Origin of the sequence: Paenibacillus wynnii (assembly GCF_030812855.1) — a bacterium.
Classification (GTDB): Bacteria; Bacillota; Bacilli; order Paenibacillales; family Paenibacillaceae; genus Paenibacillus_AQ; species Paenibacillus_AQ wynnii_A.
Genome location: NZ_JAUSTK010000001.1, coordinates 288358 through 346028, shown reverse-complemented (window position 1 = coordinate 346028; position 57671 = coordinate 288358). Strand labels below are relative to the sequence as shown.

The 57671-nt window shown below is 46.2% G+C and carries 50 protein-coding genes, 1 riboswitch and 1 other annotated feature (2 of these 52 only partly in view); of the genes, 44 read left to right on the top strand and 6 right to left on the bottom strand.

Going from position 1 to position 57671, the window contains the following annotated elements:
- Positions 1–1578, bottom strand: partial view of a diguanylate cyclase domain-containing protein gene (locus tag J2T20_RS01435; RefSeq protein ID WP_307584861.1) — the 5' portion only. It extends 33 nt beyond the left edge of the window; the window shows 1578 of its 1611 coding nt (coding positions 1–1578); it begins with the start codon at positions 1576–1578; its stop codon lies beyond the left edge, outside the window.
- A 583-nt stretch (positions 1579–2161) separates the two neighbouring features.
- Positions 2162–2431 (top strand) — a binding site (T-box leader).
- A gap of 59 nt (positions 2432–2490) precedes the next feature.
- Here J2T20_RS01435 and pheS point away from each other — a divergent pair.
- From pheS to J2T20_RS01390, 9 genes are all read left to right on the top strand, one after another.
- Positions 2491–3525 (top strand): phenylalanine--tRNA ligase subunit alpha, encoded by a 1035-nt coding sequence (pheS, locus tag J2T20_RS01430; protein WP_036648690.1) that lies wholly within the window; start codon positions 2491–2493, stop codon positions 3523–3525.
- 278 nt (positions 3526–3803) lie between these two features.
- On the top strand, positions 3804–6251 hold the full coding sequence (pheT, locus tag J2T20_RS01425; protein ID WP_307584859.1) for a phenylalanine--tRNA ligase subunit beta: 2448 nt from the start codon (positions 3804–3806) through the stop codon (positions 6249–6251).
- A 183-nt stretch (positions 6252–6434) separates the two neighbouring features.
- Complete coding sequence (gene zapA, locus J2T20_RS01420) at positions 6435–8453, top strand: cell division protein ZapA (RefSeq protein WP_307585095.1); 2019 nt, start codon at positions 6435–6437, stop codon at positions 8451–8453.
- 148 nt (positions 8454–8601) lie between these two features.
- Entirely contained in the window at positions 8602–9585 is a 984-nt protein-coding gene (locus J2T20_RS01415) for a sugar-binding protein (protein WP_307584857.1), read from the top strand.
- Entirely contained in the window at positions 9582–11027 is a 1446-nt protein-coding gene (locus J2T20_RS01410) for a sensor histidine kinase (protein WP_307584855.1), read from the top strand. The genes J2T20_RS01415 and J2T20_RS01410 overlap by 4 nt, the downstream gene beginning before the upstream one ends.
- 15 nt (positions 11028–11042) lie before the next feature.
- A complete protein-coding gene (locus J2T20_RS01405) occupies positions 11043–12623 on the top strand; it encodes a helix-turn-helix domain-containing protein (protein ID WP_307584853.1) in 1581 nt (526 codons plus the stop codon).
- A gap of 204 nt (positions 12624–12827) precedes the next feature.
- Positions 12828–13913: a D-xylose ABC transporter substrate-binding protein gene (gene xylF, locus J2T20_RS01400; RefSeq protein ID WP_307584851.1), complete on the top strand. Its 1086-nt coding sequence runs from the start codon at positions 12828–12830 to the stop codon at positions 13911–13913.
- A 74-nt stretch (positions 13914–13987) separates the two neighbouring features.
- Entirely contained in the window at positions 13988–15502 is a 1515-nt protein-coding gene (locus J2T20_RS01395) for a xylose ABC transporter ATP-binding protein (protein ID WP_307584849.1), read from the top strand.
- 2 nt (positions 15503–15504) lie between these two features.
- Complete coding sequence (locus tag J2T20_RS01390; RefSeq protein ID WP_307584846.1) at positions 15505–16698, top strand: sugar ABC transporter permease; 1194 nt, start codon at positions 15505–15507, stop codon at positions 16696–16698.
- A gap of 742 nt (positions 16699–17440) precedes the next feature.
- Here the strand turns inward: J2T20_RS01390 and J2T20_RS01385 are convergent.
- A complete protein-coding gene (locus tag J2T20_RS01385) occupies positions 17441–17833 on the bottom strand; it encodes a cupredoxin domain-containing protein (protein WP_307584844.1) in 393 nt (130 codons plus the stop codon).
- Positions 17834–18170: 337 nt separating this feature from the next.
- Here J2T20_RS01385 and J2T20_RS01380 point away from each other — a divergent pair, with 337 nt between their 5' ends.
- Entirely contained in the window at positions 18171–19202 is a 1032-nt protein-coding gene (locus J2T20_RS01380; protein ID WP_307584842.1) for a GGDEF domain-containing protein, read from the top strand.
- Between the two features lie 73 nt (positions 19203–19275).
- Here J2T20_RS01380 and J2T20_RS01375 read toward each other — a convergent pair whose 3' ends face one another.
- Positions 19276–19623, bottom strand: coding sequence for a phage holin family protein (locus tag J2T20_RS01375; protein ID WP_307584841.1), 348 nt, complete (start codon positions 19621–19623; stop codon positions 19276–19278).
- A 152-nt stretch (positions 19624–19775) separates the two neighbouring features.
- Here J2T20_RS01375 and J2T20_RS01370 point away from each other — a divergent pair, with 152 nt between their 5' ends.
- The 6 genes from J2T20_RS01370 (at position 19776) to J2T20_RS01345 (ending at position 26902) form a co-directional block, all read left to right on the top strand.
- Positions 19776–22145: an endonuclease MutS2 gene (locus J2T20_RS01370; RefSeq protein WP_307584839.1), complete on the top strand. Its 2370-nt coding sequence runs from the start codon at positions 19776–19778 to the stop codon at positions 22143–22145.
- Between the two features lie 31 nt (positions 22146–22176).
- Complete coding sequence (locus J2T20_RS01365; RefSeq protein WP_307584836.1) at positions 22177–22596, top strand: DUF350 domain-containing protein; 420 nt, start codon at positions 22177–22179, stop codon at positions 22594–22596.
- Positions 22597–22719: 123 nt separating this feature from the next.
- Positions 22720–23253, top strand: a complete 534-nt coding sequence (locus tag J2T20_RS01360) for a hypothetical protein (RefSeq protein ID WP_307584835.1) — start codon at positions 22720–22722, stop codon at positions 23251–23253.
- A 70-nt stretch (positions 23254–23323) separates the two neighbouring features.
- Complete coding sequence (locus J2T20_RS01355; protein ID WP_307584833.1) at positions 23324–24535, top strand: MFS transporter; 1212 nt, start codon at positions 23324–23326, stop codon at positions 24533–24535.
- Positions 24536–24581: 46 nt separating this feature from the next.
- Positions 24582–26186 carry a DcuS/MalK family sensor histidine kinase gene (gene dcuS / locus J2T20_RS01350; RefSeq protein WP_307584831.1) on the top strand — a complete coding sequence of 535 codons (1605 nt, stop codon included), beginning with the start codon at positions 24582–24584 and terminating at the stop codon, positions 26184–26186.
- 2 nt (positions 26187–26188) lie between these two features.
- Complete coding sequence (locus J2T20_RS01345; protein ID WP_307585094.1) at positions 26189–26902, top strand: response regulator; 714 nt, start codon at positions 26189–26191, stop codon at positions 26900–26902.
- 67 nt (positions 26903–26969) lie between these two features.
- On the opposite strand, the gene J2T20_RS01340 is transcribed toward J2T20_RS01345, so the two are convergent.
- Positions 26970–28190 carry an NAD(P)/FAD-dependent oxidoreductase gene (locus J2T20_RS01340; protein ID WP_307584829.1) on the bottom strand — a complete coding sequence of 407 codons (1221 nt, stop codon included), beginning with the start codon at positions 28188–28190 and terminating at the stop codon, positions 26970–26972.
- A 175-nt stretch (positions 28191–28365) separates the two neighbouring features.
- On the opposite strand from J2T20_RS01340, the gene J2T20_RS01335 reads away from it, so the two are divergent.
- The 12 genes from J2T20_RS01335 (at position 28366) to J2T20_RS01280 (ending at position 37446) form a co-directional block, all read left to right on the top strand.
- Positions 28366–28602 carry a spore coat protein gene (locus J2T20_RS01335; protein ID WP_307584827.1) on the top strand — a complete coding sequence of 79 codons (237 nt, stop codon included), beginning with the start codon at positions 28366–28368 and terminating at the stop codon, positions 28600–28602.
- Positions 28603–28631: 29 nt separating this feature from the next.
- Positions 28632–29018, top strand: coding sequence for a spore coat protein (locus J2T20_RS01330; RefSeq protein ID WP_307584826.1), 387 nt, complete (start codon positions 28632–28634; stop codon positions 29016–29018).
- A gap of 211 nt (positions 29019–29229) precedes the next feature.
- A complete protein-coding gene (locus tag J2T20_RS01325; protein ID WP_307584824.1) occupies positions 29230–29730 on the top strand; it encodes an Lrp/AsnC family transcriptional regulator in 501 nt (166 codons plus the stop codon).
- Between the two features lie 13 nt (positions 29731–29743).
- Positions 29744–30961: an aminotransferase class I/II-fold pyridoxal phosphate-dependent enzyme gene (locus tag J2T20_RS01320; RefSeq protein ID WP_307584822.1), complete on the top strand. Its 1218-nt coding sequence runs from the start codon at positions 29744–29746 to the stop codon at positions 30959–30961.
- 178 nt (positions 30962–31139) lie between these two features.
- Positions 31140–31391 (top strand): aspartyl-phosphate phosphatase Spo0E family protein, encoded by a 252-nt coding sequence (locus J2T20_RS01315; protein WP_307584820.1) that lies wholly within the window; start codon positions 31140–31142, stop codon positions 31389–31391.
- A gap of 193 nt (positions 31392–31584) precedes the next feature.
- Positions 31585–32136 (top strand): hypothetical protein, encoded by a 552-nt coding sequence (locus J2T20_RS01310; protein ID WP_307584818.1) that lies wholly within the window; start codon positions 31585–31587, stop codon positions 32134–32136.
- 37 nt (positions 32137–32173) lie between these two features.
- The gene (locus J2T20_RS01305; RefSeq protein WP_307584816.1) at positions 32174–32737 is read left to right on the top strand and encodes a cob(I)yrinic acid a,c-diamide adenosyltransferase; all 564 of its coding nucleotides are present in this window, start codon (positions 32174–32176) and stop codon (positions 32735–32737) included.
- A 1-nt stretch (position 32738) separates the two neighbouring features.
- A complete protein-coding gene (locus J2T20_RS01300) occupies positions 32739–33716 on the top strand; it encodes an RluA family pseudouridine synthase (protein WP_307584814.1) in 978 nt (325 codons plus the stop codon).
- Positions 33717–33911: 195 nt separating this feature from the next.
- Complete coding sequence (locus J2T20_RS01295) at positions 33912–34277, top strand: arsenate reductase family protein (RefSeq protein WP_307584813.1); 366 nt, start codon at positions 33912–33914, stop codon at positions 34275–34277.
- Positions 34278–34306: 29 nt separating this feature from the next.
- Positions 34307–35233, top strand: a complete 927-nt coding sequence (locus J2T20_RS01290) for a 5'-3' exonuclease (protein ID WP_307584811.1) — start codon at positions 34307–34309, stop codon at positions 35231–35233.
- Positions 35234–35395: 162 nt separating this feature from the next.
- A complete protein-coding gene (locus J2T20_RS01285; RefSeq protein WP_307584809.1) occupies positions 35396–36277 on the top strand; it encodes an ROK family protein in 882 nt (293 codons plus the stop codon).
- Between the two features lie 146 nt (positions 36278–36423).
- Positions 36424–37446: an HRDC domain-containing protein gene (locus tag J2T20_RS01280; protein WP_307584807.1), complete on the top strand. Its 1023-nt coding sequence runs from the start codon at positions 36424–36426 to the stop codon at positions 37444–37446.
- An 82-nt stretch (positions 37447–37528) separates the two neighbouring features.
- Here the strand turns inward: J2T20_RS01280 and corA are convergent, their stop codons facing one another.
- On the bottom strand, positions 37529–38464 hold the full coding sequence (gene corA, locus J2T20_RS01275; RefSeq protein WP_307584805.1) for a magnesium/cobalt transporter CorA: 936 nt from the start codon (positions 38462–38464) through the stop codon (positions 37529–37531).
- 393 nt (positions 38465–38857) lie between these two features.
- Positions 38858–38987: riboswitch (SAM riboswitch) on the top strand.
- Between the two features lie 108 nt (positions 38988–39095).
- Between corA and metA the strand changes: the two genes are divergently transcribed.
- From metA to mqnC, 3 genes are all read left to right on the top strand, one after another.
- Positions 39096–40013 carry a homoserine O-acetyltransferase MetA gene (gene metA / locus J2T20_RS01270; RefSeq protein WP_307584803.1) on the top strand — a complete coding sequence of 306 codons (918 nt, stop codon included), beginning with the start codon at positions 39096–39098 and terminating at the stop codon, positions 40011–40013.
- 43 nt (positions 40014–40056) lie between these two features.
- On the top strand, positions 40057–41241 hold the full coding sequence (locus J2T20_RS01265) for a PLP-dependent transferase (RefSeq protein ID WP_307584801.1): 1185 nt from the start codon (positions 40057–40059) through the stop codon (positions 41239–41241).
- Positions 41242–42238: 997 nt separating this feature from the next.
- A complete protein-coding gene (mqnC, locus tag J2T20_RS01260) occupies positions 42239–43375 on the top strand; it encodes a cyclic dehypoxanthinyl futalosine synthase (RefSeq protein ID WP_307584799.1) in 1137 nt (378 codons plus the stop codon).
- Positions 43376–43459: 84 nt separating this feature from the next.
- On the opposite strand, the gene J2T20_RS01255 is transcribed toward mqnC, so the two are convergent.
- Positions 43460–43639: a transcriptional regulator gene (locus tag J2T20_RS01255; RefSeq protein ID WP_307584797.1), complete on the bottom strand. Its 180-nt coding sequence runs from the start codon at positions 43637–43639 to the stop codon at positions 43460–43462.
- Positions 43640–43805: 166 nt separating this feature from the next.
- On the opposite strand from J2T20_RS01255, the gene J2T20_RS01250 reads away from it, so the two are divergent.
- The 13 genes from J2T20_RS01250 to aroF all read left to right on the top strand — a co-directional run.
- Positions 43806–44648 (top strand): SPFH domain-containing protein, encoded by an 843-nt coding sequence (locus tag J2T20_RS01250; protein ID WP_307584795.1) that lies wholly within the window; start codon positions 43806–43808, stop codon positions 44646–44648.
- A gap of 10 nt (positions 44649–44658) precedes the next feature.
- Positions 44659–44829 carry a toxin-antitoxin system HicB family antitoxin gene (locus tag J2T20_RS01245; RefSeq protein ID WP_036648615.1) on the top strand — a complete coding sequence of 57 codons (171 nt, stop codon included), beginning with the start codon at positions 44659–44661 and terminating at the stop codon, positions 44827–44829.
- 441 nt (positions 44830–45270) lie between these two features.
- On the top strand, positions 45271–47211 hold the full coding sequence (thrS, locus tag J2T20_RS01240) for a threonine--tRNA ligase (RefSeq protein WP_307585092.1): 1941 nt from the start codon (positions 45271–45273) through the stop codon (positions 47209–47211).
- A 106-nt stretch (positions 47212–47317) separates the two neighbouring features.
- Positions 47318–48130: a 3D domain-containing protein gene (locus J2T20_RS01235; protein WP_307584793.1), complete on the top strand. Its 813-nt coding sequence runs from the start codon at positions 47318–47320 to the stop codon at positions 48128–48130.
- Between the two features lie 125 nt (positions 48131–48255).
- A complete protein-coding gene (locus J2T20_RS01230) occupies positions 48256–48396 on the top strand; it encodes a hypothetical protein (RefSeq protein ID WP_307584790.1) in 141 nt (46 codons plus the stop codon).
- A gap of 214 nt (positions 48397–48610) precedes the next feature.
- The gene (gene liaF, locus J2T20_RS01225; protein ID WP_307584788.1) at positions 48611–49699 is read left to right on the top strand and encodes a cell wall-active antibiotics response protein LiaF; all 1089 of its coding nucleotides are present in this window, start codon (positions 48611–48613) and stop codon (positions 49697–49699) included.
- Between the two features lie 2 nt (positions 49700–49701).
- Positions 49702–50778: a sensor histidine kinase gene (locus J2T20_RS01220; protein ID WP_307584786.1), complete on the top strand. Its 1077-nt coding sequence runs from the start codon at positions 49702–49704 to the stop codon at positions 50776–50778.
- The gene (locus J2T20_RS01215; protein WP_307584784.1) at positions 50778–51431 is read left to right on the top strand and encodes a response regulator; all 654 of its coding nucleotides are present in this window, start codon (positions 50778–50780) and stop codon (positions 51429–51431) included. The genes J2T20_RS01220 and J2T20_RS01215 overlap by 1 nt, the downstream gene beginning before the upstream one ends.
- Positions 51432–52012: 581 nt before the next feature.
- Positions 52013–53650 (top strand): S1C family serine protease, encoded by a 1638-nt coding sequence (locus tag J2T20_RS01210; RefSeq protein WP_307584782.1) that lies wholly within the window; start codon positions 52013–52015, stop codon positions 53648–53650.
- Between the two features lie 127 nt (positions 53651–53777).
- Entirely contained in the window at positions 53778–54467 is a 690-nt protein-coding gene (locus J2T20_RS01205) for a response regulator transcription factor (RefSeq protein WP_307584781.1), read from the top strand.
- Between the two features lies 1 nt (position 54468).
- Complete coding sequence (locus tag J2T20_RS01200; RefSeq protein ID WP_307584779.1) at positions 54469–55932, top strand: sensor histidine kinase; 1464 nt, start codon at positions 54469–54471, stop codon at positions 55930–55932.
- Between the two features lie 57 nt (positions 55933–55989).
- Complete coding sequence (locus J2T20_RS01195) at positions 55990–56952, top strand: 4-hydroxy-3-methylbut-2-enyl diphosphate reductase (protein WP_307584777.1); 963 nt, start codon at positions 55990–55992, stop codon at positions 56950–56952.
- A 268-nt stretch (positions 56953–57220) separates the two neighbouring features.
- Positions 57221–57671, top strand: partial view of a 3-deoxy-7-phosphoheptulonate synthase gene (gene aroF, locus J2T20_RS01190; protein ID WP_307584775.1) — the 5' end (the start) only. 596 nt of this gene lie beyond the right edge of the window; only the first 451 of its 1047 coding nucleotides appear in the window; it begins with the start codon at positions 57221–57223; its stop codon lies beyond the right edge, outside the window.

Here is a 57671-nt window from a genome sequence, read left to right as displayed (position 1 = left end):
TTCGTCAATTGCCTTATTGTACAGATTAGCTTCGTTGCCCCCATGACTTTTGGATCGGTACATAGCGAGGTCGGCAGCACGCAGAAGATCGTTAATGGTTTGGCCGTGTAGCGGATACAGGGCAACCCCTATGCTTGCAGAAGTGTGAAAGCTTGAGCCTTTGTTAACCGACCATGTTTTATTGAAGAGCTGAAGCAGGCGGGCCAGCATTTCGTCTAACATTTCTGGAGATGAGAAACGATGAAGAACGACCGCAAATTCGTCGCCTCCGATGCGGAATGCCTGTCCGGCACCTTTTACAGTTAGCTGCAGTTCCCGGGAGAGCATCTGAAGAAATTCATCACCGGCTAAATGGCCGAGTGTATCGTTTAGCTGTTTGAACCTGTCACAGTCAAGTAAGGCTAGGGCTATTTCCTGACGCCGTTCTTCCGGCTGGGTGATCAGGTTCTCCATGTACATTTTGAAATGCGCCCTGTTGGGTATAGCGGTTAAATGGTCATAGAAGGCTAATTTGTGAAGCCGTTCTTCGTATTGTTTGCGTTGCGTGATTTCACGGGATACGAGCATGAATTGTGCAGGAAAGGAACGACTTCCTTTGATCGGTGAGACCCTTGTCTCCAACCATACCCACTGCCCATCCGCTCCCCTCATCCGCAGCTCAGACATTCGAGGCGTTCCTTGAACAACACTTTTTAGCTTGGCCCAGGCAATTTCCGGTTCACGGATATAATTAGAAAGCGGTTCCCCTTTTTTAGGGATATACCCGAGTGCGACAGAATGTGATGGCGAAGCGTACAGGATTAAACCGTTGGGGTCGGTCAGTACAATAAAGTCGGACATCGTTTCACCTATAAGCTGATACAATGACTGTTCCTCTAGCATTTCATTCTGCAGCACAATAATTTTTCGGCCCAAATAAATAATAACAAGGATCAGAAGAAACAGCAGAAGGGAATAAAGAGCGAACAAAGAGCTTTTCTGGTCTTTGAAATGACTGGTTACCTGCTGAGCATAGCTATCTACAAGATCCTCGGATTGATCGAGACTGGCTCGGGTTTCATTCATCTGCAGATTTACCGCAATACTGGAGAATGACTCCGGGCTATTGCTCTGCATGCGGTCAGATATCATTTTTCTACCTGCAGACGTCCATTCGGCAAAAGAGGTGTCAAAGGACGTCAACTCCGCTTTAAGTTCAGCTAGCAGTAAATCTTCTCCCTGAAACTTGGTATTGAGCCCCTTTACTGAGGAAATATTCTGAGATACTTTATCGATTCGTTCTTTTGCCTGAGTAATATTCTCTTCAAATACTTGGGCGTATTGATCGCGTTCTTTCTCGGTTGTTACTTGCCCCATAACGGAATGAAGAGCTAGGGAGGACTGATGAAGATCACGATCTGCGTTTAAAATAAGTTCTGAATTCTGATACACATCTTCGTATAAAGAACTGGAGAGCCTATTAATAGTGTGATTCAGATACAATAAAGAGGCGATACTTATAGCAACCAGAAGAACCGATATAGCAGCAAATAAAAGAATCAATCTACGAGTTACTTTGACTTCGGAAAAACCAGCCACTGTCATCCTCTCCCCGGATAAACATATTAGGAAAATCGCAGTATACAGTTGCATAAAACGTTGGAGAAGATGTGAAGAGTAGGAGAGTAAGCCTCCAGGTATATCGATCCTTTCAGTATATAGGACGTTCTACACGGAGAGCAATTACTTGACTAATAAAAATAGCTACCAATAGTAGGGAACTCCTATCGCTCTCCAAGTAGAATAGGCCCCTGTTTATCGGGCTAGAGGGCCTAATTGAACCCGCTTCCCGAAAAGGAGATACACAAGTGTAACTGTAGAGCAAAAATATAAAACGAGTTATGTATGGTCTTCTTTCATCTATTCTATTTCGAACCCTTGCAACCTATTACCCAGCTTTGTAACAAACGATACAGTCTTTTGTTCTAAATTATGAATTATAAGATATAAACTTTCCTTTTTTCATGGGACATGTACATTATATCGATAATTTGTGTAAGAATAGGGATCCATTCCCATGGACTATCGAACTTTTGACCTAGCTTGCCAAAGCAACTTATTTTGCATATAATAAATAAACATATCTTCTTCTAATTAAGAAGGTAATTGATTTGAAATTATTATAAATGCAATGATGGAGAAGAGTAAGCAGCGCCTGACTTACAGGGAGGAAACGCCAGTGATTGAGAGCGTTTCTACGAAACAGAGCTGCCCAAGTTCACTCCGGAGCAGTTCCCTGAAATCTACAGTAGGGGTTCACCGGCTGCAGACCGTTATATCTGTGTAGAGTGAGACGGATCATCTTGTCGTGCCGCAGAGGACTAGAATCTCTGATGCAGGATCAGGATATGCTGTCTAACAAGGGTGGTACCACGGTCTTTTCGTCCCTTTACCGGGAGGAAAGGCCTTTTTTTGTTTTTAACAATGATTTGAAGGGGGCTCTACACGGCCATGAAACAAAAATTGGAAGCATTAAAAATTGAGGCGTTAGCTAAGCTGCAGGAGGTTGCGGATCCGCAGGCTCTGAATGATCTACGTGTTAAATACCTAGGTAAAAAGGGTGAACTCACTGAGGTACTGCGCGGTATGGGAGGTCTTTCTGCGGAAGAGCGTCCGGTTATCGGCCAGGTTGTGAATGATGTGCGTGGTGCGATTGAAGAGATTATTACTGCTAAGCAGGAGGCATTTCAGCAGCAGGAGACCCAAAACCGTCTGCAGGCCGAAAAGGTAGATGTAACATTGCCGGGTCGCAGTATGGCCCAGGGAGGTATTCATCCTCTTACTCGGGTGGTTCAAGAAATTGAGGATATCTTCATTGGTATGGGTTATCGTGTAGCGGAAGGTCCAGAGGTAGAAACCGATTACTATAACTTCGAGGCGCTTAACCTGCCCAAAAACCATCCGGCCCGTGATATGCAGGATTCCTTTTACTTAACGGATGATCTGCTCATGCGTACCCAAACCTCCCCTGTGCAGATTCGAACCATGCAGGGCATGAAGGGTGAAGCTCCTGTTAAAATCATCTGCCCTGGCAAGGTGTTCCGCCGTGATGATGATGATGCTACCCATTCCTTCCAGTTCCATCAAGTCGAAGGTCTAGTCATTGGCCGCAACATTCGGATGAGTGATCTTAAAGGCACCCTGCAGCAGTTCGTGCAGGAGATGTTCGGTCCCCATACAGGAATCCGTCTTCGTCCTAGCTTCTTCCCTTTCACTGAACCTAGCGTAGAGGTTGATGTAAGCTGCTTCAAGTGTGGTGGTGATGGCTGTAGACTGTGTAAGCAAACAGGCTGGTTGGAAATTCTCGGTGCAGGCATGGTTCATCCAAAGGTACTGGAGATGGGTGGATACGATCCTGCCGAGTTCAGCGGTTTCGCCTTCGGTATGGGTGTGGAACGTATAGCAATGTTGAAATACGGAATCGACGATATCCGTAATTTCTACAATAACGATATGAGTTTTGTAAAGCAGTTCAAGGGCGTTTAGATTTTTGGTGGGTGAAATTAAAACTGTTAAAAAAAGGACCGTAGAGAAATTTTGGAACTGGAGAAACGCAGTGGTCGCCCGAAAGCTTTCCGTAGGAAAGCTCGCATCGAAAGCATAAGCTATCCTCGGATTTCTACCGCGAGAAGCGGTTCAATCAGGAAATCAGAGGATAACAGCGATCGGAAGTCCAAACATTTCTTGTAGGTCCCATAATTAACAGGACTTTTTTAACCGGCAAGTAGATAAATACATCTGAAACAAAAGGGAAGTGAGCGGACATGAAAGTATCAACCGGGTGGTTGGCTGATTATATAACGTTAGAGGGTGTTGCCGCTGAAGTGCTGGCGGATAAGATTACAGCTGCGGGTATTGAAATTGATGGCGTGGAGCGCCGCAATAAGGGAATTACCGGCATAGTAGTTGGCTATGTAAAGTCCAAGGAAAAACATCCAGATGCAGACAAGCTGAATGTATGTATAGTAGATGCCGGACAGGATGAGGACTTGCAGATTGTGTGCGGTGCTAAGAACGTAGAAGCGGGCCAAAAGGTTCCGGTAGCACTTGTAGGAGCAAAACTGCCAGGTCTGGATATTAAGAAAGCGAAGCTGCGGGGGGTTTTGTCCCAAGGGATGATTTGCTCGGCGAAGGAATTAGGCATGAATGACAAGTTGCTGCCTAAGGAGCAGCAAGAAGGAATTCTTGTTCTCCCTGAGGATACCGAGATCGGCCGGGATATTATGAAGGTTCTCGGTTTGGATGATGAGATCCTGGAATTTGATTTGACACCAAACCGTTCGGATTGCCTCAGTATGATAGGTGCTGCTTATGAGGTAAGTGCCATTCTGGGCCGTGAGCTTAGTCTGCCTGACCCTGAAGCAGAGATTGTTGAGAACATTACTAAATCCGCAGCGGATTCGATCTCCGTGAAGATTGAGGATGAAGCGTATTGCGGTCACTACGCAGTCCGTTATATAAGTGGTGTCAAACCAGCCGTATCACCTCTTTGGATTCAGAATCGATTAATGGCGGCAGGGGTTCGTCCGATTAATAACATCGTAGACATCACCAACTATGTGATGCTGGAATATGGACAGCCCTTACATGCCTTTGATGCGGATAAAATAGAAGGCGGGAACATTACTGTCCGCTTGGCGAGTCCGGATGAAGTCCTCACTACACTTGACGGTCAGGAGCGGAAGCTTGAGCCCCAAATGCTCGTTATCGCTGATGGTGTTAAGCCGGTTGCTCTTGCCGGCGTTATGGGCGGACTGAATTCAGAAGTAACGTCCGAGACGGTTAACCTGGTTCTGGAATCGGCTAAATTTGATGGGGGAACCGTACGTAAAACTTCCCGTCAATTAGGTCTTCGTTCAGAAGCATCCCTACGTTTTGAGAAGGAAGTGGACCCGCGTTCGGTCATTCCTGCTTTGAATCGTGCGGCAGCTCTTATTGCTCAGTATGCTGGCGGTAATGTATATTCCGGTATCGTTCAAGCGGGAACCGATACAGTGGAAGAGAAGGTTCTCACCTTGTCACTGGATAAGTTAAACCGTTACCTCGGTACGGAATTATCACTGCTTGAAGTGAAAACCCTTTTTGCCCGCCTGCATTTCCCATGTGGAGATGGCGTGCAAGGCCATATTGAAGTAAAAGTGCCAACAAGACGCGGCGATATTAGTTACGATGTTGATCTCATTGAAGAGATTGCCCGCTTGTACGGCTATGATAATATTCCAACAACTCCAATTGAGGGTCCAACTACTCCAGGAGCTTTGACCAAACCGCAGGCACTGCGCCGTGAACTACGTCGTCTGTTGTCGCATGGCGGTTATCAAGAGGTGCTGGGATATTCCTTTATTCAGCCAGAGCAAGGCAAGCTGTTCCCTGCTCTCTCTGAAGGCGGCCATGCGGTAAGCCTGGCTATGCCGATGAGCGAAGACCGCAGTATTCTGCGCACAAGTGTCCTGCCGCAACTGCTGGACATCGCCCAATATAATACGAACCGCCGCCAAAGTGATCTGGCGTTGTTCGAGATTGGCAATGTTTTCTTTACCGATGAAGAGCAATTAACCCGTCAACCGCGCGAACTTTCGGTACTGTCACTGCTGCTAAGCGGCAACCGTGCGGTAAAACAGTGGAATGTTGCAACGCAGCCGGTTGATTTCTTCGACCTTAAAGGTGCTTTGGAAACTGTTTTTGCCCATTTGGGACTAACGGAAGCTATAAGCTATGAAGGGGACAGCCCACAGGGTTATCACCCGGGACGCTCAGCTTCAATATATCTGAACGGAAATGAAGGCCGCGTCACGATTGGTACTATGGGGCAGATTCATCCCGAATTGCAGCGTAAACAGGATCTTGAGGATACCTATGCAGCTGAGATTTTACTTACACCACTGTATGAGGCTGCTCAGAGTCGTTTACAGTATCAGGAGCTTCCACGCTTCCCTGGTATGGAACGTGATATTGCGGTAGTTGTGGATTCAACGGTTCCGGCAGGTGAATTGTCTGCTTTAATCCGTCAACATGGAGGAAGCCTGCTTCAATCTGTTCAGGTATTCGATGTGTATACAGGCGGTAAGATGGAAACCGGCAAAAAGAGTGTCGCGTTCTCCCTTACGTACCGCCACGCCGAGCATACACTGACAGACGAGGAAGTTGGAGCAGTTCATGAACTGGTACTGGCAGCTCTTCAACAAAGTTTTGGTGCTGAATTAAGAAAGTAGCAGGAATTATGTAAAGCCGCAGCGAATCCCTTTAGAAACCGAGATTCGCTGCGGTTTTTCTGGATATAAGAAAGATTTGTTATAAGCTATATTTTTGCAAAGTGTTAGTGAATGAAGATACAATATAAGCAGGGAAACCAGCTTAGAATCCGCACACATACAAAGGAGGACACAACTGTGGCTATGGACCGGACACGTGTCGCCGTAGAGATATACGGCACTTCCTATAAACTAGTCGGAAGCAGCACTGAATATATGAAACAAGTTGCCCGTTATGTTGATGAACATATGCGGACGATCTCCAAATCTCATTCCAGATTAGATACTCCGCGTATAGCGGTGCTTGCTGCCGTACATATGGCGGAGCAAGCCTTGCAGGTACAGGATTTCAAGAATGAGCTCAACATGCTGACTGGGGAACGCAGCGAGCTGCGGGTAGAGGTCTCGCGACTATTAGAAGTGCAGCGGGAACGGCAGGAAGAGTACGAGCGGCTTGAGGCTGCCGCCAAAGAAGAAGAAGGGCGGCTCATTGCCGCTGCTGAGGAGGAGCGCAAGCAGTGTTTGCTGCTTCAGGAGCAGGAGCGCGCCGTGAACGCCGAACTGCTGCAAGAGTCTGAGCAGGCTGCCGCAGCTGCTCGTCAGAAGCTCGAAGAGGCGCTGCAAGAGCGCGATCAGGAACTGAAAGCCCTACGGGTAAGCTATGAAGCGGAGAAGGCCGCGAGCCGCGAGAGCCATCGACAGGAGCTGGCAGTTGCTGAGGCCATCCGTCTTCAGCAACTTGAAGAGTTGAAATCCGCTCATCAACAGGAACTTGAGAATATCCGTGAGACTCTTACTAAAGAGAAGACGGAAACTCTATCCATTCTGGAGCAGGAACTCTTGATTACTAAGGAATCGCTAGGTAAGGAACTCTTAGAAACACGGACATCCTTAAGTAAGGAACTGGCAGATACCAAGTCTTCGCTGAGTAAGGAACTGAGTGAAGAGCGGGAAGCGCTGCAGAAGGAGCAAACTAAGAATAAGGAGCTGCGGCAATCCCAGGGTACCCAGGAGCATAGACATAAGCAACAGGTAGTAGAACTGGAGAAGCAGCTGGGTGAGCTGCGCGGGGGAACGGGGCAGCTTCAATCAAGGCTGCGCGCTGCGGAAGCGAGTCATAAGAGTGAACGTGATGCCCGTCTAACACTGCTGGCTCAATATGAAGCGGTTATTAATCGTGAAGAACAGCTTGGAGTGGAGCTCCGCTCTGCTACAGAACTAGGAACACAGCTGAATGAAGAGCTGGAAGAGCTACGTCAGCGGTATGATCTCACTCAGAGCGAAGCCTCCTCATTGCGGAAGTCCGTGCAGGAATCCGGTGAGAGCCTTCGCCGGGTTCAAGACGAGCTTACCCGTTCGGCTGCAGATGTTGCCAGTTGGCAGGAGCTGGCAGATAAACGCATGGAGGATATCAGCGAGCTAGAGATGAATCTTCTGGAGGCCGAAGAGAAGTCTTCAATGCTGCAAAAGGAGATTATTTCCCTTCATGGGCAAGCAGATGGTTTAGTCCAGAAGCTGGAGCAGGAAAGCCAGTTGCGTACAGAAGCTGAGCATGAGCGCGAAGCCTTACGTGAGCATGGAGCGTTGGCTCAGAAGGAATTGTCAGCGCTGCGAGTTCGCTATGAGGAATTGATTGCCCAATATGATGAGGTTCTGCAAGACGGTGAACGGCTGCAGGAACGTTATCTCTTACTGGAAACAGAAGGCGAAGAAGCGGCATTGCGCCTGGAAGAGCTGTCGGAAGCGGCACGTGAAGCTGCAACTGCAGTGACTGATCAGCGAGAAGCTTTGAAGGAAGCTGAAGAATACGGGCTGGCTTGGAAACACAAGTACGATGAACTGGTTGAGCGTCAGCGTGACTGGTCGGATACAGAGCATAAGCTCCGTGAGGAGATCAACCTCTGGCAGTTGGAGGTCGAAGAGGCTGAAGGTCAGCGGGAAATTCTGGCTCGAGAGCGAAGTGAAGTGCTTGAACAGCTTGGCGAGGTTGGAGATAATTATGAGATGGTTCAGGGACAGCTTCGATTGCTGAAGGTTCAATTCGACCAGCGCCAAGTAGAACTGGAACAATTAACCCGTGAGCATCGCAGTTTACAGGCGGAATATGCCAAGCTCCAAGTTGAATATAATGAATGGATTCAACTGATCGAACAAGACAGTTGAATAACGGATGCTACACAGAAGGGCTGACCCCAGTAGGTAAAATCTACTTGGGAATCAGCCCTTCTGTTCGTTTCCCGATTACCGCCATGAAATTTTCTATTGCAACCGTTTTCAGTGGAAGGTAGGATGGTGGATGAGGTGAATGATTATGGATAAAAAGTGGCTGGCAGGTGTAGCTGCATTATTTTTAGTATTGGCGTATCTATTTATTGGCTTTGCGCATCAATCGGGTAAGATGGGTAGTATTGTTCAGGAATTGCATGGTCATCCCGGTAATTTGGGTCACCGTTATCATATTGTACTGATTGAGCAAGAACGTTATCATCCTTACTGGGAAATGGTTGAGAAGGGTGCTGAGAAGGCTGCCGAAAGGTATGGAATTGATATTGAATTTACCGGTCCGGTCCGCAACAATATGGACGAGCAGATTAATTTACTGGAAAAAGCAATTGCTGCCCGAGTAGATGCCATTATCGTCCAAGGCCTTAACGGAGAGAAATTTACTCCGGTTATAGACAAGGCCGTGCAACGCGGAATTCCTGTGGTAACCATTGATACCGATGCTCCGGCCAGCAGACGGCTGGCTTATGTAGGTACCGATAATGTGGCGGCAGGTGAAAGCTTAGGACGGCTTGTTGTGCAGACAACAGGCGGCACCGGAAAAATAGGTGTCATTATAGGGAGCGAGCTCGCAGAGAATCAGCTGCAGCGATTGAACGGGCTAAGAAATATCGTGAAGCAATACGATAATCTGGAAATTGTAGAGGTTCGCAGCTCCAATATCTCACATATGGAGGCGATTCAGCAGGCAGCGGACATGCTTCGTGTGCATCCTGAAATTAATATTATGGTCGGCACGAGTTCAACAGATGCTCTTGGCGTTCTTCAGGCGGCCAAGAGCCTGAAACGAGATTCCCTTACGATTATCGGCTTTGATAATCAGGAGGCCACGCTTGCCGCCATACTAAGAGGTGAGATTAAAGCGACTATAGCCCAGCAACCTTTTCTAATGGGTGATACAGCAGTCAGGCTGCTCAATGATCATTTTCAAGGAAAGAGCTTGCTGTCAGAATACTATACAGAGGTTAAGGTGCTGGATAAGCATAATGCCCAGGAGGGGGAAAGCCTGTGAGTATCCGCAAAAAGCTGTTAGTTTGTATTCCGTTACTCGTGCTCCTCATGAGTTCAGTCTCCTTTTTCTTATTTGAAAGTGGTAAAAATGTGCAGGAAAGCTATCATCTGATGATGAATCGAATTTTATTATACAAGGAAGTTTCTTATGAAGTTGGAGAGAATATGCGATCGATGAACCGGTTTATTATGCAGGTCGATGCGGACAGCTTTCCGGAGGTGGAAAAACACCTGACTGCTGTTCAGCAGCTGCGCCAGGAGCTCGATGGATTGGAGACCATTGGCGGAAGTGACCTTCCGTTAGTGAATTATCGTAATATTATCGATACCTTTTTAGAGCAAGTCGAGACCATGATTGGAAAGATTGATGATCAGGATTCCAATACCCTGGCAGGGGCTTACATTGAAGCGGAGAAAACCGAGCGGTTCATACGAGAGGAAGCACAAGGTTTGGTAGATATTGAGCTGGATCAGTATAAGCCGATCTATCAGGAAATTATGTCCACGACGGAGAAATTGAATAAGCTGGGCAGTCTGCTGGTTGTTACTGTCGCCGTGCTTAGTATCATTCTGGCAGTATGGCTCTCGAGCAGTATAACGGGACCGATTCGGCGCTTGGTGGCTACTGCCAAGCAAATATCCAAGGGGCGTATGGATACAAAGGCCCCCGAAAGCATTAATAATGATGAGATCAGTATCTTGTGCAGAGCTTTTAACGGAATGATCGATAATATCCAGCGTTTGATGGCCGAGAATATTTCAAGCTTAGAGAAGGATCGTCTTGTCAAAGAGCTGGAGCTTAAAATGCTGCAAAGCCAAATCAATCCGCATTTCCTGTTCAATACCCTTAACTCTATCGCCAAGCTGGCCTACATTGAGGGGGCGACTAGGACAAGCGATCTTACCGTTTCCGTATCCCGTCTATTAAGATACAACCTGCAGAAGCTGGATCAGGCCGTACCGCTGCGTGAAGAGGTGGAAAATGTAACCGAATATATCAATATTCAGAGAGCGCGCTTCCGTGATCGGATTTCATTTGTAATGGATATTGATGAAAGGGCTCTGGAGGGTATGATTCCGTGTCTTACGCTACAGCCTATATTGGAAAATGCATTCGTACATGGTATTGAGCAGATGGAGGAAGGTGCGGAGCTGAAGCTCACGATCGGATATGTTGATGAGGGTGTGGGTATTGAGATTCGGGATAACGGCGTAGGGATGAGCAAGGAAACTGTGATGCTGCTCCTGGAATCCTTCCGGGAGGAATCTCCTCGTTTTGGCGGAAAGGGTCAATCAACGGGATTGGGTACACATAATGTATTCAAAAGACTGCATTTATTTTTTGACGGGGAGCAGAGTATTGAAATCGACAGTACGGAAGGTAAAGGGACAGCTGTGTTGTTCAAGCTTCCCTATCGCGCGATTACTCAACTACATGGATAAGAAAGGGCGGTTACTATGTTCAGCTTACTTATTGCAGATGATGAAGCGTTAGAGCGTGAGGGACTGGAGTTGATGATCAGGCATATTCTTCCGGATACCTTTATTTTTCTGCACGCTGAAAATGGGCGGAAGGCTATTCAGATTACGGAGGAGGAGCGGCCCGATTTTATCTTCATGGATATTAAGATGCCCGGCATTCAGGGGTTGGAGGCTGTCAGGCAAATTTCTGCAAGGTTTCCTTCAATTAAAATTGTGATGATAACGGCTCATGATTATTTTTCTTATGCGAAGGAGAGCCTAGCACTTGGAGTTCGTGATTATCTGCTTAAGCCGGCCAGACGTGAGGAAGTACTGGACGTGTTAAAGCTGCTGATTGCTGAGAAGGAAGAAGAGAAACGTCTGCGAAACGAGCAGCTGGAGCTCCAGGAGAAGCTGTCGCAGTTGGTGCCGTTAGCCGAAAATGAGCTCTCCCTTATGCTTATGCTGGAGTCAGTGCAGGAGATGGAGCTCGAACAGCTGGCCGGGCTGTTGAATTTACGTTGGTATAAGGGGTATGCGGCAGTGCTGTCATTTGCCCGACACTCTAAGAAGGAGTGGGAGGATTTCCAGCTGGTTAAGCGGGAAATCTATGAAGCTGTTAAGCACTTCACGAAGCCGAATCTTTCCTGTCTCGCCGGGCCTATAGTGGGACATCAGATGGCTTTATTTATTCCTCTTCCACCGGGAAGGCCGGGTTATTCCCAGCGTGTCATTTCACTTGACTGGGGTGAGCGTATTCGAGGTTTTGTGGAGGAGAGGTTCCAAATATCTCTTTCTGTAGGAATCGGCTCGGTTCGTGAGGGATGGGATGGAATGAGCCGATCCTACCGGGAAGCCGTACGGGTGTGTTCGGATGATAATGAGCTGCTAAGTGTGCGTCATTACGATGACATTACCCAGAGTTCAGGCCAGACTATTATTTCTCTGGATGATGAGAAGAAGCTGCTGGATGCCCTGCTGCGGCAAAACAAACAGGAGACAGCAGAGCGCTTTGGCTCTTTATATACCATTCTGGAAGAAACGGGATCTAGTTCATTTGCAACCTTGCGCGGTGAGGTAATAGGGCTGATGCTGTTCCTTTGCCGGGGGATTCAATCCAGTGACGGAGCGGAGTTAATTACATCTCTAAGTGCTTTGGAAGATAGTGTGTCTCTTCGTAAAAGAGCGATGTCCTGGCTTGACTCTTTCATCGACGGATTGAAGGAAGAGCGGGAGCAAAGCCGTTCGCATGTGCTGCAGAGGGCTCTTCTCTATATTGATAAAAAGTATAAAGAAGATATCTCGATGGAACAAAGTGCGGAATATGTGAATCTAAGCCCGCACTATTTCAGTAAACTATTTAAGCAGCATGCGGGGGAGACCTTTATCGACTATGTGACCCGGCTGCGCATCAATGAGGCAAAGCTACTGATCATGGAGGAGCGTCTCAGTCTGAAGGAAATATGCTACGAGGTGGGATATAAGGATCCTAACTATTTCAGCAGAGTTTTCAAAAAAGCAACAGGCATTACGCCGAGTGAATATCGCCAGCACATCGAAAGACAAAGTCCTTGTTAACCGACAAGGACTTTTTTGTGTTTTATAGCCATTTTGTCCTGTGAATGATGTGTAAACGGGTTTCATTACAGAAGGCAGCAATGAAATGCAGGCTGAGAGTAAAGAAGTGCTGGGAATGAACGCTCCATAGCATTTCGACCCGTGCTAAGCTTTATTTGTAAGCGCAATCAATCATTTTAACTGGTGAAAAGGGGCGAAGAAAGAGTGAGAAAATACGGGAATATCGTTCGTTTAGGATTAGTATCTCTATTATTGGCATCATCACTTGCAGGCTGTGGAGTGGTCTCCAATGGAGATAACAAAACCAAAGAAAAAACAGCTGCCAAGGACGGAGACAAAATCGTTATCGGGATGTCCATGGATACCTTGAAAGAGGAACGCTGGCAGAAGGACCGCGATATTTTCACCGCTAAAGTGGAAGAACTGGGAGGCGAAGTGAAGGTTCTAGCTGCTAACGGAGATGATGCTACACAGCTAAGCCAAGCAGAGCAACTGATCTCACAGGGAGTAGACGTACTCGTAGTTATCGCACACAATGCGGAAGCTACAGCGCCGATCGTGGCTAAAGCGCATAAGGAAGGCATTAAGGTTATTGCTTACGACCGTTTGATTAACAATTCAGAAGTGGACTACTATATTTCTTTTGACAATGTACGTGTAGGAGAATTCCAAGCCAAAGCCGTTATTGAGCAGGCGCCAAAAGGCAACATCGTCTACATCGGTGGAGCGGATACGGACAACAATGCTCATATGTTCAAGGAAGGCGCTATGAATATTCTGAAGCCCCTTGAAGAGAAGGGTGATATCAAAATTGTATATGACCAGTTCTCCAAGGACTGGAAGCCGGAAGAGGCTCTCAAAAACATGGAGAATGCCCTCACCGCTAACAACAATGATGTCCAAGGTGTAGTTGCAGCTAACGATGGTACTGCTGGTGGTTCGATTCAAGCATTAACCGCTCAAGGGATGGCTGGTAAGATCCCGGTTTCCGGACAGGATGCAGATTTAGCCGCTGTACAGCGCATTGCAGAAGGAACACAGCTGATGACTGTATATAAACCAATTAATGCCATTGCAACAAAAGCTGCCGAGATGGCTATGGCTGCTGCAAAGGGAGAAGAGATCGCTACTGAGAAGACTGTAAATAACGGCAAGGTTGATGTGCCTTCGGTATTGCTCGATCCACTTGCAGTGAATAAGGATAATCTGGATGTTCTGTTCAAGGACGGATTCCACAAGCTGGAGGAAGTGTACAAGAACGTTCCGAAGGATCAATGGCCGAAACAATAAACCATTCAGTATGGCAGGTGCGGAACCTTTGGGTTCCGCTCTCTGCTGATTAAAGGTTAGAAAGGGGAACGGCAATGAAGCATGTATTGGAAATGGTGGACATCAGTAAAGAGTTTCCCGGTGTTAAAGCGCTGGATCATGTGAATTTTAAGGTAAAGCAGGGAGAGATTCATGCCCTTTGCGGAGAGAATGGTGCCGGAAAATCCACACTGATGAAGGTACTGAGTGGTTTATATCCAGCTGGAACATACAGCGGTGAAATTGTGATCGGCGGTGAGAGTAAACAGTTCCACAAAATAACGGATGCTGAGAAAGCCGGTATCGCCATCATTCACCAGGAGCTCGCGCTTGTCAAAGATATGACCGTGGGTGAGAATATTTTTCTGGGTGCTGAGCCGTGTAAGCGCGGAGTCATTCAATGGGATGAACTGTATCATAACGCCTCTGTGTGGTTGAAAAAGGTTGGACTGAATATTTCACCAGACGTCAAAATCGGTAATCTCGGGATTGGTCAGCAGCAGCTGGTTGAAATCGCCAAAGCACTCTCCAAACATACAAAAATCCTGATATTGGATGAACCCACAGCAGCTTTAACTGAAAGTGAAGTTTCCATTCTCATGGGGATTTTGAATCAGCTGCGCAGTGAGGGCGTCTCCTGTGTGTACATCTCGCACAAAATGCCGGAGGTTTTTGCCCTTGCAGATTCAATCACAGTACTTCGCGACGGCCGTACAGTAGCGACTCTGGATCGTAATGAAACGGATGATGATAAGGTCGTATCTTTAATGGTTGGCCGGGAATTAACGGAGCGCTATCCGCGGGTGGAGCATACACCGGGGGAAATCGTCCTGAAGGTTAGCCAATACAATGTTTGGCATCCGGAAAAGCGTAATCAGAGGATGATTCGAGATATTAATTTTTCACTGCGTAAGGGTGAGATTCTGGGCATCGCCGGACTCATGGGCGCGGGACGTACAGAGCTGGTCAGCAGCATTTTTGGAGCGTACGGAGGCAAGGCTGAGGGAGAGGTGCAGATCGAAGGGAAAACGGTAAAGATTAAATCCGTTGCTGAAGCCATCAAGGCTGGAATTGCACTAGTGACTGAAGACCGCAAACGTCAAGGACTAGTTATGGGCATGGATGTCAAACGAAATACTACGATGGCCACTATGGGCAAGGTATCGAAGCTCGGTTTTATTAATGAGAATGAAGAGATTAAATGGGGACGCCAGTATGTGCAGGATCTAAAGACGAAAACAGCTTCGCTGGAAACGTTGGTAGGCACACTTTCAGGAGGAAATCAGCAGAAGGTTGTAATCGGCAAATGGCTGATGTCTGACCCGAAAATACTGATTATGGACGAACCTACCCGAGGGATCGACGTTGGAGCGAAATACGAAATATATAATTTAATGAACCGGCTGGTGGATCAGGGGGTAGCCATTATAATGATTTCCTCAGAATTGCCGGAGGTACTGGGTATGAGTGACAGGATTCTGGTGATGTGTGAAGGGGAGTTCGTTAAGGAATTTCAATGGCGTGAAGCCACTCAGGAAAATATTATGCTAGCCGCAACGGGAGGGAAATAAGGATGCAGCTTCAAAAGGAACTTCAAGATAAAGTGGATATCCCTGTTACCAGAAAATCACTCTGGAGCAGCTTGTTTGGGAAAATGGACGTACGGGCCTATACCATGGTGGGTGCATTGGTTCTAATATGGGTGCTCTTTGGATTTCTGAACCCTACCTTTTTGACCTCTCGCAATTTATCCAATCTATTCACGCAAATGTCCGTTACTTCAATACTGGCCATAGGCATGGTGCTCGTCATCGTAGCGGGTCATATTGACCTTTCAGTAGGTTCTATCGTAGGTTTGACCGGAGGTATCGCCGCTATTCTAAGTAACTGGCTAGAGCTGCCGGCGATCGTTGTAATTCTCGGCACACTGGCTGCCGGTGCAGTACTCGGTCTGCTTCAAGGTTGGCTAGTCGCCTACAAAATGATTCCTGCCTTCATTGTCACTTTAGGCGGAATGATGGTGTTCCGCGGCGTGCTGATGGGTGTCACTGAATCCATGACGATTCCGGTGTCTGATCCTGTGCTTGCACTGTTGGGTAATGCTTATTTTGCACAAGGGTTCGGTATCATTATTGGTTTGCTGGCCGTGGGAATGCTCTTATGGACCGCTTATAATAAACGACGTTCCCGGCAGAAATATGGCTTCGAGATCGCTCCTCTTGGAGTAGATGTGATGAAGGTTTCCGCTCTTGCGTTACTTGTTGTGTCATTTGTAGTCGTAATGAACAATTATAAAGGGATTCCTTTTCCTATCATTTTCGTTATTGTTTTGGCCATCATCTTTTACATTCTAACCACGAAAACAACGTTCGGCCGTCATATCTATGCCATTGGAGGCAATATTGAAGCAGCGCGTCTTTCCGGTATTAATATTAAAAAGAAAACGATGCTTATCTTTGTACTCAGCGGATTGTTGGCCTCTATTGCGTCTATCGTACTGACCTCCCGCTTGGCATCTGCAACGATCACAGCAGGAAACATGGCGGAAATGGATGCGATTGCTGCCTGTGTAATCGGCGGAACTTCGTTAATGGGTGGGGCAGGTACCGTAATAGGCGCTCTTATAGGAGCACTGGTTATGACCTCACTTGATAACGGGATGTCTCTGATGGGGCTGGAATCGTTCTGGCAGTATGTAGTTAAAGGCTCCATTCTTGTAATCGCTGTTTGGCTGGACATCTCCAACCGCAGCAAAGGTGTAAAGTAAGGTCCGAAAAAAGTTGATTCTTGCTAGAAACTTTATGTGTAGGGAACCTAGGCTGTTCTTAAGTAGATCATTCTACTGGGAGCAGCCTTTCGTATGGTTAGGTCAGCCAGAGATTACCGGTTGGCCTTTTTGCGGTTCGTCTTACTGCTCGCTCCTTAACACATTAATCTCTGCAGGAAGCTGACATCTCTTCCTGTACTTTGTACAACATTTCAGCTCGTGCCGCCTCAAACTGATGCACATTCCTGCACTTTGTACAACATTTCAGCTCGTGCCGCCTCAAAGTGACCCCGAATCCTGTACTTTATGCAGGATTTCAGCACGTTTCGGAGGTAGTAAGTGAAATAGATGTATTTTATACACTTATTTCTAGCTTTTGGCGCTCGGATGTATGGATAGATGTACTTTGTGCAACTAAAAACACGAATATGCCGGATAAACCCCGGAATACCCAAAAATAAGTGTATAAAGTGCAATTAAACACCCTAAAGTGTGCTAAGGGAGAAGTATAAGTGTACGTTGTGCAACTATATATATTGAAACCCATGTAGGTAGACGATTTGCCGTATTTGTCGCGGATACACGAGGAGATACTTCTACTCTTACACAAACTTCTTGACGCTACCTCGTGCCGCCTCGTTATTACTCACCAATGATGTTGAAGTTGGCGGAATAAGAAAAGGGGTGTCCCGGTAGCCATTTGCATGGCATTGGAACATCCCCTCTGAGAGACTAGGTAACCTTAGTCCACGATTATTTTAGCGATCATATTACTATGCCCAGAACCGCACATAATGGAACAGCTCATCTCGAAAGTACCTGCTTCTTCAGGTACGATAACTTGGGAGGAGTTCTCCCGGTTCAGCGTAAGATTGAATTCGGGGATGAGGATGCCGTGATTGCCGCTCTCATTCTCAAAAACAATTTTGACAGGAACCCCTTTTTTTAAATGGTATTCTTTAGAATCAAAGCTGTAGTTGGTTGCCTTAATCACCAATTCCTCTTGCGGTGCAACTCCAGTATCCGTAATGCCGCTGTTGCTACCGGAGGCTTCTTTATTAGTGGTGTTGTTACCGCAGGCAGCGAGAATAAGAATGAATAAAATAGATAATAGCAGAGCAAGTTTTCTTTGCATCTTCATACTCCCTCCCAATTTGACGATATTAATATTACAGGGCTTGTGACAATTCAGATAACACTATACCAAAAAAATGTGACATATGTTCTAGCAGTTATGAATTATTGGTGAACGTGTAAAACTCATGTTTCCAACCTTTGTCGAAATTTGCAAAAAAATGATGCAAAAAACCTTCAATTTATTTATAATGAAGGCTAATATATTACAGGTATGAAGTAGGGGATCTCACATCAAACTCACTAATAATACATTGAACACGGGGTTATGGAATCGTAGAATACTGAACGGATATTGGATAATTGTATTCTCCCTCCTGGTTTCCCAGGTGCTTTTTGTGCTTAATGCAGAACACCTTAATATCAAGAGCAAGATAGGCTCTGACAAAGAATACCTCTTTATAGGATGTAACTTGCTGATTGTCGCCTTCATTTCTGGATCAGAATTATGGCTGCGTACCCGCCAACAATACCATAAGCAGATCGTGGTAGGCTGCGGTTATATTATTTCGTACTTAATGTACTTTCTTATTGAGCCATTTGTGGATGGCGCTCAGATGCTGCTTATGATGCCGATTATTGTATCACTTGTCTATTTTGACCGTAAACTTCTTTACAGCCTTGGTTTCTTCAGTGTTGTTTTTTATGCCGGGATCTATTTCGGACTGGAGAGGGTAGTACTTCATAAACCGCTGCTTGAATTCTTGCTGGTTGAATGTGTATTCATTGTGTTTGTAATAATGACTCAGGCTGTAATTAGTCGTGCCCAGGAAGCTCAAGAACATTTGGAGCAGTTAACCAAATCGGAGCAGGGTCTGATGGTGGAGCGGGCGATATCGGATAAGCTGCTGAAAATAGATGCTCTCACAGGGCTGTATAATCATAAAACGTTTCACGAATATCTGGATTTGCTGTTGGAGCAATGTGAGAGCAATGGCCTCCGTTTACAATTGGCTCTACTGGATATTGATAATTTCAAACGTGTTAACGATACCTATGGGCATTGGGTGGGAGATCTTGTATTAAAAGAGGTGGCGACCAAGTTAGGCGGGATGATTGGGTTGAACGATTTTGCAGCCCGGTACGGCGGCGAAGAATTTGCAATCATTTTTACGGATAAAACTTTGCCGGAAGCATACTCTTACGTGGAAGAACTGCGGATGAGTATTGCGAGTATGGGGCATCCTTATGCAGGTGGAAAGCCGATTACTGTCAGCGTAGGTTTATGTAATTATGAGCCGGGTTTAGGAAAAGAGTTGATGTTCCGCAGGACAGACGATGCTCTTTACAAGGCCAAAAAAGAAGGGAAAAACACCGTAGTTACCGCACAGGCTTCGCAAGGGGAAGCGTGTTTGCTGAATATTGTCTGATCCAATATGGACGCCCCTGCTCGGATTTTCGAGCCAGGGGCGTTCATGCTGAATAAGAAGATCAACAGCTGATCTATTTTCTAGCATCAAATGGAGTTGCTACTGGCAGGAACAAATCGATGATCCCGATAACCAAAGCTGCAAGAATGGCACCAAGGATAGAGACACTAACTCCGCTTACTACAAATTGGGCTACCCAGATTACCAGGGCACTAACCAGAAAGCCCACAATGCCACGGCCAAAGGGTGTTGCTTTTGAACCGAAGATTCCCTCAATCACCCAGCCCAGAAGAGCAATAACCAGGGCTAGAATAAGGGCGCTGCCGAAACCCCCGATTGTAAACTGGGGAACAATCCAGCCTACAACGACTAGAACAATCGCTGCGACGATAAAACGGACTACATGACCTAAGAACCTCAATGAACTAACCTCCTTCATATAAGCTGGGGTATATCTGCATTTATTATTGTGGCCAGAACATTCCCTTTCTATGTTGGGTAACGATACCCAAATAGCGAAATGCGGACAAATTCGGTATAATAGTCTCATCTATGAAGGGAGCTGGACAGTAATTGGACGACAAAATTTTGCATACGCTTGAATATCGCAAGATTTTAAATAAATTGTTGCAATATACGCAAACCTCGATGGGACAGGATAGAGCAGAGCAATTGAAGCCATCCGGTGATTTTGAAGGGGTAAAACGTTTGCTGCAGGCCACAGATGAAGGAACTACAGTTGACCGGTTAAAGGGGATTCCTTCCTTTAGCGGTATTAGTGATGTCGGTGGGGCGTTAAAACGGGCCTCCATTGGAGGCATGCTGGGAACAACTGAACTTCTTTCAGTTGGCAATACAATCGGCGGTGCTCGAAAAGTCAAACGTTTTATAGCCGCGATGTATGAAGACGAGAAAATTGAAATCTTATTTGCTCTCAGTGATCTGCTTTCGGAGCAAAAGTCTGTAGAGGATGCTATTCGTGCTTGTATAGATGAGAATGCAGATGTGCTTGATACAGCGAGTACGGAGCTTGCTACGATCCGCCGTGAGCTGAAGGTCGGAGAAACAAGGATACGTGAAAAGCTGGATTCAATGATACGTTCCACTTCGGTAGCTAAAATGCTGCAGGATCAGCTGGTCACCATTCGTGGAGATCGGTTTGTAATTCCCGTGAAAGCAGAATACCGTGCTCATTTTGGGGGGATTGTACACGACCAATCAGGTTCAGGTGCGACCTTGTTTATTGAGCCAGAAACGATTGTGGCAATGAATAACAAGCTTCGTGAGACACGGCTTCGCGAGGAACGGGAAATTGAGATCATTCTACACAGGCTGACGGCACTGGTAGGCGATATCGCAGAAGAAATGAAATATGATATTGATATTCTCGGAGAGCTTGATTTCATCTTTGCTAAGGCTCGTCTGGCCCGTGAGATGAAGGCTTCCCAACCGCGTATGAATGACCGTGGATACCTTAAGCTTCGCAAGGGACGGCACCCGTTGATTTCGCCGGAGCAGGTCGTTCCATTGGATGTAGAGCTTGGGAATCAATACAGTTCGATAATCGTGACGGGGCCAAATACCGGTGGTAAAACCGTTACCTTGAAGACGATTGGCCTGCTCAGCCTGATGTCTATGTCTGGTTTGTTCATACCGGCAGAGGAAGGCAGTCAAATGTGCGTTTTTGATGCTATTTATGCTGATATCGGTGATGAGCAAAGTATTGAGCAAAGTCTAAGTACCTTTTCTTCACATATGACCAATATTATTTCCATTCTAAAAAGAATGACACCCAAGAGCCTTATTTTGCTGGATGAAGTGGGTGCGGGTACCGATCCGGCGGAAGGTTCAGCGCTTGCAATTGCTATTCTGGAGCATATTCATCGAATAGAATGCCGGATGGTGGCGACCACACATTATAGCGAGCTGAAGGCTTATGCATATGAACGTAAAGGCGTTATTAATGCAAGTATGGAATTTGATGTACAAAGTCTCAGCCCTACATACAGGCTCTTAATTGGTGTCCCTGGACGAAGTAACGCTTTCGCCATCGCGGAACGATTAGGCTTGCCGGGGGCTATTCTGGATCATGCTAGGGGAGAAGTGAATGAAGAGGATATGCGCGTTGAGCATATGATTGCTTCCCTCGAAGAGAACAGGCTGGTTGCAGAGAATGAGCGGGGACGGGCAGAGGTTTTGCGTCGTGAAACTGAAGAACTGCGGAATAAGCAGCAGAAGGAAATAGAGAAGCTTGAAGGTCAGCGGGATAAAAGGCTGGAGAAGGCCGAGAAGGATGCGGCGGCCATTCTTGATAAGGCCCGGAAGGAAGCTGAGGAAATCATCAGCGATCTTCGGCGGTTGGCACTGGAAGAGGGTGCTTCAGTCAAGGAGCATAAGCTGATAGAAGTACGGCGGCGTCTGAGTGAAGCCGAGCCCAAACAGCGTAAAAAGGAAACCTCACGCAGTGCGGTTAAGCCTCCCCGCAAAATTCAGCCCGGAGACGACGTTTCCGTATACAGCCTGAATCAAAAAGGGACTGTGGTAGAGCTTAGTGGTTCCAATGAAGCTGTGGTACAGTTGGGTATTATGAAAATGAAGGTCCGGTTGGATGATTTGGAATTACTGTCTACAGCGTCCAAAGTATCCGCAGCACAACCCATGCTCCGTGCAACTACGGTGAAGAGAACCAGAGATGAGAATATCCGCAGTGAACTGGATTTGCGGGGGACTAATCTTGAGGAAGCTATAATGGCGACTGATCGTTTTATCGATGAGGCCTTTCTTGGTAATCTCGGTCAAATATCGATTATCCATGGTAAGGGAACAGGTGTCTTGCGCTCAGGTATTCAAGAGTACTTGCGGAAGCACAGATATATCAAGAGCTATCGGCTAGGGAATTATAACGAAGGCGGAGCAGGCGTGACCGTGGCAGAGCTGCAGTAGCGCTTAAACCCGGCGGAAAGAAGGGGAAGTTATGCAAGATCAAATCGATAATTTGTTGAACCACCCGCTTGGGGCTCTGCTCGGTTACTTCGCTGTGGCTATATTGGGGTTGGTTATATTTCTATCCATTTTTGAAATGGTTACAAAGTATAACTGCTGGGAAGAGATCCGCAAGGGGAACGTAGCTGTTGCTATGGCTACCGGTGGCAAAATATTCGGTATCTGCAACGTACTCCGCTTCAGCATTGACTCGGGAGCGTCCATTTATGAAACCATGAAATGGGCTGTTGCAGGCTTTATAATGCTGCTTCTTGCTTATTTTCTGTTCGAATTTCTAACGCCCGTATTTTCTATTGACGATGAAATTGCTGCGGATAATCGGGCAGTAGGACTTATAGCTATGCTAATTTCCGTATCCCTTTCTTACGTAATAGGCGCTGCTATATTCTAGGAGGATTTTTAATGAAGATTTTGACCCGTGTCCTATTTATTTCTGCCATAACATTTATAGCAGCCGGTGTTATTTATTTAACGATGAACTAAATCTAAGATAAGCAAGAAGGAGAATATGATAATGGAAACGAATGTTTGCCCTTGGTGTGATACGGAAATTGTATGGGATGAGGAGTTCGGACCGGAGGATACCTGTCCGCACTGCAACAATGAACTTAAAGGTTACCGTACGGTTAGTCTGAACAGTAATGAGCTGGAGGACGAACTGGAAGAGGAAGAAGAACCAGAAGAGGTAAGCAATGATGATGATTTGTGGGGAGCGGCCGATACAGATAGTATTGTGCCCATTTTTAACACACTTGATCAGTTCCGAGATGACCACGATTTGAGTCGTTACGAAGCAAATGTGTCGGCCATTCTTGCTGAACAGGAAGAGGCTCCTGAGTGTCCGCAGTGTCACGAACTGATGTTGCTGGCGGGTACACAGGCCTTGACCGATTTCACTCCTTCTTCACCTTCAGCATTGGGTGCACCTGTAATGAAATCTCCGTTCTCGTTGAATGTATATATCTGTCCTTCCTGCTTCCAAGTGCATCAAAGTCTGGCACCTCAGGACAGAATTCAACTCGTTCGGAATTTGAGCACACAGAACTAATACAACCTCATGGATTCCCCCGGTTTCGGGCATGTTAAACAGGAACATGTCTATATAAAGGGGGAATTCGATGAAGGCCTCACTGAAAGGCCAAGCTCTGCTATTATTGGCAGTGAATGGATTATTTGTGCTGGCAAGCGCATTGTCTGGAACTTTTTTGAATGTATACTTATGGAAAAGCCGCCAGGATTATTTCATGATCGGCTGGTTCACTTTGGCTCAGCAGTTAGCATTGGGACTTAGTTTTTGGCTTGCAGGAAAATGGGTTAAAGAACATAACAAAATGAATGCCCTACGGCTCGGAATTGCCGTATCGGGCCTTTTTTATATGCTTGTGCTATGGCTAGGCGGTAAAGCTGTATATTATATCTGGCCGCTTGGATGCCTTCTGGGCATAGCCATTGGTTTGTTTTGGCTGGCTTTTAATATTGTTTATTTTGAAATTACAGATGCCGGGAATCGTGACTATTTCAATGGCTGGATCGGTTTGCTGGGATCTTTAACAGGTATCATTGGTCCCTGGTTGTCGGGGTGGCTGATCTCCTACCTGCATGGTGAGAGGGGCTATCGCATAGTTTTTATAATCTCACTCTGTATATATGCTTGTGCTGTTGTCTTAAGTTTCTTTCTTAAAAAGCGTAAAACTGAAGGAGTTTACCGGTGGCTTGAGCCGTTGAAGCAGCTTCAGAATAAACAGAGTCATTGGCGGCCAGCCACATTGAGCCTTGTTTTTCAAGGGCTGCGTGAGGGCGTATTTTCATTTCTAATCGGATTGCTCGTATACATAGCTGCCAAGGAAGAAAGCAAGCTGGGTCAATATATGCTTATTACCTCTGCTGTATCTCTAGTCAGTTATTGGGCGGCCGGAAAATGGTTCAAGCCAAAGTTCCGCTCGGCAGGCATGCTGGTGGGGAGTATTATGCTGGTGGTTGTCATTGCCCCGCTGCTGTGGAAAGTAACCTTCGGTACCCTGCTGATTATGGGTATAGGAACCTCGCTCTTTATCCCGCTCTATATGCTTCCGATGGTATCAACCAGCTTTGATCTCATGGGCGAATCCAAAGAAAGTGTCGGGAAGCGGGTAGAGCTCGTAGTACTCCGTGAGCTTAGTTTAATGGTAGGCCGGGTTGCCGGCACCTTAATATTTATTGCTGTCCTGTCAGCAAGCGGGTCACCACGTACGATCACCTTGCTATTGCTGGGTCTTGGGGTTGCTCCGGTGGGGAGCTGGCTGTTTTTACGCAGGGTTTTGTCTCACGACAAGGAACGGGATTCCGCATGAGGTACGGGTCATATTAATAATATTTAGTACATGGGAGAATCATTTCGTGTTCAAAAGAAAACGGATTTACGGCGTACGTACAAGCATTACCATTATGGTGTGCTCTGTCGTTACGCTTGTCCTGCTTTTGCTGTATGTCATTTTCAGGAATCAGATTATTCCTCAGACTCGTCAAAATCTGGAGGATAAGGCTATAACGATCGCCAGAACGATTGCTATGATGCCATTGATATCAGATGGGTTGATTCAAGGCAGAAGCGAAGAGATACAGGCCTACACAACCAGGATTACTCGCCGCAACGATATTATGTTCGTGGTAGTGATTGATATGAACAGTATTCGTTATTCTCATCCTGATGCTTCCTATGTGGGCAAGCCCTTTGCCGGGGGAGGGCAAGATATCGCCTTGCACGGAGAAGAGAGTGTCTCCGAAGGTGAGGGTACCCTCGGAAAATCAATCCGTGCTTTTGTGCCCGTATACGATGGAAGAGGTCATCAGGTGGGTATAGTTGTAGTTGGACTTTCTTTAGAAAAGGTACACCGCATAATTTCACGCAATGAATGGACAATTATCGCTATCTTGTTATCAGGGGCACTACTTGGTGCACTTGGCGCCATGGTGTTGGCACGCAGAATTAAACAGATGATGCTCTGGTTGGAGCCATCAGAGATATCCAAGCTGCTTGAGGAAAGAAGTGCAATGCTTCAATCGACACGTGAAGGCATACTGGCAATTGACGACAACGCGAAAGTTACGTTAATTAACTTGGAAGCGGAACGGCTCCTTAGACAAGCCGGGATTAAAGGAGCGGCATTAAGGCAGCCTGTTAGTGAATACTGGCCGGCTCTACGGCTGGAAAATATGCTGAACTCTGGTATTGCGAAGCTAGACGAGGAGATTGATCTCAACGGAACCACATTGCTGGCAAATAGTCTCCCTATTTGGGTGAATGGTGCTATTGTTGGCGCTATTGTTACTTTTCGGGACAAGACTGAGATTTCCCATCTTGCGGAACGATTATCCGGGGTATCCCTTTATGCGGAAGCCTTGAGGGGTCAAGCCCATGAATTTATGAACAAGCTGCATGTTATAATGGGCATGACCCATATGGGATTGTATGAGGAACTGCAGCACTATATTTCTGGAACGGTGAACAACTATCAGAATGAAATCGGTTCTATAACAAGACACATTAAAGATCCTGTGATGGCCGGATTTCTGCTTGGTAAATTAAGCAGAGCCCGTGAAGCGGGAATACAACTGATTCTGGCAGAGGATTGTTATTTACCCCGTGCGAAGGGTTCGGAAATTATTCACGAACTGATTACGATCGTGGGTAATCTGCTGGATAATGCTATGGATGCCTTGGAAGAAACCGATAATAAGGAAATTCATCTGGCATTTCATTACCATTCAGACCGTTTAACCTGCACCGTGATCGACAATGGCTTAGGGGTTCCTGAATACATACGTAAGGAAATCTATGAGCAAGGGTTCTCCACAAAAGGTGAAAATCGGGGAATGGGATTATATCTTGTCCAAAGAAGTGTGAACAGAATGAATGGGCATTTGACACTTCATACTACGGAAGGGCATGGGTCTGAATTTATTGTAGAAGTGCCATACATTGTAGAGGATGATGATGCCTAATGATCATAAACGTATTGATCGTAGAAGACGATCCTATGGTGGCGAAGTTTAACAAGCACTATCTTGAGCAAATCGAAGGATTTCAAAGTGTAGGGTGGGCTGCTTCAGGGGATGAGGCCAAAGAATTACTCGAAGAGCTTGAGGTGGATCTAATTCTGCTGGATGTATATATGCAAAATACGAACGGATTGCAGTTGTTGTCCTTCCTCCGTCAGCAGGCTACACCGGTTGATGCGATAGTCATTTCGGCAGCCAGCGACAACATAAGTATTCGTAAGGCCCTGCAATTCGGAGCGGTTGATTATCTTATTAAACCTTTTGAATTTTCACGTTTTGCAGCGGCGATGACTGCTTACCGAGAAAATTATCTCCTAATGAAGAGGGGGGAGAACTTTAATCAGCAAGAGCTCGATAAGCTGCTTCGGTACAGGCAAGAACCGGAAGAGGACAGTCCTGCTTTACCTAAGGGTTTGACGATAGGAACTCTCCGCAGCATTTGGTCTGTTATCACGACGTTGTCAGCGGGAGCGTTCTCCACGGATGAAATCACAGCTAAATCCCTAATCTCACGTATTTCCGTTCGTAAATATTTAGCTTTTTTGACGGAGATCGGAGTGTTGTCTATGGAAACCAGTTATGGTGCGGTAGGCAGACCGGTGTATATGTACCGGGTCACTCCTAAAGGATATGAGATGATAGAAGGTCTTATAAAATAATGAAATGAATAGCAATGAGAACAGCCCCCTTGCCTCTAGCAAGGAGGCTGTTGCTGTGAGTGGTTATTCAAGGGCAAGGCTTAGCAGAACGGACCAGTGAGAATAAATCCAACTCAGGCCGGTGTTTTCCAGCAAGAGTATCGGTTAATAATTCTGCGGCAATCATACTGTAGACGGTCCCATTGCCTCCGTAACCTTCTATAAAATAGCAATGTGGAAATTTCGGGTGAGCTCCAATGTACGGAAGTCCGTCATGGGTTGTTCCGAATACGGCACCCCAGGAGTATTCCAGTTCTACACCTTTACTCTCTGGAAAAAGCTTCTCAATCTCTGTAAGCAGCTTCTGGCCTTGGGTACGGACTCGGACTTCACGTTCCTTCGGATCGGTTAGTTCCTCATCTTTGCCCCCTGCAATAATACGTCCGTCATGAGTCGTTCTGAAATACAGATAAGGCCGGGCGGTCTCCCAGATGAAGCTTCGTTCATGCCACTTAGGAAATTCCTTTAAAGGCCGAGTCATGACAGCATATGTGTTGATCAATAAAGCTCCCCGATCTTTTTTCATTTCTTGGGTTTCATAACCCATGGCAAAAATAATCTTCTTAGCAAATATACGGCCAACCCTGGTATGGCAAATGACCCCATCATCTTTGAATTCATAACTCATAGCTTCCGTGTTCTCATAGACGCGGACTCCACGGGAAAATGCTTTATTAATAAGACTATGTACAAGACGGAATGGATTGGCTTCAGCATCACCCCGGGAATACAATGCCGCAGATTTGGAGAAGGAGTAGACGGATGTGATATTGCTCTCCTCCCAGAACTCGGTATCGAAGCCATGAGTCTTCAGATTCACGTATTCCTCCCTTAATGCAGGGACATCTTCCGGTGAGCTGGCAAAGAGAAGACTGCTTCGAGGAATGATATACGGATCGATATCCAGTTGATCCTTCAGTTTGTTAATGCCCTGTAAAGCCTTACGACATAAGTTATAAAACAGAACGCCTTGCTTCTCCCCGAAGGTATTCATACACGATGTAAGCGATTTGTCGTTGGAGATCTGGAGCACACCTGTATTGGCGTGAGTACTGCCACTGCCTACCGCTCTTTTTTCGATTAGGATCGTATCCGCTCCGTTTAGTGACAGCTGATAAGAAGCAGCGGCGCCTCCCATTCCACCTCCTACCACCAGGCAATCACAATAGGCGTCCTCTTGTAGGGATTTATATGCAGGTGGATTCGGCAATGTGTGATTCCAGGGCAGCTGCCCGCTGATTAAATTCATAAGTGGCTCTCTCCTTTGCAGCTTGTGAACTAGTATTTGCAGGTTTTTTTTCCGTCATACGTTTAATGCCCATCCCATTTCACTTCAGTTTCTGAGTTTTACTAACACATAAAATGGGGTCTTTCACGAAATACTAAACCCTGTTTGAACCACTACACAAGGAGGGATTAAAGACATGCAACAATCCACACAAATGCAGCCGCTCACCCGAAAAGAACTGGACTATATCGCTGATTCCATCTCGAATGAGGATTTGTTGATCAAACAACTAGCCGCCACTGCGGGAACGACTCAGAATCCAACAGTCCGCCAAATGTGCATGCAGCACCTTCAAAGTCATACGAACCATATGGGTACTCTAATGCAGTTAATTCAGCAACATCAGCAATATGCTCCGACACAACCTCAATAGTCTCACTAAAAATTTAAGGAGGTAATACTGTGAACGCACAAAACGGAACAGCATTTATGCCCGATGAGGATTTGCTAAATACAATTTTGGCAGACTTAAAGCGGACAGTTAAGGAATATACGACAGCTGCCACAGAATCTAATTGCCCGTCTGTACGACAAGCCTTTAATGAACTTACCATGGATACGCTACGGCTCCAAGGTGATCTTTACACTCAAATGGGCCAAATGAATATGTATTCCGCACCTGCCAAGGCTTTGCGTTATGATATTGATAAGCAGCTTCAATCTGCACATCAAACCCAGCAAAAAAACCAACAATTCGTGCAGCAAAAAGCAAGCGGAACAGAGCAATATGCTCAGGCTCCGAATGTACCCGTACATCAGCCTAACGTGACAACTTCTTATTTGATGTAACCCTTCAGGATTTTGATAGAACCGCCTATTCAGACCGGATGATCCGGAGAATAGGCGGTTTTTGCTGTAGGATTTATTTTGAAATGATACTAAAAGCGTATCTTCTTGTTTGCAGAGATGCTATTTTCATGTCATATTAGTATTAAATCTTTTCGCGGGCGGCGCAGCTAATTTGCGTTACGTCAGATGCGAACTATCCCGGAGGGAAGGCATGAAAGATATGGATGAGTTAAAGAGGAAAGTGCTGGAACTGCTCAAGGAGGACGCGAGAAGCTCAACCGAGCTAATGGCTACGCTGCTGGGAGCGGACGAAGAAGATGTGAAGATGGTCATAGAACAAATGGAAAAAGAACATGTAATTGTCAAATATGCCACAGTTGTCAACTGGGACAAGGTGGATGATGAAAGAGTAACTGCATTAATTGAAGTGCAGATTACCCCTGAAAGAGGCCGCGGTTTTGAAGGTATAGCCGAGCGGATATATCTGTACCCGCAAGTCAAATCCGTCTATCTGATGTCCGGCGCTTACGATCTGCTGGTAGAAGTAGAGGGACGAAATCTGAGGGAAGTGGCTAATTTTGTATCCGAGAAGCTCTCACCAATTGATGCGGTATTATCTACTAAAACAAATTTCACACTTAAAAAATACAAACAAGACGGGATCATTTTCGAGGAGCACCAAGAAGACAACCGCCTGATGATCTCTCCGTAAAGGAAGTTAGAATATGATCACGAATAAAACGCAGCTTGCCGCAAAGAGTGATAAATCGATGAATTCTTATTTAGCCCCGTTGGTACAACAAATTCAGCCATCGGGTATCCGCAAGTTTTTTGATCTGGCGGCAGGCAGCAAGGATATCATTTCATTGGGTGTAGGGGAGCCTGATTTCAAGACACCTTGGCACGTTAGGGAAGCATGCGTCTATTCATTGGAAAGAGGGTTTACGGGGTACACCTCCAATGCAGGCATGCCCGAACTAAGGGAAGGTATTGCCAACTATCTGCACTCCCGCTTCGCTGTGGATTACAACCCTGTGGATCAGATTATTGCAACGGTAGGCGGCAGTGAGGCTATTGATTTGGCTTTACGTGCACTTATCGCACCGGGGGATGAGATTCTGATTCCTGAACCCTGCTATATTTCATATTCTCCTATTACGGCTATTGGCGGAGGAATTCCGGTCGGCATTGAGACATTTGGTGCGGATAACTTCAAGCTTACTGCAGAGGGGCTGGAGGCCAAGATTACACCTCGTTCCAAAATCCTGATCCTCTGTTACCCGAGCAACCCTACTGGAGCCATTATGACACGGGCGGATTGGGAGCCGATTGCTAAGGTAGTTGAAAAGCATGATCTAATCGTTATATCTGATGAGATCTACGCGGAGTTAACGTACGGCAGTAACCATGTGAGCTTCGCTTCCTTACCAGGAATGAAGGACCGAACGATTCTTGTCAGTGGCTTCTCTAAGGCTTTTGCTATGACGGGCTGGCGTATGGGATATGCCTGCGGTCATCCGGATTTGATCTCCGCCATGCTTAAAATTCATCAGTATACAGTCATGTGTGCACCATCCATGGGTCAAGTAGCAGCGTTGGAGGCATTGACCAATGGCATGGAGGAAAAAGACCGAATGGCGGATTCTTATAACCAGCGGCGTCGATTGATTGTCAAGGGACTAAGGGATGCCGGGCTGGAATGTCATGAGCCGCAAGGGGCATTTTATGCTTTTCCGAGTATTCAGGCAACCGGATTAAGCTCCGATGAATTTGCCCAGCGTTTGCTGCGTGAGTATAAGGTAGCGGCTGTACCAGGAAGTGTGTTCGGACTGGGCGGTGAAGGCTATTTACGCTGCTCCTACGCTACTTCGGTATCACAACTGAATGAAGCGGTTGAACGTATCGGTGCTTTCGTAAGGCAGCTGGAACAAGAAAGAATATAATAACGAAAATAGTACTATAGCAAATCTCCTAACTTCATGGTATTATTTTACTTTGGAAGTAATAATGCCCTTTATAGGGTTGTTTTACTCTGGGAACTATGCGTTTATCTGGAAGCTGGATTTATTCTGATGTATTCTATGATACTCGCTTATAATAATACTTTTAGGAGGGATGATTGTGCTTATTGCCGATTATTACTTACCTTCCTATGGTGGGGAATTTTTCTCTGGAAGCGGGAAACGAACCTCCAAGGGCGATGCATCTGAGCGCAGACTCTCTCTGGAAGATGAAATTCGGATACTTCGCCATAAGATGGAGCAGCTTTTTTTGCAGGAGAAGTCACTCACCTCGGATAATGTAATTGAAATCAGCAGTTTACTGGATCTAAAGATAAATGAATATATGAAAGAGGGCCCGCGCAGGAACTAGCTGCCGGTGCTTAATAGAGGACCCTAAGGGGTTCTCTTTTTTATGATTTTGTATCAAAGGTGGGTAGAAAAAGACCTATAGGATAAATTGGCAGTTGTAGAGCCGGTTCAAACAGAGGTCTGTAGTTGCCTTCTTCCTATAAGAAGGATTAAACTATTATTATATGTTTTTTTAGGATTAAGGGGGAAGAACGGTGACAGGAAAGCGGAAGGGCGGTATTATTGCTGCACTCCTCGTATTGATGACCTTGATTTCAGGTTGTGGAGGCAGTGATGAGAACACGGTTACAATATTTATGATGGATAAAGCCGGAAGTCCGAGTACCATCGGCGAGACTATGGAAAAGGGCCTGAAGGACAAGCTGGGACCCGACCTTAAAGTGGAGTTCAATGTGATGGGCATATACAACATACAGAAACTAATGGTGGAGTATGCAGCTGGAGCGAATGACATTATGATTTTGTCTAAAGAGGACGCTGTTATTTACGGTGCAAATGGTGCGAACCTACCGTTGGAAGCTTATTTCTCACCTGATGATTACCCTGAGGGTGTCTTTGAAGGCGGAATTTCAGTTGAGGGCGAGGATGACCTTAGACAGGAAAAACACTTATATGCGATTCCTGCCTCCAAGCTGAAAATGTTCAAGGATACGGGCTACGCGCCTGAAGAATTGTTTGTTACGGTTGCGGTTTCCACGGATAACATGGATCAAAGTGTAAAGGCAATAAAGGCAATGATGGAATAGAGATAAATTCCTTAAGTCCTTAGAGGAGGATATGACCATGGCTATTTATACACGTACTGGAGATAAAGGTGAGACCTCTGTTATTGGAGGCCGAGTAGGTAAGGATGATGTCCGCATAGAAGCCTATGGGACGATTGACGAGCTGAACTGCTTTGTGGGGCAAGCCCGAAGCTTAATGGAAGACGAGAATCTGGCAGATGTTCGGGAACAACTGCTGGAAATTCAGCATGAGTTGTTTGATTGCGGTGCCGATCTGGCATACGTGGAGATTAGCGAGACTAAGTATAAAGTTAAAAGTGAAATGGCTGAGAGGCTCGAAGGCTGGATCGACAGTCTTGAGGAAGAGAATCCGAAGATTGAACGTTTTATCCTGCCAGGAGGAAACCAACTGTCCTCCATCCTGCATATCTGCCGTACGGTCTGCCGCAGAGCGGAGCGGCGTGCAGTGACATTGGGACGTAGTGTGGATGTTAATCCGGAAGTGGTTACTTATCTTAATCGCTTGTCGGATTACTTCTTCTCACTTGCTCGGGCGGCTAATCATCGTACAGGAATCGCAGACGTGGAGTATGTGCGGAGCGCAAAGGTGTTCCGAAACTAATATGATCAGTTATTACTCGCCGCTAACTTATATCATTCCACCAGCCGAGGACGATTGGCTGCTAAAAACCATACTGCACAAACGGATGGATGTATCCCGCAAGCTGTTGTCCCGTCTCAAGCAAACAGAGCAGGGTATCACCCTAAACGGAGAGCGTGTCTATATTAGCGTACGTGTCAAAGCCGGGGATACCGTACAAATCCGTATGGAGACTGAGGAATCTGAAGATATTCTGCCCCAGCCGATTCCTTTTGATATTCTGTACGAAGATGAGCATTTGCTTGTTATTAATAAGGCAGCGGGCATTATTGTGCATCCCACACACGGGCATTATACCGATACACTTGCCAACGGAGTTGTCTACTATTGGAAGCAGAAGCAGGAGCGCTTCCGCTTCCGGCCGGTACATCGGCTTGATCAAGAAACCTCCGGTGTCATTGTGATTGCGAAGAACCCATATAGCCACCAACATATCTCTGAGCAAATGATCGCCGGCACCGTAGATAAACGTTATGCTGCTTTTGTACACGGTGTTCCTGTTGCCGCTTCGGGCGATATAAACGGGCCTATTGACCGTGACCCTGAAGAACCCCATCGGCGTATAGTGACGCCTGATGGTTATCCATCCTTAACCCGTTACAAGGTTAAGAAAACCTATGCTCACGGCTCGCGTGTCGAATTGAAGCTCGAAAGCGGTCGCACCCATCAAATTCGTGTGCATATGACCTCAATCGGCTGTCCATTGATTGGGGACGGTATGTATCGCCACGAGCTGTACGGATTGTCGGAGCTAACCCCTGCTCAAGCTGAGCAGTTGGAAGTTGTGGCCGTACTCGATGCAGCCATCCCCCGACAGGCGCTACATGCCGTGCGGCTGACGTTCAAGCATCCTGTGCTCCTGCGAGATATGACCTTCGAGGCTCCGCTGCCGCCCGACATGGCAGCGCTTGAGGAGAAACTGCAGCACGCCCTAGCTTGAGAATAGGTTGCTAACGGTTTGTGGTGATCTTGAGCGAAGTAGGCGAATTTGTTCTGGAGAAACGGCAGTGGTCGCCTTTATCCTCAAATTTTTACCACGAATAGTGGTTTAAATCAGGAAATTTGAGGATAACAGCGATCGGAAGAATAATTCGCTAGCGCAGCGACATTCAATCACCACCTAGAAGGAGAATCTATGAGCAAACTTACAATATACCAATATCCGAAATGCAGCACCTGCCGCAGCGCCGTAAAATGGCTGCAGGGTCAGGGTCATGAACTGCAGCTTCAACATATTGCAGAGCAGCCGCCCGGCGTCGAGGAACTGCGTATACTGGTCGCGAACAGCGGACTTGTACTGAAGAAGTTTTTTAATACAGGCGGTGACGTTTATAAGTCTCTGGACCTTAAGAACAAGCTGGCGAAACTTAATGAGCAGGAACAACTGGAACTGCTGGCGGGCAACGGCATGCTTATCAAACGTCCGATCGTCACCGATGGACACAAGGTTACCGTAGGCTTCAAGGAAGAGCAATATGCACAAGCCTGGAGTATAGTTTGACCAAAATCATAACAAGGGAGAGGTTGCACATGGCACCAGAGACATCAAGCCGGATTATGATTGTTGACGGAATGGCGCTGCTGTTCCGGGCCTTTTACGCCTCTGCTTATGGAGGATATATTCGCAAGACAAAAGCCGGATTGCCGACAAATGCGGTATACGGATTTTTACAATATTTCTTTGATGCAGTATCCACCTTTGAACCTACACACGTAGTATGCTGCTGGGATATGGGCAAGGGCACCTTCCGCACTGAAAAGTACGACGGCTACAAATCGAATCGTGTCGAGCCTCCATTGGAGCTGATACCGCAGTTTGAACTAGTGAAAGAGGTTGTAGCTGAGCTAGGTGTACCTAACGTAGGAATCGTAGGTTATGAGGCAGATGATTGTATCGGAACCTTGGCTTCCTGCTTCAGCGAGGAGTCTGAGGTATACATTTTGACCGGAGACCACGATATGCTGCAACTGGTAAATGATAAAGTTAGGGTCGTGATTATGAAGAAAGGCCGCTCTAACTATAAAGTATACGATCCGGCTGAATTGCTGGAGGAGAGAGGGTTAACCCCGCTTCAAGTCATTGACCTAAAGGGCTTCATGGGTGATACAAGCGATAATTATCCGGGAGTTAAAGGTATCGGTGAGAAAACAGCCCTTAAGCTGCTGACAGAATACGGCACAGTTGAGGGTGTTATTGAGAATCTTCATCTGCTGCCAAAAGGAGTGCGGGCAAAGATCGAGGCCGACTTGGACATGCTGCATTTGTCGCGTGAGCTTGCAGAGATCCGCTGCGATGTGCCGATTGTCTGTACGTTGACCGAATGTTTGTGGGAACTCCAGAGAGAAACTGCAACACGTAAGTTCCGGGAATTGGAGTTCGACAGCCTCATGCATTTGATTGCTGCAGTACAGGATGAACGGGGCATTGTGCAGATTGAGCTTGGGGATTTGGGTTAGGGACAGGTCTATATGGCGTACCGGGAGTCTTTGTGATTTTGGTACGCTTTTTTTTTTTACTTTTTTCAATAGTCTATCTGTTAGAAAAATGCTATTGTAAAGTGGGTTTAATAATGCGGGAAGATACTTTCCCGTCTACATACGGGAGGGGTTAAATTTTTTATGAAGCTATTGGGAGCAATTGAAGCCGGGGGAACCAAGTTTGTGTGCGGAATTGGAAAAGAGGACGGTACGATTATCGACCGGGTCAGCTTTCCCACAACAACTCCGGAGGAAACAATGGGGCAGGTATTACAATATTTTAAAGGCAAGAATGTAGAAGCTATAGGCATTGGTTCTTTCGGTCCGATTGATCCGGTTCTCGGCAGTCCTACTTATGGTTACATTACAACAACACCTAAGCCTCATTGGGGGCAGTATAATCTTGTGGGTGCTGTTGCAGAGCATTTTAACGTACCTATCGGCTTTGATACTGATGTAAACGGAGCAGCGCTTGGTGAGTATACATGGGGAGCTGCACAAGGGCTGGAGAGCTGTCTTTATATAACGGTTGGTACGGGTATCGGAGCAGGTGCTGTGGTAGGCGGCAAGCTCGTTCATGGATTGTCTCACCCTGAGATGGGCCATATTGTTGTGCGCCGTCATCCGGATGATAACTATGCGGGCTTTTGTCCTTATCACGGCGACTGTCTAGAAGGTTTGGCAGCGGGACCCGCCATTGGGGGCCGCTTTGGCAAGCCGGCAGTTGAACTGCCAATAGATCACCCTGCATGGGAAATGGAAGCCCACTATCTTGCTCATGCGCTGATGAGCTATGTATTAATTTTATCCCCGCAAAAAATAGTTATGGGCGGCGGAGTCATGAAGCAAAGCCACCTGTTCCCGCTGATTCGGACCAAGCTCCAGGAGTTGCTGCAGGGTTATGTACAGCATCCTGCCTTAAATACGGATATTAATAATTACATTGTTTCTCCGCAGCTTGGGGATAACGCTGGCTTGTCCGGTGCGATAGGTTTGGCTAAGCTGGCACTTGTCCAGGAGTAGTATAAAAAGGATTGACTGTTCGGTAATATATGGTATTGTAGGATTTAACAGTATATTAATTAATGAGGAAGCACCTCTTTCACGTTTTATCGTGAGAGAGGTGCTTCTTTTTTTTGTACTGTCTGACTAGAGAGGAAGGGATATATATGCAAATTGTATTTATGAATCGGTTGTCCAAGAATGCCAGCAGTGATCAGGAGTTGTTCGCCCAGCTCTGGATCGGAGAAGAAGAGGGGGTTTGGAGCTTAGGTTGGAAGGACTTTTCGAACGCTGAGGATACGGTTGATAACGTTTGGTATGAAGGCGGCTCTTGGAGTGAGATGCTCTGTGTGTACAGGCATGAATTGGCCGTAAAGATGGGGGAAGGATACCGCCCTTTAATCGAGGGTATCTTTCATGAGGAGGAAAGTCTTCCAAACCGGAATATCGAGCATTTGAAACTGCAATATTACAGTGAGCAGCATGGGAATGAGAAGATCTATGAGGAACTGTGTGCTTGGCGGAGGGGAAGATCTTCTAGTGAGCGGAAGGCTCCTTATATCTTGGCCAGTAATCGTTTATTAAGGCTCCTAAGTACCTTTCTGCCGCATACACCAGAGGAATTGCTGCAACTGCCCGGAGTTGGTGAAGGGAAAGCGACTCAGTATGGAGCCGATTGGCTTGCCATAACAGCAGGAGCAGGAGCACCAAGAGAGCATTTATTTCCGCTGAGCTGGGTACATAAAGAGATTGATGACGAATCCTTTGTCTCCTGGTTATATAAGCAGAAGGAGCTTAAATACAAGAAACAGTTGGAACGGTTGCGGATGCGCAGACTGCTGCTTCAAGGGATTGAATGCGGACTGGATATGGAACAGCTCAAAGAGGAATGCGGTGTCAGTCGTCGTGATCTCTTAGAGGCGGTTGAGGAACTAGAGAAAGATGGTTATTCTGTAGAGAAGCTAATTGTGCAGGAACTGGGCAGAATGCCGCAAAACGAGCAGGAAGAGGTTTGGAATGCATACGTTGAGCTTGGGGATGTTTTTCTGAAGCCTATTTTGTATAAGGTGTATGGAAATGAATTTACCGCACCGGGGGGCCTTGATCTTTATTATGAACGTCTCCGTCTAATCCGCATTCGTTTCCGGCGTGAATTTACAGATGTCTCAGCAATCGCAGCTAATTACTAATTTCATCCATAACAAAAAGACGAAGGAAAACCCTTGCCTGAGGGCTGGGACCTTCGTCTTTTACTAAATCGTTCAATATCGCTCATAGCCATTCTTTCTTGCGGAATACAACAAGCATTCCACAGCCGAGCGTTACCATGGCTCCAATTACACCGAAGTAACCATATTTCGTATGAATTTCAGGAATATTATCAAAGTTCATCCCATATATACCAGTAATAACGGTCAGAGGCATGAAAATAGTGGTTATGGCTGTAAATACTCTCATAATTTCATTGGCACGGTTGGCGATACTGGATTGATACGCCTCACGTAAGTTGCCCATCAGGTCGCGGTACGTTTCAAAGGTTTCAGAAATTTTTACGGCATTTTCGTATATATCGCTAAAATACTTCTGCAGCTGATCATCGATCAGGCGGAGGTCTTTTTTATTAAGGGTATTGATAACTTCTTTTTGCGGTCCAAGCATCTTCTTAAGCCATAGAATTTCGCTTCGCAGACCTATAATCTCACTGAGGTGTGACTTCTTGGTGTGCATGAGGATATCCTCTTCCAGTTTCTCGATTCGCGCTTCAATCCGGTCGCCGACGGAAAAGTAGTTATCTACGACAAGGTCAATGAGCAAATACAGGAACCGGTCAGGCTCGCTAACCTCCTGCTCCCAGAGCATAGGTTTCAGGATACGCAGTTCATTAATCTTTTGTTTGGTAACGGTAATTATATAATGTCTTCCAAGAAACACATTCAGTGCTCGAAGGAATATTTCCTCATCATCAAATCGGATACTGTTTACTACGATGAAATAGTGACTTTCGTAAATTTCGATCTTCGGACGCTGATCCTCTTCACTGAGGCAATCCTCTACGGCCAGATCATGCAGATTAAAAAGAGGCTGAAGATGCTCTAAATCCTCCAAATCTGCGTCAATCCAATAAAACCCTTCCGCCGGAGCGGTCAATGCTGCTTCAATATCATCGATCTGTGTAAAAACCCCTGCATTTACCAGCCGGATTTTCATCTGATTTCACTCCTTCTGTCCCTAGTCTTCTCCAGGGGATGCTAATAATAGCACAGAAAAAAATCAGCTTGGCCGGGTCACTAAGGGGAAACAGGGCCGAATAACGTTCCAAAGGCATGAAGAAGTATTGCTCCCGCCGCCGGCAAGCTGATGTTAATCCTGTGTGGTTGTTCAGTCTGTACGCTTATCTGCGAGCTCGGGTCGCCTTCCATCTTCATCTCACCTCTTCTGTTTGTTCGGGTATGAAACACTTGTCTAGTATAACGCCGGGAAATGCCTCTTTCAAGACAAATTGTTAGGTTTTTTAGAGTACTAATGCATTGTATGGGCTTGACGAAAGTTAGGTTCATGATTTAAAGTAATTTCTAACGAAATTTAATTAAATATTGCTTAATCTTATCAAGAGCAGGTGGAGGGACTAGCCCGATGAAACCCGGCAACCGGCGTGTGAACGCACGGTGCTAATTCTTGCGGAAACTTGTGTGGCGCATGCGTCAGGCAAGGTTATTCTGGCAGATGAGAGAGGCGCATATGACTGTAAATATGACCTTTCTCTCTGTTGAGATGGGTCTTTTTGTTATACCAGGAGCCGTTTTACGGTATCCAATTTCAGCTAAGGAGTGAGAAGCTAATGCCGATTAAAATTCCCGACAGTTTACCGGCCAAAGAGGTTTTGTCCGGAGAAAATATTTTTGTAATGGACGAAAGCCAGGCCTTTCACCAGGATATACGCCCTTTGCGTATAGCTATTCTGAATTTGATGCCTACAAAAGAAACTACGGAAACACAGCTTTTGCGTTTAATCGGTAACTCACCGCTTCAAGTGGATGTAGTTCTGCTCCATCCTAGTTCCCATACCTCCAAGAACACATCGGCTGAGCATCTGGAAAGTTTTTATAAAACCTTTGATGAGATTAGCGAACGTCGTTTTGACGGCCTGATTGTCACGGGTGCCCCGGTAGAGCAGATGGAGTTCGAAGATGTCACCTATTGGGAAGAGTTAAAAAAGATTTTTGAATGGAGTAAACATAATGTTACTTCGACAATGCATATATGTTGGGCTGCACAGGCAGGATTATATCATCACTTCGGTGTTCATAAAGAAAGCCTGGATGAGAAATGCTTCGGTGTATTCCCACACACGGTTACATCCAATAACGTAAAACTGCTTCGCGGATTTGATGAATTATTTCATGTTCCCCACTCCCGGCACACAGATGTCTCCCGAGCGGATATTGAGGCTTTACCTGAATTGCAGATTCTTGCTGAATCAGAAGAGGCTGGCATCTATTTGGTGGCTACCCATGATGGCAAACAGATTTTTGTAACCGGTCATTCAGAATATGATCCCTGCTCTCTGAAGTGGGAGTATGACCGTGATGTTGCTAAAGGCCTGGAAGTGCCAATACCGAAATATTACTATCCGAAAGATGATCCGCAGCGGACACCGCCCGCAGTCTGGCGCGCCCATGCTAACTTATTGTTTGCCAATTGGCTTAATTACTATGTATATCAAGAAACTCCTTACGATATTGGTCCTATGATTTAAATGAGATGAATACTTAGAAAATTCCCAGGAGGTTTAATATAACATGGATGAGAAACTCAGAATTGAAAGTAGATTGGCTCAAATCGGTTCGCAGGAAGACCCGGCAACGGGGGCTGTAAATTTCCCAATATATCAGTCCACTGCTTTCCGCCACCCAAGACTCGGACAAAGCACCGGCTTTGACTATATCCGTACCAAGAACCCGACAAGATCCGTTTTGGAAAATGTTTCTGCTGAACTGGAATCCGGCGATGCCGGGTTTGCGTGCAGCTCAGGTATGGCAGCGCTGCAAACCGTGTTCGCCTTATTCAGCCAAGGGGATCATCTGATCGTCTCACTAGATCTTTACGGGGGGACGTACCGGCTGCTGGAACGGATATTGTCCAGATTTGGAATTACCGCATCCTACGTAGATACCAATGATCTGAATGCGCTGGAGGAGGTACGTCTTCCTAATACAAAAGCGGTATTTATTGAGACACCCACCAATCCATTAATGATGATTACAGATGTCGAGGCTGTGTGTACGTGGGCCAGCCAGCATAAGCTGCTTACCATCGTGGACAACACACTGCTGACACCTTTTTTTCAGCGGCCGATCGAGCTTGGAGCGGATATTGTTGTCCACAGTGCCACTAAATACCTGGGCGGGCATAACGATGTTTTGGCTGGACTTATCGTGACTAAAGGAGAAGCCTTGTCCGCTGAAATGGCTATTCTGCATAACTCCATTGGAGCCGTGCTCAGCCCCTCTGACAGCTATCAGCTGATGAGAGGAATGAAAACACTGGCCCTGCGCATGGAACGGCATGAGAGCAACGCCTTGGCCTTGGCTCATTATCTGAAGGACCACGCGTCTATTGCGGAAGTATTCCATCCGGGGCTTCCGGATCACCCGGGATTTGATGTGCAAAACCGCCAGTCTTCAGGCAATACGGGTATCTTCTCCTTTAAAGTAAAAGATGCCAGATATGTGGAGCCTCTGCTCCGCCATATCCGTTTAATTGCTTTCGCAGAGAGCCTTGGCGGTGTAGAATCGCTTATGACTTATCCGGCTGTTCAGACGCATGCCGACATTCCGGTGGAAATCCGTGATGCGGTGGGCGTCGATGACCGGTTGCTTCGTTTCTCCGTTGGGATCGAGCATTTGAACGATTTGATTAACGATCTAGGTCAAGCACTGGAAGCAGCACAGGCCGAAGTAGAAGAGGCAGTCACTCAACAATAAGAATTGAATTTTAATTTGAAATTGAATTGAACAGCGAATTAAACATCGATTTGTGGAGACCAGCGGGCTGTCCTAAAGTAGATTATTCTACATATGGGACAGCCCCTTTGTATTATTAGGTTAAATAGGTCGAAAAAAGTTATAGGTGGGGCTGACCTGGTCATAGCGCGTAAAACTACCTTTGAATCCACCGTGGGAGCTCGAAATGAGCATATGAGATGTAAATGTGCAATTGAATCCGCCGTGGGAGCTTGAAATGAGCAAATGAGATGTAAAAGTGCAATTGAATCCGCCGTGGGAGCTCGAAATGAGCAAATGAGATGTAAAAGTGCAATTGAATCCGCCGTGGGAGCTCGAAATGAGCTAATGAGATGTAAAAGTGCAATTGAATCCGCCGTGGGAGCTCAAATGAGCAAATGAGATGTAAAAGTGCAATTGAATCCACCGTGGGAGCTCGAAATGAGCATATGAGATGTAAATGTGCAATTGAATCCACCGTGGGAGCTCGAAATGAGCAAATGAGATGTAAAAGTGCAATTGAATCCACCGTGGGAGCTCGAAATGAGTAAATGAGATGTATAAATACACTAGAATCCACCGTGGGAGCTCGAAATGAGCAAATGAGATGTAAAAGTACAATAGAATCCACCGTGGGAGCTCGAAATGAGCATATGAGATGTAAATGTGCAATTGAATCCACCGTGGGAGCTCGAAATAAGCAAATGAGATGTAAAAGTACAATTGAATCCGCCACGGCGCTCGAAATGAGCAAATGAGATGTAAAAGTACAATTGAATCCGCCGTGGGAGCTCGAAATGAGCATATGAGATGTAAATGTGCAATTGAATCCGCCACGGCAGCGTTATATAGAGAAACTTCAAATTTATTTTAAAAGAAGAACAAATTATGATACGATGACATAACGAGTTTAATCATTTGTGATGCGAAATTTATGAATCTATCATACCGTTATGGACATAGAGGGAGGCTGCTAAGAATGAGTGCGATTGACCTTATTTTGGATAAAGCGCTGCGGGGTGACCGCTTGCAATTAGAAGATACTGTTAAGCTTTTTGAAAGTAATGAAATTGAGAAAATGGGTGCAGCTGCCAATATTATTATGAAACGGTGGCATCCAGATCCTTTGGCAACCTTTGTCATTGGCCGTAATATCAACTATACGAATGTGTGTGATGTGTATTGCCGCTTTTGTGCATTTTATCGGAAACCGGGTTCGGATGAAGGATATGTACTGCCGGATGAGACGATCTTCCAGAAAATTCAGGAGACGATTGACGTTAACGGTACAGAAATTCTGATGCAGGGTGGTACCAATCCTAACTTGCCGTTCAACTATTATACAGATCTGCTGAGAGGCATTAAACAACGTTTTCCTGAGATCACCATGCATTCTTTCTCGCCTGCGGAGATTATGAAAATGGTCGAGGTGTCCGGGCTTTTACTGGAAGAAGTGGTACGTGAAATTCATGCTGCCGGTCTGGATTCACTGCCGGGCGGGGGTGCGGAAATTCTTGACGATCGAACCCGCCGCAAAATCAGCCGTCTGAAAGGCTCCTGGCGTGAGTGGATGGACGTCATGCAGACTGCGCACAAAATCGGTATGAACACTACAGCAACGATGGTTATCGGATTGGGTGAAAGCATGGAGGAGCGGGCTTTGCATCTATTGCGGGTACGCGAGGCTCAGGACGAATGTATCGCCAATAAATATGATTCGGAAGGCTTCTTGGCATTTATCTCCTGGACATTCCAGCCGGATAATACCAATCTGAAGCTGGACAGACAAACACCTGAAGAGTACCTGAAGACAGTGGCTATCAGTCGACTTGTTCTGGACAATATCAAGAACTTCCAGTCCTCTTGGGTAACTATGGGTCCCGAAGTCGGCAAGCTTTCGCTCGATTATGGCTGTAACGATTTTGGCAGTACCATGATTGAAGAAAATGTGGTTTCGTCCGCCGGGGCCGTTTACAAGGTCAATATCGAATCCATTACCCAACTCATTCGTGAGGCAGGTAAAATCCCGGCGCAGCGCAATACGCGTTACGATATCCTGCGGGTATTCAACGATGCTGGCGCGAAGATTGATAATGATTTTATTATGCAGAACTAATTCAGAAATTAGCAACGCCTATCGGTCGCGGAGTCCCAAAGTAAAGGGATTCATGACAGATAGGCGTTTTTCGCATTTTACGGGTTATTGTGCCGCTTCCCACTTGCAACGAATAGGAGACACGATGGCATTTTCCTGCTTCAATTCCTTGAAAGCTTTATCAATTTCTTTACGGTCCAACCCGGAGAGCTTCTCCACTTCCCCTGCGCTCACAGGATTTCCAGCCGATTTTATAATTTCCAATACTTTTTCCTTCACGCTCATGCCTTACATCCTCCTTTTGATCATGAGAATTTCACATCCTCAAATTTAAGAGTATAAAAGATTCCTATACAGATGCAATGATATTTTTCTTTTACCTCATTTACATTTATATGCAATAGTGATATCATAATCATATCAAATATATATCTTATTGGAGGCAATGATTATGAAGGAGAAAATACTACATCCGGTTAGCGGCTTTTGGGTTATCGCTTTATTTATAGTTTGTATGGGGGGCGGGATTTATGGGGCATCGCAGGAATATGTCACTGTACCAGTCATTCTATTTCTTATCGCGGCAGTACTTCTTACCAGCGTTACAATTGTTCAGCCGAACAAAGCAGTGGTTGTAACTTTTTTCGGGCAGTACGTGGGTACAATCGCCACAAGCGGAATGTGGGCAGTTACACCGTTTAGTATCCGTAAAACCATTTCTCTGCGTGTTCGAAACTTCAACAGTGTTAAGTTAAAAGTTAATGATGTTGAGGGTAATCCAATCGAAATTGCAGCCGTGATTGTGTTCAAAGTTATTAATTCTGCAAAAGCCCTCTTTGATGTTGATAAGTATATGGCATTCGTCGAAATTCAGAGTGAAACGGCGTTGCGCCATGTAGCCAGCAAATACCCGTATGATAATTTTAATGATACAGGAATGTCTCTGCGGGCGAACGCTGATGAAATCGCCAAAGAGCTGGCGGTTGAATTACAGGATCGCCTTTCCTTATCCGGTGTTGAGGTGATTGAAGCCCGGCTGACACATTTGGCGTATTCGACAGAAATCGCCAGCACCATGCTCCAACGCCAACAAGCATCTGCTATCCTCTCTGCCCGTCAAATTATTGTTGAAGGTGCAGTGGGCATGGTGGATATGGCCATCAAGAAGTTAAAAGAGGATGGTGTTGTAGAATTGGATGAAGAGCGTAAAGCGGCCATGATCAACAATCTCATGGTGGCCATCGTATCAGAACGTGGAGCGAGCCCGATTATTAACGCCGGCTCGTTGTACTAGGCGGTTCATCATGGCGGCCAAGAAAAGCTTTCCGCTGCGGATCGATCCCGAGCTTCATGAGGCGCTGGAGCGCTGGGCAGGAGAGGAATTTCGCAGCGTAAACGGACACATTGAATACTTGCTGCGTGAGTCTTTGAGGCGCGCAGGCCGCTTGCCTGAAAGAAAACGCCGGGAAGAGTAAATCAAGAGAGGCTTGACGGACGGAGAAGACAGAATTATAATTACTCATAATTCACGTTAACAGCTTCGACAAAGACATGAATCGACAATAAGGACCGTTCAGAGAGAGGGAACAATAGGCTGTAATTTCCTCCGGTATCCCATTTCGATTTACCCCTTTGTAGCTGCGGTTATGAACTCCCTGAAGCTAGAGCTTAATGAGGGACAGTAAGAACCGCCGGTTCATGGCCGTTATTCCCATGTAGACGAAGGATTCTGTCTCCTACACCGCTATAGGCGGAAGAGAGAGGAATCGAATTTGGGTGGAACCACGGGTGCTATACACTCGTCCCTTTGCGGGACGGGTGTTTTTTGTATGCGTGGATATTTCCGTTCCGCAAAACTTAAGCGGCTTAAGCCGATGAAGAAATACAGCAGTAATAACCAAGAGGAGGAAAATGACATGGCAGTGAATATCAAGCTTCCGGACGGATCCGTCCGGGAATATGCAGATGGAAGCAGCATTGAAGATGTAGCAGCATCGATCAGCAGCGGTCTCCGCAAGAATGCGGCGGCAGGTAAATTGAACGGAATCGTTGTAGATCTCTCTACTTCGGTTGAAGAAGGTGCTTTGGTAGAAATCGTAACTTTGGACTCACCGGAGGGTCTTGAAGTGATGCGTCACAGTACGGCTCACCTTATGGCGCAAGCCGTAAGACGGTTGTTTGGTGCCAAAGAAGTTTTCCTAGGCGTAGGCCCGGTTATTGAGGACGGCTTCTACTACGATATGGATCTGGAGCATCCGCTTAATCCAGAGGATCTGGTCAAGATTGAGAAGGAAATGGAACGCATCATCAACGAGAACCTTCCCATCGTACGTAAAGAGGTTAGCCGTAAGGAAGCTCTTGAAATCTTCGGTGAGCTGGGCGACCCTTACAAGCTGGAACTTATTGAGGCTTTGCCTGAAGACAGCGTGATCTCTATTTATGAGCAGGGCGAATTCTTCGACCTATGCCGGGGTCCGCATGTACCTTCTACTTCCAAGATCAAAGTATTTAAGCTTATGAATGTAGCGGGCGCTTACTGGCGCGGGGACAGCAAGAACAAAATGCTGCAGCGTGTATATGGAACTGCCTGGATCAAAAAAGCTCAGCTGGATGAGCATCTTCGCTTGCTTGAAGAAGCCAAGAAGCGGGATCACCGCAAGCTCGGGAAAGAGCTGGAAATCTTCACTTTCAATAACCTGGTGGGTCAAGGCTTGCCAATCTGGCTTCCAAGGGGTGCTAAGCTACGGAGCATATTGGAACGCTATATCGTAGATCTTGAAGCTAGCCTCGGGTACCAGCATGTCTACACACCAGTGCTTGGAAATGTAGAACTGTATAAAACTTCCGGACACTGGGAGCATTATCAAGATGACATGTTCCCGAAGATGACAATTGATACTGAAGAATTCGTTCTTCGTCCAATGAACTGTCCGCACCATATGATGATTTATAAGAGTTCCATGCACAGCTACCGTGATCTGCCGATCCGGATTGCTGAACTTGGCATTCAGCACCGTTATGAAATGTCCGGCGCATTGACTGGTCTGCACCGTGTGCGTTCGATGACATTAAATGATGCACACATCTTCTGTCGTCTGGATCAAATCAAGGGTGAATTTACTCGTGTTATTGAGCTTATCAAGCAAGTATACAGTGATTTCGGTATTCATGATTACCGTTTCCGTCTGTCCTATCGTGATCCTAAGGATACTGAGAAGTATTTCCAGAATGATGAGATGTGGGAGACTGCACAACGCATGCTGCGTGAGGTTGTAGAGGAAGCAGGATTGCCATTCTACGAAGCAGAAGGTGAAGCTGCGTTCTACGGACCGAAGCTGGATGTTCAAATTAAAACAGTGTTGGGTAAAGAAGAAACTTTATCTACTGCACAGATCGACTTCCTGCTGCCTGAGCGCTTTGAACTGGAATATGTCGGAGATGATGGACAAAAGCATCGTCCGGTCGTTCTGCATCGCGGTATTCTGGGCACTATGGAGCGTTTTGTTGCTTTCCTTCTGGAGAACTTTGCCGGTTCACTGCCACTTTGGCTTTCACCACAGCAGGTAAAGGTTATTCCGGTTTCCACTGCCTTTGATGATTATGCGAAGGAAGTTACTGACAAGCTGCGCCGCCGAGGCATTTCTGCAGATGCGGATCTTCGTAATGAGAAGCTGGGCTACAAAATACGGGAAGCTCAGCTGGAAAAGATGCCTTACATGTTCGTAGTCGGTGAGAACGAAATGAATGCTGGAACCGTAGCTATTCGTAAACGCGGTGAAGGCGATATCGGGGCGAAGCCGCTGCAAGAGGTTATCGAGTCATTGGCAGAGGAAATTGCCGGACGCGTCATTTCTTAATCATTTATAGCCTCTGTCATTTGCCCGTGAAGCACATTATTTATGAGCTTCATGTATAAAATTTTGGGAAACGGGAAACCTTCGCTAATAAGGGGAGGTTTGTCACATGAACAAAATGGGTATATGGCAGAGGCTTTGGTGTGTAATGATAACAATTACTCTGCTTCTGGCTGCATCCGGTGTTTACGCCAAATCCGAGGGACAAGAGACTAAGCCGCTTGCCTCTGGACAGATTACTAGTAAGCAAAGCAGCGCAATAACAGCAATGAATACGCCGCAATATAAAAGTCTAACAACGATGGCCGGTTCACCGGGCAATACAATAACCACGCAGAGGCTTGCTACAAGCCTTGATCCCGTTAGATCAAAACCCGCCGCAACGAAATCACCACAGCCTGTAAGTTCACCTAAACCGAAGGCGACTTCGACGGCTAACAAAGGTAGTGTGGGCAAAACGCCGATATCTATCCCGGTAGCTGCACCTGAGCCGGAACAAATTATCCGGACGATGAAGGTTACAGCAACCGGCTACACTGCCGGGTATGAATCTACTGGTAAAAATCCAAATCATCCAGAGTACGGTATCACCTACTCCGGCGTTAAAGTTCGCAGAGATAAAAACGCTCTATCGACCATCGCTGCGGATCCAAAGGTTCTGCCGATGGGCAGCATCCTTTATATACCGGGGTACGGATACGCGGTTGTTGCCGATACGGGATCAGCAATTAAGGGCAGGAAGATTGATTTGTATTTTGCTACTACAAAACAGGTCTACAAAGAGTGGGGCAAAAAGATAGTCGAGGTTCAGCTTATCAAACGCGGCAGCGGGAAATGTACAGAAGTGATGCTGAAGGATCTCAGCAAGGCCATCAAGACCTATAATGCGGTTCCTCAGTCTGTATTGGAAGAAATTATTTAGGATAGTTTTAGCGGCTAGAAGCTTGAACCTATTTTCACTTGGTCATGCATAATAGTGATTCCCTCATCCCATAATACGGACTGGGGCAGCAGTTACGCCTCTTCCGAAGATGGGAGGTGAATTCCGTGGCCAAGAAGTCAAAAGTTCAAGAAAACTATAAAACTCCAAATGAGAAATATAATGCTGAGTTTGCTGTTGAGAATGATGGAACATCGAAGCAAAGTGGGAAAACTACCGCTAAGCCCGCCCAAAAGCCTCAACAATAATTCTGCAGTTCTAAAGCAGTACTCAAAAATGCCCCGCCTTATATAAGGTGTGGGCGTTTTTTTTGCTACGCGCTCCTATATTATATTGGCCTCGGTCTAGGGACGGAGGCTAAATTCCATCTCGCGGCGCTGTTTATGATTCTTCTATTGCTGTACACTAAGGTCATAGGATTGTAGAAGGACGAATCACACAACTTTTAAGGAGAAATGAAAGATGAAAAGACGACTTACGAGCCAGATCATCGGCGGATTGGTTCTGATTGGAATCGGCGCCATATTTTTATTAAGACAGCTGGGATACACTGATTTCAGTATCGGTTATGTCTTCTCAAACTTTTGGCCGGTTATTTTAATTGCGATGGGTGTTAAGCGTTTGCTTGCTACCGAGGATTATAGTTCAAAAGGATCTTCATTCATAGGAGGGATCTTCTTTCTGGCGATGGGTGTATTTTTTCTAGGACGTAATCTGGAATGGTTTGACCTATCAGCAGGCGACTTTTTCAAAATGTTCATCCCAGTTATGCTGATCGGCGGTGGGTTATATGTAATCTTTAAACCGCGTCACTCCGGCCCGCCTTTGCCTCCTGTACCTCCGGCACCAAGTTATTTTCCTCCAGGTAAGGACCTGTTAGATGTAGAACCTCCGAAGCCGTTGGAATCTACGCTAGACGAGCAGTTCGAACAAAAGTTTGGCAAACCTGCCGGTGATGTTGATTCAACTAGCGGTAGAAAGACAGATTGGGAAAGTTATCTTAGCAAAGATCAAGCCACGGACGATCCTGAGCTTCATTCTACTGGTGAATCCCGTTGGAAAGAGAAACGTGAACGGCATGAGCGTAGGCATCAGGAACGGATGGAGCGTCATGCCCGCAGACATCAAGATCACTGGAAAGATGAGTATGACGGTGCTCACGACGATAAAGATACGACGAATCGCTCGGCTTTTATCGGGGATATCCATATGGGACGTGAGCATTTTCAACTGAAAAATACGAACCTTTCCCAGTTTATTGGTGATACAGTGTTAGATTTGACGAATGCACAAATTCCTTATGGCGAGACAAAGATTAACATTTCCGCATTTATCGGAGACATTAAAGTATATATCCCTAATGATATGGACCTGGGCATTTCAGTAAACAGCAGTTCATTTATCGGAGACATGCAGGTATTGGAGCAGACACGCAGCGGTTTTATGAGCAGTGCTCAATGCAGAACGCCTTACTACAAAGAATCTGGTAAGAAAATCCGCATTAACGTTAGTGCTTTTATTGGAGACATTAAGGTTAAAACGGTGGGTTAAGCATGGGGCCTCTTTTCAAAAACACTAAATGGGTGCTGCAAATCTATTTCCTCCTTAGTGGAGTCGTTACGGCGGGTCTGATCTATGCAGGAAGCTGTCTAGGTTATATAAGGGTTGTCGATTATCGGATGTGGCTCTATTTATGCGCAGGTATTATAGTTTTCACCATTGTTCTAGGATATATGGCGGGTCAGCGGATCCAGCGGCGGATTGATCACATTGATCTGAACATGCTGCAGGTAGCCAAAGGCAACCTCTCTGTCCGAATGCCGGAGAGCGATGATCCGTCTTTTGCCAGAGTCTATCACGAATTCAATGTCATGATGGATACGGTTGAGAACAAAATGAAGCTGCTCCAACGTCTAGGTGAACAAGAGGTTATTGAGAAGGAAAAGGCTGCAGAGAGCGCTGTTCTGGAGGAACGTCGGCGAATGGCCCGAGACCTGCATGATACAGTAAGCCAGCAGCTTTTTGCCATTCATATGTCAGCCTCATCACTGCCTAAAGTATTGGAAAGAAATGAAGCTCATGGAAAGACGGTAATGGATCAATTGATTACGATGTCGCAAATGGCCCAGAAACAAATGAGAGCATTAATTGCGCAGCTGCGTCCGGTGGAGCTGGAGGGTAGGAATCTTTTTGAGGCGCTGGAGAAATGGTTCCCGGATTATTGCCGTCAGAACGGTCTGAAGGGCATGAAAGAGCTAGAGCTGCAAGGGGAATTATCCGAGGCCATTGAACATCAACTGTTTTTAATTATCCAGGAAGCTATGGCTAATATTGTGAAGCATGCAGGAGCGAGGATCGTAAGTCTTTCCTTGCGCGAAGCGCCTCGGCAGGTCGTTCTGAGCATAAGCGATGACGGGCATGGTTTTGAGCTTATGCAGAATAAGCACGGATCCTACGGATTGATCACCATGCGTGAACGTGCGGAGAAGTTGGGCGGTCAGGTGGAGATTATTAGCCGCAAGGGTGCTGGAACCACGATCCGTGTACATATTCCAAAATTTGTTCAAGATGAAAAAGCTCCGGTTACCGCTGTAGCTGTAAGGGAAGACGGGGAAGAGGAGGCATTGTAATGAGTGCTATTAAAATATTGCTAGTGGATGACCACGACATGGTTCGTATGGGCCTCAAAACCTATTTAATGCTTGAGCCCATGTTTGAGGTAATAGGTGAAGCATCTAACGGATTAAAGGCACTGGAAATGCTCCGAAATGGTTGGGATGACGGGTTGCCTGATCTTGTACTAATGGATCTAATGATGCCCGTGATGAATGGTGCTGAGACCACCAAAGCTGTGCTGAAGGAATTTCCGGATCTGAAAATCGTGATTTTGACCAGCTTCCTTGAAGATGATTTAGTTGTCGATGCCATCGAAGCAGGTGCAGTCAGTTATGTGTTAAAAACGGTGTCGGCAGAGGAACTTATCTACGCGCTGCAAGGGGCATACCGCGGTATGCCGGTGATGACTGGTGATGTGTCGCAAGCCTTGACGCGCGGGATACGCCAACGTACTGTTCAAGGAGACTCCTCAGGACTTACCGAACGTGAGAAAGAAGTACTGCTGCTTATTGCTGAAGGCAAAACAAATAAAGATATCGGCGAGGAGCTGCATATCAGCATCAAAACTGTAAAGACGCATGTCAGCAATCTGTTGATGAAATGTGAGCTGGACGACCGGACGCAACTGGCTATATTTGCTCACCGTAAAGGCTGGGCGCAGAGTTAATCCCAACAAAAAAATGCCTCTGAACTCAAGTGTTGCTGGAGTTTCAGAGGCTGATCCAGTTACCCACCTCAGGATTTCCCCTTGGTGTTAGCAAGCTTTATGATCATAACGATAAGAACGAGCAATGCTATGAGCTGATCAGTACTCATTTGCGTCCGCCTCCATTCCAATAGAAGGATGGCTCTTCGGACGGCATTTCCTCTCCCAAGGATACTGCTTCGTTCCCCACTTTCAGACTATGAGGCTTTAGCACTGATTATTACTATTTTAGGTTTAAGGTTTAGGTTTAGGCCCGGCCGTGCGTAGTTCAGCACGCTCGGGCTTTTTTTGTGCCTTCCCCCTGTGAAGGGGAGGGGTATCGGAGCGGAAAGTTTACGTCCGCCTTTGAAATCGTGTTCCACCCGCAGGGTAAATTCAGGGAACACGATTTCAACAGCGGTGGAGTCCCGATTACCCCGACCTGCCCGATTTTATCTAAGCTTAAATTGTTTTTAATGTGACCTTAAGGTTTAAAGTACACAATGAGAACAAGAAAACAAATCAATCCTTGTCAGGCAGACAGGACACGGGAGGAAAGAAACATGAACGATAACAAAGATAGATTCACTCGTGAAAATGAACCCGCACCAGATCGGGAATGGAACGGCAGCACTAATGAAGAAAACAGTGGCGGCGGTCGGTCTTCCGAATCCGGATCATCATACTATTATTCTTATGGACCTTTTAAATCTATCAACCAAGATGACACAGATGGCATAGAACATTACAATCGGCGGGAGCCGGAGCGGGTAGAGGTTACACCTCCTCAACCGATTAAGCCCATACCATACAGCACTTCCATTCGTACCACGGGTTTTGACGGCAGTGGAGGAGGTCGTAACGGTAACGGAGGCAATGGATCGGACGGTGGAAACGGATGGCAGTACAATCGCAAGCCAAAAAGCTCCTTTAAAAGCATTCTGATCTCTTTCCTGGCCGGAATGATTGTTCTATCAGGCTCTATGTTCGCCGCTGATCGTGGGAATTGGTTCACAGGTGATTCTGAAGAACCTGCCGTAACTGCAGGGGCTACGGCTCCAGATGAGGGTGCAAATGTGAGCCCTGCAACGGCTACGACTTCACTGAATACCGGTGCAAATGATGTCTCAAGCGTAGTAGACGGAGTAGGACCTGCGGTTGTAAAAATAGAGACATTGGTAAATTCCAGCTCTCGCGGCGGAAGCCAATCCAATCCGAATATGAGCGATCCATTCTCACAATTCTTTTTCGGTGATCAATTCGGAGGCAGCGGTTCAACTGAACAAACAGAGCCTGAGTCCGAATCAAATTCCAACACTCAACTAGTACCTTATGGTATTGGAACAGGCTTTATCTATGATAAAGCGGGATATATTTTAACAAATCAACACGTAATTAACGGTGCAGATGTTATTCAGGTCACCATTGAGGGCAATAGTAAGCCTTATGAAGCAAAGCTGCTCGGCTCCAGTAAGGATCTGGATCTAGCCGTGCTTAAAATTGAAGGAGATAACAACTTCCCTGCAGTAGCGATGGGTGATTCGGATACTCTGAAGGTAGGATCGGAAGTTGTAGCGATAGGTAACCCTCAGGGTTTTGATCACACGGTAACTGCCGGTGTTCTGAGTGCTAAAGGTCGCAGTATTGACATTAATGAAGAAGATGGCAGCGGAACCCGGAATTATAAAAACCTGCTTCAGACGGATGCATCGATCAATCCGGGGAACTCCGGTGGGCCGCTGCTCAATATGAAGGGTCAAGTTATTGGTATGAACGTAGCTGTAAGTACGGATTCACAAGGTATCGGGTTTGCAATTGCAGTCAATACAATTAAAGAGGTTGTTCAAAAACTGGAGGATAATCAAGCTATTCCAAAAGAGCCCGTTCCATTTATTGGCGCAACGCTCATGACGATTACTGATGAAGTTGCCAAGCAAATGGGCACCGATATTAAAGAAGGGTCCGTCGTAGCAGAGATTATCTATAAATCTCCTGCTTATGTAGCTGATTTACGTCCTTACGATATTATTAGTGGGGTGAACGGCAAAAATTATGCGACAAGCCAGGATTTGATCGATTTTATTCGAACCCTAAAAGTGGGTGACAAGGCTACACTGAATGTAGTTCGTGACGATAAAACGTTGGAGCTTCCAATAACAATCGGCAATAAGAACGACTTCGATACTTCTAAAACGGAGTAAGAATAACATCCGGACAGCGAATTTAAAAGCGGGAGGGCTAGCCCTTCCGCTTTTGCTGCTACTTGGGTGCCAATCTATGAATTCATTGGTACAATATATATAAGAATGTAATAATGGGGGCTGCTTGATGCGACCGAATATTTTAATTATTGATGATGATGAAAAAATTATATCCATGCTCCGGCGTGGTCTTGCTTTTGAAGGCTATGATGTAAAAACTGCGGTGAATGGAGCCGATGGGCTGCGTGCCGTACTGAACAGTGATCCGGATGTCGTTATTCTGGACGTTATGATGCCGCAGGTGGATGGATTCGAAGTTTGTCGGCGTCTGCGAGAGGGCGGCAGCTCCGTACCTGTGTTAATGCTTACCGCTAAGGATGAGATCGAGCATCGGGTAAAGGGGCTTGATTTGGGAGCCGATGATTATCTGGTTAAACCGTTTGCGCTAGAGGAGCTGTTGGCCCGTGTACGTGCACTTTTACGGCGTAAGAGCGAGCAAAGCGGTAATGTGGATCAGGCTGTCTCTTATGAGGATATCACTTTGGATGTTGATTCCCGTGAAGTTACGCGGGGAGGTAAACGCCTAGAGCTTACCGCCAAGGAATTTGAGCTGCTGCACTTGTTTCTGCAGAACCCCAAACGAGTATTGTCCCGCGATCTGATTATGGATAAAATATGGGGCTATGATTATAGTGGAGAATCCAATGTATTGGAGGTTTACATAGCCATGCTCCGTCAAAAAACGGAGGAACATGGTGGCAAACGTCTGATTCAAACGATCCGGGGAGCCGGATACATTCTAAGAGGTGACAATTAATATGTCAATTAGGCTGCGGCTGACTGCTTGGTATTCTGGGATCTTGGCTATTATGCTGCTGGCCTTCTCAGCCGCAATTTATGGTTTTGTATATTTTAATACCTATGGTGATTTGAAGGATCGTGTACAAAAGCAGGTTGAAGAGCTGCAGCTCCGGCCGCGCTGGGGATATGATGGCTCTTTGCTGAACGTAGATGTAAATTTAACTCAAGCCGACCGTCTGGAAGAAGCGAATATGTTGGTACAAATCTATATTTATGACAGCAAGACCATCCAACAATCCGACAATATGAGTAGTCTGGACATGAAATTTGATTTTCCAGTGCGAGAGAAAATAGAGGATGAAAAGGGCTTTAAGCAGTTAAGCCTGGGGGGCTACCATTTTATTATGTATCAAATGCCTCTTAAAAATCCTGACGGTAAGCCTCTGGCGGTACTCCAGGTTGCTGCACCTACCAGCCAAGAAGATAAACTGATGTTAAGACTCAAAAACATCCTTCTTGTAGGCTCTTTTGCTACGTTAATGGCAGCCTTCACCTTCGGTCTATTCTTGGCACGTAAATCTATGAGTCCGATTGGAAAGGTTATAGAGGCGGCTAACGGGATCCAGACCGGAACTGATCTTAGCTCGCGTATTGAATATGAGGGTCCCCCCGATGAAATCGGTCAGCTTATAGAGACGGTTAACAGCATGCTTGGACGTATGGAAGGCTTCTATAAAGAGCTTGAAGATTCCTATGCAGCACAACGGCGTTTCGTCTCAGATGCTTCCCATGAACTGCGTACGCCTCTTACGACAATCCGCGGGAATATTGATTTACTGCAAAAGGTTTGGGATCTTGAGCCTGGGGAGAATCCTTCGCTCGATGATGCCACTATTCGTCAAATGTCTAAGGAGTCTGTGCGTGACATCGCAGATGAAGCCAAACGGATGAGCCGGCTTGTGGCGGATATGCTTTCGTTGGCCCGGGCAGATACCGGACGGACATTTGATAAGGAGCCGGTAGCTCTGGAGCCTATGATGACAGAAGTTGCACGCCGAGCAGCCTTCCTGCCTCACCAGGCAGAGTGGAAGGTTGGCGATATGACCCACCTGAATGGGAAGTATATTGTGGGTAATAAGGATTATCTTCAGCAAATGCTATTTATTTTTATTGATAATGCATTTAAATACACTCCTGCTGGTGAAGTATCATTGAATGCTGTATTTTATCAGAGTCAGGTAGGCATACGCATCACTGATACGGGTATTGGCATGGACAAGGACGAGGTACCTCATATCTTTGATCGGTTTTATAGAGCGGATGAGTCTCGCGGTATTACCGAAGGCATCGGCCTTGGTCTTTCGATAGCGAAATGGATTATTGACGAACATGGAGGCTCTGTTGAAGTTGTGACAAGGCAAGGGGAAGGTACAACATTTGTGATCTGGCTGCCGCTGCTCTTTGCTCCACCGCTGGAGTAGGGTATAATAGACGGGTTCTAATCTTGTAACTAATGACAGCAGAAAGCTGGTGAAGTCATGGAAGTAATCAAAATTTCTCCTCGGGGATATTGTTATGGTGTCGTTGATGCCATGGTAATGGCTCGTCAGGCCGCTCAAAATCTTGATCTGCCCCGGCCGATTTATATATTGGGTATGATTGTTCATAATAGTCACGTCACCAACTCCTTCGAGGACGATGGTATTATTACGCTAGATGGACATAACCGTCTTGATATTTTGGATAAAGTGGATAGCGGTACTGTTATTTTTACAGCTCATGGTGTTTCGCCGGAGGTTCGTAAGATGGCTCGGGCGAAGGGATTGACCACTTTGGATGCTACCTGTCCCGATGTGACTAAAACCCATGATCTGATTAAGGAAAAGGTTGAAGATGGCTATGAGGTCATTTATATCGGCAAGAAGGGCCACCCAGAACCAGAGGGTGCGGTAGGAATTGCCCCTGAGCATGTTCATCTGATTGAGACGGAAGCAGAGATAGAATCGTTATCGATTCCTTCTTCACGGATTGTGATTACGAATCAGACAACAATGAGTCAGTGGGATATCAAGCATATTATGAAAAAACTGCTGGTGACCTTCCCGGGTGCAGAAGTGCATAATGAGATTTGCATGGCTACTCAGGTTCGGCAGGAGGCTGTGGCAGAACAGGCAGGTCAAACCGATCTTGTGATTGTAGTAGGTGACCCGCGAAGCAACAACTCCAACCGTCTGGCGCAAGTGTCTCAAGAGATAGCTGGAGTACCCGCTCACCGTATATCAGACGTATCAGAGATGAACATAGAATGGCTGCAAGGAGTCAACAAGGTTGGCGTTACATCAGGTGCTTCTACACCTACTCCGATTACCAAGGAAGTTATATCTTATCTGGAGCAGTATGATCCTGCACAGCCTGAGACATGGGAGATTAAGCGAACGGTTAATATGGCGAAGCTGCTTCCACCCGTTAAGAATACGAGCAAAACCGGGAGTCCATTGTAAAGAAGCTAATATATTATAATTGTAAGAGAGTGTCTTCGTTCTGATTCCGTGAATGATGATGCTCTTTTTTACTTTATAAGGGAAAAAAGATTACGAAAGGGGGTTTCGTTAAATGAGATCCTCATGCTGGGACTTGACGAAAAGGAACATTTCGATTAAAATTACTTTAGCGAGTAGAAGCGTAGAAGCTTAAAAGCGTCTTAGCGTGTAAGTGTTCATATTCATCATAAATTATAAAACGATAGAGTTGAGAAAGGGAGAATTTATTATGATCGTTATTACATCTAACCTAACACCAGAAGAGCAAGTACAGGACATTATTGCAGTAATTGAAAAGGAAGGGCTGCAGGTGCATCTCTCCCGGGGGGCAGATCGTACGGTTATTGGTTTGGTAGGAGGCGTAACGCCTAAGCTTGCAGAACATTTGCGCCAGATGAAAGGTGTGGAAAATGTAGTAAAAATCTCGAAGTCCTACAAGCTGGCCAGCCGGGACTTTCATCCAGAAGATACAGTTATTGATATTCGGGGTGTTAAAATCGGTGGAGAGAATCTCGTTATTATGGGCGGACCTTGCGCCGTGGAATCTCCGGAACAAATCGATGAAATTGCTCGCTTGGTAAAAGCTGCAGGGGGTCAGGTTCTGCGCGGTGGCGCTTTTAAACCCCGTACCGGTCCTTACAGCTTCCAGGGTGTTGGTGTAGAAGGACTTACAATGATGG

Coding starts and splice junctions, on each gene's coding strand:
- liaF (WP_307584788.1), top strand. CDS start 48,611: ATGAAAAGACGACTTACGAGCCAGATCATCGGCGGATTGGTTCTGATT.
- J2T20_RS01405 (WP_307584853.1), top strand. CDS start 11,043: ATGTTCAGCTTACTTATTGCAGATGATGAAGCGTTAGAGCGTGAGGGA.
- J2T20_RS01300 (WP_307584814.1), top strand. CDS start 32,739: ATGATCAGTTATTACTCGCCGCTAACTTATATCATTCCACCAGCCGAG.
- J2T20_RS01250 (WP_307584795.1), top strand. CDS start 43,806: ATGAAGGAGAAAATACTACATCCGGTTAGCGGCTTTTGGGTTATCGCT.
- J2T20_RS01280 (WP_307584807.1), top strand. CDS start 36,424: ATGCAAATTGTATTTATGAATCGGTTGTCCAAGAATGCCAGCAGTGAT.
- J2T20_RS01195 (WP_307584777.1), top strand. CDS start 55,990: ATGGAAGTAATCAAAATTTCTCCTCGGGGATATTGTTATGGTGTCGTT.
- J2T20_RS01365 (WP_307584836.1), top strand. CDS start 22,177: ATGCAAGATCAAATCGATAATTTGTTGAACCACCCGCTTGGGGCTCTG.
- J2T20_RS01355 (WP_307584833.1), top strand. CDS start 23,324: ATGAAGGCCTCACTGAAAGGCCAAGCTCTGCTATTATTGGCAGTGAAT.
- J2T20_RS01295 (WP_307584813.1), top strand. CDS start 33,912: ATGAGCAAACTTACAATATACCAATATCCGAAATGCAGCACCTGCCGC.
- J2T20_RS01360 (WP_307584835.1), top strand. CDS start 22,720: ATGGAAACGAATGTTTGCCCTTGGTGTGATACGGAAATTGTATGGGAT.
- J2T20_RS01390 (WP_307584846.1), top strand. CDS start 15,505: ATGCAGCTTCAAAAGGAACTTCAAGATAAAGTGGATATCCCTGTTACC.
- J2T20_RS01395 (WP_307584849.1), top strand. CDS start 13,988: ATGAAGCATGTATTGGAAATGGTGGACATCAGTAAAGAGTTTCCCGGT.
- thrS (WP_307585092.1), top strand. CDS start 45,271: ATGGCAGTGAATATCAAGCTTCCGGACGGATCCGTCCGGGAATATGCA.
- mqnC (WP_307584799.1), top strand. CDS start 42,239: ATGAGTGCGATTGACCTTATTTTGGATAAAGCGCTGCGGGGTGACCGC.
- J2T20_RS01215 (WP_307584784.1), top strand. CDS start 50,778: ATGAGTGCTATTAAAATATTGCTAGTGGATGACCACGACATGGTTCGT.
- J2T20_RS01325 (WP_307584824.1), top strand. CDS start 29,230: ATGAAAGATATGGATGAGTTAAAGAGGAAAGTGCTGGAACTGCTCAAG.
- J2T20_RS01415 (WP_307584857.1), top strand. CDS start 8,602: ATGGATAAAAAGTGGCTGGCAGGTGTAGCTGCATTATTTTTAGTATTG.
- metA (WP_307584803.1), top strand. CDS start 39,096: ATGCCGATTAAAATTCCCGACAGTTTACCGGCCAAAGAGGTTTTGTCC.
- J2T20_RS01285 (WP_307584809.1), top strand. CDS start 35,396: ATGAAGCTATTGGGAGCAATTGAAGCCGGGGGAACCAAGTTTGTGTGC.
- J2T20_RS01220 (WP_307584786.1), top strand. CDS start 49,702: ATGGGGCCTCTTTTCAAAAACACTAAATGGGTGCTGCAAATCTATTTC.
- corA (WP_307584805.1), bottom strand. CDS start 38,464: ATGAAAATCCGGCTGGTAAATGCAGGGGTTTTTACACAGATCGATGAT.
- zapA (WP_307585095.1), top strand. CDS start 6,435: ATGGACCGGACACGTGTCGCCGTAGAGATATACGGCACTTCCTATAAA.
- pheT (WP_307584859.1), top strand. CDS start 3,804: ATGAAAGTATCAACCGGGTGGTTGGCTGATTATATAACGTTAGAGGGT.
- J2T20_RS01335 (WP_307584827.1), top strand. CDS start 28,366: ATGCAACAATCCACACAAATGCAGCCGCTCACCCGAAAAGAACTGGAC.
- J2T20_RS01205 (WP_307584781.1), top strand. CDS start 53,778: ATGCGACCGAATATTTTAATTATTGATGATGATGAAAAAATTATATCC.
- J2T20_RS01340 (WP_307584829.1), bottom strand. CDS start 28,190: ATGAATTTAATCAGCGGGCAGCTGCCCTGGAATCACACATTGCCGAAT.
- pheS (WP_036648690.1), top strand. CDS start 2,491: ATGAAACAAAAATTGGAAGCATTAAAAATTGAGGCGTTAGCTAAGCTG.
- J2T20_RS01290 (WP_307584811.1), top strand. CDS start 34,307: ATGGCACCAGAGACATCAAGCCGGATTATGATTGTTGACGGAATGGCG.
- J2T20_RS01305 (WP_307584816.1), top strand. CDS start 32,174: ATGGCTATTTATACACGTACTGGAGATAAAGGTGAGACCTCTGTTATT.
- J2T20_RS01200 (WP_307584779.1), top strand. CDS start 54,469: ATGTCAATTAGGCTGCGGCTGACTGCTTGGTATTCTGGGATCTTGGCT.
- J2T20_RS01245 (WP_036648615.1), top strand. CDS start 44,659: ATGGCGGCCAAGAAAAGCTTTCCGCTGCGGATCGATCCCGAGCTTCAT.
- J2T20_RS01255 (WP_307584797.1), bottom strand. CDS start 43,639: ATGAGCGTGAAGGAAAAAGTATTGGAAATTATAAAATCGGCTGGAAAT.
- J2T20_RS01210 (WP_307584782.1), top strand. CDS start 52,013: ATGAACGATAACAAAGATAGATTCACTCGTGAAAATGAACCCGCACCA.
- J2T20_RS01235 (WP_307584793.1), top strand. CDS start 47,318: ATGAACAAAATGGGTATATGGCAGAGGCTTTGGTGTGTAATGATAACA.
- J2T20_RS01320 (WP_307584822.1), top strand. CDS start 29,744: ATGATCACGAATAAAACGCAGCTTGCCGCAAAGAGTGATAAATCGATG.
- J2T20_RS01385 (WP_307584844.1), bottom strand. CDS start 17,833: ATGCAAAGAAAACTTGCTCTGCTATTATCTATTTTATTCATTCTTATT.
- J2T20_RS01265 (WP_307584801.1), top strand. CDS start 40,057: ATGGATGAGAAACTCAGAATTGAAAGTAGATTGGCTCAAATCGGTTCG.